The sequence below is a fragment of the Lichenifustis flavocetrariae genome, from assembly GCF_026130545.1.
GTDB classification, from domain to species: Bacteria; Pseudomonadota; Alphaproteobacteria; order Rhizobiales; family Beijerinckiaceae; genus Lichenihabitans; species Lichenihabitans flavocetrariae.
On the sequence record NZ_JAMOIM010000001.1, the window covers coordinates 685,610 to 726,491 of the forward strand.

At 61.3% G+C, this 40,882-nt stretch carries 34 protein-coding genes and 1 tRNA gene (1 of these 35 only partly in view); 25 read left to right on the plus strand and 10 right to left on the minus strand.

Features of this window, described 5'->3' with window-relative positions:
- A protein-coding gene (locus M8523_RS03215) for an ABC1 kinase family protein (RefSeq protein WP_282583361.1) crosses the window boundary here: on the minus strand, window positions 1-679 show its 5' end (the start). The gene continues 716 nt to the left of window position 1, outside the view; 679 of the gene's 1,395 nt are visible here — the first part of the coding sequence; it begins with the start codon at window positions 677-679; the stop codon falls past the left edge of the window.
- 185 nt (window positions 680-864) lie between these two features.
- On the minus strand, window positions 865-2,715 hold the full coding sequence (locus M8523_RS03220; protein ID WP_282583362.1) for a M3 family oligoendopeptidase: 1,851 nt from the start codon (window positions 2,713-2,715) through the stop codon (window positions 865-867).
- A 223-nt stretch (window positions 2,716-2,938) separates the two neighbouring features.
- Here M8523_RS03220 and M8523_RS03225 point away from each other — a divergent pair, with 223 nt between their 5' ends.
- The 3 genes from M8523_RS03225 to M8523_RS03235 all read left to right on the plus strand — a co-directional run bounded on the left by M8523_RS03225 (window position 2,939) and on the right by M8523_RS03235 (window position 8,541).
- Complete coding sequence (locus M8523_RS03225; RefSeq protein WP_282583363.1) at window positions 2,939-4,429, plus strand: sigma-54-dependent transcriptional regulator; 1,491 nt, start codon at window positions 2,939-2,941, stop codon at window positions 4,427-4,429.
- A 214-nt stretch (window positions 4,430-4,643) separates the two neighbouring features.
- Window positions 4,644-6,503 carry a L,D-transpeptidase family protein gene (locus M8523_RS03230; protein ID WP_282583364.1) on the plus strand — a complete coding sequence of 620 codons (1,860 nt, stop codon included), beginning with the start codon at window positions 4,644-4,646 and terminating at the stop codon, window positions 6,501-6,503.
- 310 nt (window positions 6,504-6,813) lie between these two features.
- On the plus strand, window positions 6,814-8,541 hold the full coding sequence (locus M8523_RS03235) for a peptidoglycan L,D-endopeptidase MepK (RefSeq protein WP_282583365.1): 1,728 nt from the start codon (window positions 6,814-6,816) through the stop codon (window positions 8,539-8,541).
- A 103-nt stretch (window positions 8,542-8,644) separates the two neighbouring features.
- Here M8523_RS03235 and M8523_RS03240 read toward each other — a convergent pair whose 3' ends face one another.
- Entirely contained in the window at window positions 8,645-9,265 is a 621-nt protein-coding gene (locus M8523_RS03240) for a sigma-70 family RNA polymerase sigma factor (protein WP_282583366.1), read from the minus strand.
- Between the two features lie 427 nt (window positions 9,266-9,692).
- Between M8523_RS03240 and M8523_RS03245 the strand changes: the two genes are divergently transcribed.
- From M8523_RS03245 to typA, 5 genes are all read left to right on the plus strand, one after another.
- Window positions 9,693-10,442 carry a 50S ribosomal protein L25/general stress protein Ctc gene (locus M8523_RS03245; RefSeq protein ID WP_282583367.1) on the plus strand — a complete coding sequence of 250 codons (750 nt, stop codon included), beginning with the start codon at window positions 9,693-9,695 and terminating at the stop codon, window positions 10,440-10,442.
- Between the two features lie 132 nt (window positions 10,443-10,574).
- Window positions 10,575-11,159: an aminoacyl-tRNA hydrolase gene (pth, locus tag M8523_RS03250; RefSeq protein WP_282583368.1), complete on the plus strand. Its 585-nt coding sequence runs from the start codon at window positions 10,575-10,577 to the stop codon at window positions 11,157-11,159.
- A gap of 39 nt (window positions 11,160-11,198) precedes the next feature.
- Complete coding sequence (gene ychF, locus M8523_RS03255) at window positions 11,199-12,296, plus strand: redox-regulated ATPase YchF (RefSeq protein WP_282583428.1); 1,098 nt, start codon at window positions 11,199-11,201, stop codon at window positions 12,294-12,296.
- Window positions 12,297-12,405: 109 nt separating this feature from the next.
- Window positions 12,406-13,746 (plus strand): TAXI family TRAP transporter solute-binding subunit, encoded by a 1,341-nt coding sequence (locus M8523_RS03260; RefSeq protein WP_282583369.1) that lies wholly within the window; start codon window positions 12,406-12,408, stop codon window positions 13,744-13,746.
- 464 nt (window positions 13,747-14,210) lie between these two features.
- Entirely contained in the window at window positions 14,211-16,034 is a 1,824-nt protein-coding gene (gene typA / locus M8523_RS03265) for a translational GTPase TypA (protein ID WP_282583370.1), read from the plus strand.
- 269 nt (window positions 16,035-16,303) lie between these two features.
- On the opposite strand, the gene M8523_RS03270 is transcribed toward typA, so the two are convergent.
- Window positions 16,304-16,552: a hypothetical protein gene (locus tag M8523_RS03270; RefSeq protein ID WP_282583371.1), complete on the minus strand. Its 249-nt coding sequence runs from the start codon at window positions 16,550-16,552 to the stop codon at window positions 16,304-16,306.
- Window positions 16,553-17,049: 497 nt separating this feature from the next.
- Between M8523_RS03270 and M8523_RS03275 the strand changes: the two genes are divergently transcribed.
- Window positions 17,050-17,697, plus strand: a complete 648-nt coding sequence (locus M8523_RS03275) for a TetR/AcrR family transcriptional regulator (RefSeq protein ID WP_282583372.1) — start codon at window positions 17,050-17,052, stop codon at window positions 17,695-17,697.
- A 39-nt stretch (window positions 17,698-17,736) separates the two neighbouring features.
- On the opposite strand, the gene M8523_RS03280 is transcribed toward M8523_RS03275, so the two are convergent.
- Complete coding sequence (locus M8523_RS03280; RefSeq protein WP_282583373.1) at window positions 17,737-18,894, minus strand: diphosphate--fructose-6-phosphate 1-phosphotransferase; 1,158 nt, start codon at window positions 18,892-18,894, stop codon at window positions 17,737-17,739.
- Between the two features lie 458 nt (window positions 18,895-19,352).
- Between M8523_RS03280 and M8523_RS03285 the strand changes: the two genes are divergently transcribed.
- The 4 genes from M8523_RS03285 to M8523_RS03300 all read left to right on the plus strand — a co-directional run bounded on the left by M8523_RS03285 (window position 19,353) and on the right by M8523_RS03300 (window position 24,636).
- The gene (locus M8523_RS03285) at window positions 19,353-21,851 is read left to right on the plus strand and encodes a sensor domain-containing protein (RefSeq protein ID WP_282583374.1); all 2,499 of its coding nucleotides are present in this window, start codon (window positions 19,353-19,355) and stop codon (window positions 21,849-21,851) included.
- A gap of 175 nt (window positions 21,852-22,026) precedes the next feature.
- Window positions 22,027-22,533: a MarR family winged helix-turn-helix transcriptional regulator gene (locus tag M8523_RS03290; protein WP_282583429.1), complete on the plus strand. Its 507-nt coding sequence runs from the start codon at window positions 22,027-22,029 to the stop codon at window positions 22,531-22,533.
- Entirely contained in the window at window positions 22,530-23,261 is a 732-nt protein-coding gene (locus M8523_RS03295) for a response regulator transcription factor (RefSeq protein WP_282583375.1), read from the plus strand. Before M8523_RS03290 ends, M8523_RS03295 begins: the two co-directional genes overlap by 4 nt.
- A gap of 25 nt (window positions 23,262-23,286) precedes the next feature.
- Entirely contained in the window at window positions 23,287-24,636 is a 1,350-nt protein-coding gene (locus M8523_RS03300) for an ATP-binding protein (protein WP_428349731.1), read from the plus strand.
- Window positions 24,637-24,659: 23 nt separating this feature from the next.
- Here M8523_RS03300 and M8523_RS03305 read toward each other — a convergent pair whose 3' ends face one another.
- Window positions 24,660-25,259 (minus strand): DUF2939 domain-containing protein, encoded by a 600-nt coding sequence (locus M8523_RS03305; protein WP_282583376.1) that lies wholly within the window; start codon window positions 25,257-25,259, stop codon window positions 24,660-24,662.
- Window positions 25,260-25,479: 220 nt separating this feature from the next.
- Between M8523_RS03305 and M8523_RS03310 the strand changes: the two genes are divergently transcribed.
- Entirely contained in the window at window positions 25,480-26,469 is a 990-nt protein-coding gene (locus M8523_RS03310) for an acetyltransferase domain-containing protein (RefSeq protein WP_282583377.1), read from the plus strand.
- A gap of 19 nt (window positions 26,470-26,488) precedes the next feature.
- Here the strand turns inward: M8523_RS03310 and M8523_RS03315 are convergent, their stop codons facing one another.
- Entirely contained in the window at window positions 26,489-26,722 is a 234-nt protein-coding gene (locus tag M8523_RS03315) for a NepR family anti-sigma factor (protein WP_282583378.1), read from the minus strand.
- 267 nt (window positions 26,723-26,989) lie between these two features.
- Here M8523_RS03315 and M8523_RS03320 point away from each other — a divergent pair, with 267 nt between their 5' ends.
- The 6 genes from M8523_RS03320 (at window position 26,990) to M8523_RS03345 (ending at window position 32,568) form a co-directional block, all read left to right on the plus strand.
- Window positions 26,990-27,814, plus strand: coding sequence for a response regulator (locus M8523_RS03320; protein WP_282583379.1), 825 nt, complete (start codon window positions 26,990-26,992; stop codon window positions 27,812-27,814).
- Window positions 27,815-28,585: 771 nt separating this feature from the next.
- Window positions 28,586-29,086, plus strand: coding sequence for a type III secretion system chaperone family protein (locus M8523_RS03325; protein ID WP_282583380.1), 501 nt, complete (start codon window positions 28,586-28,588; stop codon window positions 29,084-29,086).
- A gap of 56 nt (window positions 29,087-29,142) precedes the next feature.
- Window positions 29,143-29,943: a pyrroline-5-carboxylate reductase gene (gene proC / locus M8523_RS03330; protein ID WP_282583381.1), complete on the plus strand. Its 801-nt coding sequence runs from the start codon at window positions 29,143-29,145 to the stop codon at window positions 29,941-29,943.
- A gap of 133 nt (window positions 29,944-30,076) precedes the next feature.
- A complete protein-coding gene (locus tag M8523_RS03335; RefSeq protein WP_282583382.1) occupies window positions 30,077-30,814 on the plus strand; it encodes a TetR/AcrR family transcriptional regulator in 738 nt (245 codons plus the stop codon).
- A gap of 169 nt (window positions 30,815-30,983) precedes the next feature.
- Window positions 30,984-31,060 (plus strand) — tRNA-His (locus M8523_RS03340).
- A 989-nt stretch (window positions 31,061-32,049) separates the two neighbouring features.
- Window positions 32,050-32,568, plus strand: coding sequence for a Ros/MucR family transcriptional regulator (locus M8523_RS03345; RefSeq protein WP_282583383.1), 519 nt, complete (start codon window positions 32,050-32,052; stop codon window positions 32,566-32,568).
- A gap of 1,034 nt (window positions 32,569-33,602) precedes the next feature.
- On the opposite strand, the gene M8523_RS03350 is transcribed toward M8523_RS03345, so the two are convergent.
- Together M8523_RS03350 and rpsU are read right to left on the minus strand one after the other, a co-directional pair.
- A complete protein-coding gene (locus M8523_RS03350) occupies window positions 33,603-34,493 on the minus strand; it encodes a tetratricopeptide repeat protein (protein ID WP_282583384.1) in 891 nt (296 codons plus the stop codon).
- A gap of 241 nt (window positions 34,494-34,734) precedes the next feature.
- Complete coding sequence (rpsU, locus tag M8523_RS03355) at window positions 34,735-34,983, minus strand: 30S ribosomal protein S21 (RefSeq protein ID WP_282583385.1); 249 nt, start codon at window positions 34,981-34,983, stop codon at window positions 34,735-34,737.
- A gap of 612 nt (window positions 34,984-35,595) precedes the next feature.
- Here rpsU and rpsA point away from each other — a divergent pair.
- The 5 genes from rpsA (at window position 35,596) to M8523_RS03380 (ending at window position 40,613) form a co-directional block, all read left to right on the plus strand.
- On the plus strand, window positions 35,596-37,329 hold the full coding sequence (gene rpsA / locus M8523_RS03360) for a 30S ribosomal protein S1 (RefSeq protein ID WP_282583386.1): 1,734 nt from the start codon (window positions 35,596-35,598) through the stop codon (window positions 37,327-37,329).
- Between the two features lie 91 nt (window positions 37,330-37,420).
- Window positions 37,421-38,746 carry an Hsp70 family protein gene (locus M8523_RS03365; RefSeq protein WP_282583387.1) on the plus strand — a complete coding sequence of 442 codons (1,326 nt, stop codon included), beginning with the start codon at window positions 37,421-37,423 and terminating at the stop codon, window positions 38,744-38,746.
- 134 nt (window positions 38,747-38,880) lie between these two features.
- Window positions 38,881-39,849 (plus strand): signal peptide peptidase SppA, encoded by a 969-nt coding sequence (sppA, locus tag M8523_RS03370; RefSeq protein WP_282583388.1) that lies wholly within the window; start codon window positions 38,881-38,883, stop codon window positions 39,847-39,849.
- 43 nt (window positions 39,850-39,892) lie between these two features.
- A complete protein-coding gene (locus M8523_RS03375) occupies window positions 39,893-40,180 on the plus strand; it encodes an integration host factor subunit beta (RefSeq protein ID WP_282583389.1) in 288 nt (95 codons plus the stop codon).
- A gap of 64 nt (window positions 40,181-40,244) precedes the next feature.
- Window positions 40,245-40,613, plus strand: a complete 369-nt coding sequence (locus M8523_RS03380) for a lipopolysaccharide assembly protein LapA domain-containing protein (protein WP_282583390.1) — start codon at window positions 40,245-40,247, stop codon at window positions 40,611-40,613.
- A gap of 26 nt (window positions 40,614-40,639) precedes the next feature.
- On the opposite strand, the gene M8523_RS03385 is transcribed toward M8523_RS03380, so the two are convergent.
- On the minus strand, window positions 40,640-40,882 hold a 243-nt coding region (locus M8523_RS03385), incomplete at its 5' end, for an ISAzo13-like element transposase-related protein (protein WP_428349718.1).

Consider the following 40,882-nt stretch of genomic DNA (forward strand, 5'->3'; position numbering starts at 1 on the left):
GAAGACGCTCGGTCGACAGATCGTCATGGATCTCCGGAACGGTCACCTCGGGAACCTCGGCCAGCATGTGCCGATAGAGCGCCGCATGCTGGGCTTCCTGCCGGTAATGCAGTTCCTCCCGCACCCGCTCCGACACCTCCTTGAGGATTTCGCGCGTATCGACCGCCGGCGACATGCGCCGATGCATCGAAAAGAGAAGATCGAGCTGCTGGATGTCCGCTTCGACGGCCGAGGCCATGTCGGGATATTGCAGTTTGCAGGCCAGGGGCAGCCCTTCCCGGGTCGTGGCCCGGTGAACCTGACCGAGCGACGCGGCCGCGGCAGGCTTCAAATCGAAGGAGCCGAACCTGTCCTGCCAGTCGGGCCCAAGTTCTGCCTGCATGCGCCGCTTGACGAAGGCTGCCCCCATGGGCGGTGCATCGCTTTGCAGCTTCTGCAGCGCCTCGGCATATTCCGGCGGCAAGGCATCCGGAATCGTGGCGAAGAGCTGCGCCATCTTCATGATCGGCCCTTTGAGGCCTCCGAGCGCCTTCCCGAGGGCTGCGGCGTTCGCCGCATCGGAGTCGCCGCCCATCAGCCGCGCGCCTGCAATTCGGGCCGCGACGCCTCCGACGTTCGCACCGACCCTGGCATAGCGTGCCGCGCGGGCCGAAAATCGATTGTCTTCTCTACTGCTCATGCGGTGCCAAGCCCCCTGGGTGGGAGATGTGGCTTACCACGCCCTTTGTCGAGCACCGCACGCCTCGTGCGGCACTCTGCATCAGAGGTCACCTGCCGATGCGCGGCTAGATTCTCTACAGCGCCATCGCCCGCGCGAGCCGCGCCCAAGCTGCACTGTCCCGGCCATCAACGCAGTTCCCGGGCTCAAGCGCTGCGGTCGAGAGCTTCCAACTCGTCGATCATACCGGCGATGAGGTCGAGGCCGATCGACCAGAACCCGGGATCATGAGCGTCCAGGCCAAAGGGGGCGAGCAGTTCCGTGTAGGTTTTGCTGCCGCCGGCCGACAGCATCGCGAGATACCGCTCGGCGAAGCCCGCGGGCGTCTTCTCATAGACACCGTAGAGCGAATTCACCAGGCAGTCTCCGAACGCATAGGCGTAAACGTAGAAGGGCGAGTGGATGAAGTGCGGGACGTAGGACCAGAAGGTCTCGTAGCCCGGCCCGAGCCGAATGGCGGGACCGAGGCTTTCGGTCTGCACCGACATCCATAAGTCACCGATGCGTTCCGCCGTCAGTTCGCCCGATCGGCGCTCCTGGTGCAGCTTACGTTCGAAACTGTAGAAGGCGATCTGCCGGACCACCGTGTTGAGCATGTCCTCCACCTTGGCGGCGAGAAGCGCGAAGCGGGCACGCGGATCGGCGGTTTTCTCGCGCAGCGACCGGAAGGTGAGCATCTCGCCGAACACGGATGCGGTCTCGGCCAGGGTGAGGGGCGTGGGTGCCATCAGGGCCCCGTTTGGGCCGGCCAGCACCTGATGAACGCCATGGCCGAGCTCATGGGCGAGGATCATGACGTCGCGCGGGCGGCCCTGGTAGTTGACGAGAATATAGGGATGGGCCGAGGGAACAGTCGGATGCGAGAAGGCGCCCGGCGCCTTGCCGGGGCGGAGTGGAGCGTCGATCCAGCCTTTGTCGAAAAACGTCTGCGCGATGCCGGCCAGTTTTGGTGAAAAGGCATCATAGGCTTCGAGGATCGTGGCGCGTGCCTCACCCCAGGAGGCCGTCCAATTCGGCGAATCGGGGAGCGGCGCGTTGCGATCCCAATAGTCGAGCTGGCCGACCCCGAACCAGCGCGCCTTCAGGCGGTAATAGCGGTGCGACAGGCGTGGGTAGGCGGACTGCACGGCCTGCAACAAGGCATCGACCACCTGTCCTTCGACTCGGTTGGCGAGATGGCGCGCGTCGGCGACGTCGGCGAACCCACGCCATTGGTCGCCGATATCACGGTCCTTGGCGAGCGTGTTGGTGATGAGCGCGAGGGTACGCTCGTTCTCCTTCAGTGTCTTCCCCAGTGCCTCCGCGGCCGCCCGCCGCCTATCCCGCCGAGTGTCTTGAAACAGGTTCAGGGTCTTTTCGAGCGGCAATGATTCGCCATCCACCGAGAACCGCAAGGCCGTCATCGTCTCGTCGAACAGTCGAACCCACGCGGCGCGGCCTGTGACGGACTTCTCATGAAACAGTTGCTCGACCCGGTCCTCCAACTGGTAGGGCTTTTCGCGGCGGAGGTCGTCGAGCCATGGGCGATAGCGATCGAGCGGTGGCAGCGATGCGGCATCGCCAAGCACGTCGTCGTCGATCCGATTGAGCTCCAAGGTGAAAAACAGGAGATCCGACGAGATTGTCGTCACTTGCTCCTGGGCATCACCAAAGAATTTGGCGCGACCGGTGTCCGACGTATCGCCCGCATAGAGCAGACTGGCATAGGACATGATGCGGCCGAGCTTGTCGTCGAGCGCCTCATATTGGGAGATGGCGTGGTCGAGCGCCACGGCCGCGTCCGGTCCCGCCGCCAAGGCGGAGAGGTTGCCGCGGTAGGTGTCCGCAAATATTTTCGCCGCTGCTGCCGATTGCGTGAGGTCGTCGCGAAACGCAGGGGAGTCCATGCCGGAATAAAGATCGCTCAGGTCCCATTCCGGCAGAACGCCGAGAGGCACGGTATCCGCCGTCTGCGAGGCGCTGGCGGATTGTGCCCGAGTTTCGCGGTGTGGGGTCATCGATGGCGACGTCCTGACTGAGGGCTGCCCGATGTGAAAGGGCCTATGCGTCCCATATCGCAGGATGGAGCGGCAATCACCTCCTTGGGGTAAAGCTTGCCGTCGCAGGCGGTCGCGGCGGTGCCGGATCCGGTCTCGTTTGCGGGCTCCTTAAGGCCCCGTTTACCCTACTGACGCAGCATAGGGACTATCCGGCGGAGCCGCTTCCGCCTTTCGAGGCTGCATGTCTTCCACCATCCTGATTGCCGATGACGACCCGGTCCAGCGACGTCTGCTCGAAGCCATGGTGCGGCGTTTCGGGTACGAGGTCGAGATGGTCGACGGCGGGGAAGCCGCCATCAGCCGGCTTGAGCAAAGCGAGCCGTCAGCCATCGATCTGGTGATCCTCGACCTCATGATGCCCGGCCTCGATGGCATGGGTGTCCTCAACCGAATGCGGGAGCGAAGGATCGTGACGCCTGCGATCGTGCAGACAGCGCACGGTTCGATCGAAACCGTGATCGCGGCCATGCGGGCCGGGGCCAGCGACTTCGTCGTCAAACCTGTCGGCGCAGAGCGCCTTTCGGTGTCGATCAAGAATGCGCTGCGGTTCGACGCCCTCGAGGGGGAGGTGCGCCGAATGACACGCCGCGCATCCGGATCGATGACGTTCAAGGACATCGTGACGAAAAGCGAAGACATGGGCCGCGTGATCCGGCTCGGCGAACGGGCCGCACGGTCATCGATTCCCGTTTTGATCGAAGGTGAATCCGGCGTCGGCAAGGAATTGATGGCCCGCGCCATCCAGGGCTCATCCGAGCGCAAGGGCAAGCCCTTCGTCACCGTCAATTGCGGCGCGCTGCCCGAAAACCTTGTCGAATCGATCCTGTTCGGCCACGAAAAGGGCGCCTTCACAGGCGCGACCGAAAAACACGCCGGAAAATTCGTCGAAGCGCATGGCGGGACGTTGTTTCTCGACGAGATCGGGGAATTGCCGCTGGAAACGCAGGTCAAGCTGCTGCGGGCTCTCCAGGAGGGCGAAGTGGATCCGGTCGGCGCTCGGCGCTCGGTCCGCGTCGACATCCGCCTCATCTCGGCAACCAACCAGAACCTGATCGAACTCGTGAAAGCGGGCCGCTTTCGCGAAGATTTGTTCTACCGCCTCAACGTCTTCCCGATCACAATCCCGCCTCTGCGCAACCGGCGGGCTGACATTGCGGACCTCGCGCGGCGTTTTTGCGCGCGTTTCGGCGCCGAGGAGGGCAAACGCCTCCGGGGGATTACGGCTGAGGCCCTGTCGCTTCTGTCGCGCTACAACTGGCCCGGCAACGTCCGCCAGCTCGAAAACGCGCTGTTCCGCGCGGTTGTGCTGGCCGATGGGGATGAGCTGACCGTGACCGAGTTTCCGCAGATTGCGGCGCAGGTCGAGGGCTTCGATGTCAGATTGCCTCCCGCTCCGTCTCAAATCCAGACCGTGCCCGACTATCCCATCACGGGCCGCGAAGCGGTCACGATGAGCATCCGTGACCCTCATTCCCTGCAGCTTCTCGACGAGATCGGCGAGGTGCGAACGCTCGACGACGTCGAACGAGCGCTCATCCGGTTCGCTACGGATTACTACCGTGGGCAGATGTCCGAGATGGCGCGCAAGCTCGGCATCGGCCGTTCCACCCTTTATCGCAAGATGAAGGAATATGGCCTGCAAGGCGACGACGCCGATGAGGCGGCGGCCTGACACCCGACCCTACAAAGCTCTTCATGACTGGCCAATCAGGCTCGTCTGACTGAAGCGACAATCGCTTCTCCGCGGATAAAGCTGCCCCCGAGGGTCCGCTTTGTGACCGCCCGGCCACGGGCTCGCGGGGAAAACCAGGTTTGTGCGGACGAACCAAGACGGGGTTGCTCGCTTGCGGCATATCCGCGTGAAGCGACCCCGGGGGCAGCCACTGGTGAGTAAGAAGGCAGTGCATATCATGCGGCGTCATCGTGCGGCGGCGGTCAGTCTCGGGCTTTCTGCGGTTCTTTTAGGGGGAGGGGGCCTCGGTTCCGCGGCTGCTCAAGCCGTCCTGGCGTCCCGTTCTGCGCATTCGGAAGCGGATGTCCTGGTCGCTCGGCCATTCGCGCTCCCGGCGGCGTTTCGGTTTGAGGAGACCGCCCCGACCCCCTTCGTGGATGTGACCGGGTCGATCAAGCCGACCGATGCGGTGTTTCGGGCACCGACCGACCCTGTTCTCCAGCCCGTCGTGGTTGCTCCTGACCTCGGCATCGCACCGCCGGATCTTCCGGCGGCTCCGACACTCGATGCACGATCGACCGCCGGTCTCTCGCCCCAGGATCTCGAACAAGCGCTTCCGTCGTTCAAAGCGCCCTCGGAGGTCCAAAAGGCAGGCCTGACTGCGGATCAGGTGCGAGAGCGGCAAAGCGATCGGGACGCGATCGCTGCCTTCTACGAGTCCAGGAACCATGCGCCGCTTTGGATCGAAGGCACGCACTTCAGCCTTTCGGCCCGTGCTGCCCTGTCGCGGATCGAGCGGGCGGGCGAGGATGGGCTGAACCTGCACGGATTCAGCGTCCCGGTGTTGCACGATCCGACCGCGGTCGAATTGGCGCAGGCCGAGCTTGCCCTCAGCGAGGCGGTTGTCGCCTACGCCCGGCAGGCTGGCGGAGCACGCGTCGATCCCCTGCAGATCAATCGCTTGATCACAGCCAAACGCACCCTCGTCGACGTGCCGCAGATCCTGTCGAGCGTGATCGGGGCCCCCGACGCAGGCGCGGCTCTGCGGGCTTTCAACCCGCCACAACCTGGTTATGCGGCGCTCCGCGCCAAGCTCGCCGAATTGCGGCAAGCCGCTCCTGTGGCCCGGGCCGGTATCCCGCTGGGACCCACTTTGCGACTCGGCATGCGCGACGCGCGCGTCCCGTTGATCCGGTCGCGCTTCGGCCTTGATGCCGCCGCCGCCGACCCAAGTCCGGACGATCTCGTCTACGACACGAAGGTCGTTGCGGCCGTTGCCGAGTTTCAAAGGCTCAATGGATTGCCGGCCTCCGGAATGCTGACGCCGCGCACCATCGCGGCTCTGTCGGGCGGCAACCCGGCGCGCCTCGAAAACGAACTCGTCGCCAATATGGAGCGCTGGCGTTGGGTGCCACGCGATCTCGGGACCGACCACCTCACGGTCAACGTGCCGGACTTCAGCCTGGACGTGGTGCAGGGCGGGGCCGTGACACATCACGCGAGGGTCGTGGTCGGCAAGCCTGATCACCAGACGCCGATCTTTTCAGATGCCATGCGTTTCATCATCGTCAATCCCTACTGGAATGTGCCGCTCTCGATCATCAAGAAGGAAATGCTGCCAAAACTGGCGCAGGACCCCAACTACTTCGCCAACCATGGCTACGAGGTCATCGAGCGAAACGGGGTCACCTTCGTGCGGCAGCCGCCGGGCGACGACAATGCGCTTGGCCGTATCAAATTCATGTTTCCGAACCAGCATGCCGTCTATCTGCACGACACCAATGCCCGGGCTTTGTTCGGCAAGGAGAAGCGCGCCTTCAGCCACGGCTGCGTGCGGGTGGACCAGCCGTTCAAGCTCGCGGAAGTGCTGTTGGGGCCGGACAGAGGATGGACCGAAAAACGCGTGAAGAAGATGATTGGCGGTGAGGAACGCACGATCAATCTGCCGTCGCCACTCCCGATCCACATCGTGTATTTCACGGCATTCGTGGATGAGCGTGGCGGATTGCAGCTTCGGGACGACGTGTACGGCTATTCCGAGAAGGTGAAGCTCGCCTTGGGACTTCGGGATTGAGCCTCGGCCGAATGAATCGTGAATGGCGGTGGCAGTGCCTTCAAACCGCCTGAATGCTGCCCGGCTATACGGCTCTCTACGGATCACCGGACGGGTTGCTTTTCAGTGCGGTCCCGAGCAAGGGAGGGGAGACGACACATTCGTTTGCATCTAGCCGGTTCGGCGACGAACCGTTAACGCTTATCAGTAAAGCTCGCGCCGAGTGTTGCCTGTGGCATCTTGGCCACGAGTGTTCTTACGAGTGAGTCCCGCATTGAAGCGACGCCCTATCCGCAGCCTTCCGTGTTGTGGTCGTAACCTGAAGATCTTGATGGGCTTTGCGGTCGGTTTCGGCGTGGCGATTCTGCCGGGCGAAACCCAGAATGCGGTGGCCAACGGCGATACGCGGACGATCCAGCTTTATCACGTCCACACCAAGGAATCGATCACCGCGACCTATCTGGTCGACGGGACTTACGACCAGCGCGTGCTCGACAAGCTCAATTGGTTCCTCCGGGACTGGCGGCGTGACGAGCCGACCAAGATGGACCCGCGCCTGTTTGACACGATCTGGGAAGTCTATCGCGAATCGGGCTCGCGGCAGCCGATCGAAGTGATGTCGGCTTATCGGTCACCAGAGACGAACGCGATGTTGCGCCGGCGCACGCGCGGCGTTGCCGAACATTCCCAGCACATCCTCGGCAAGGCGATGGACCAACACTACTTCGATGTTCCGATGTCGAAGATTCGCGAGATCGCCATGCGGCTACAGCGCGGTGGGGTCGGCTTCTATCCGACGGCCGGAACGCCCTTCGTCCATATGGATGTGGGTGGCGTGCGGCACTGGCCACGCATGAGTTACGATCAACTGGCGCGCCTTTTTCCCGATGGCAAGACCGTCCACATCCCTTCGAATGGACAGCCTCTGCCGGGATACGAAGAGGCGCGTGCCGAACTCGAAGCGCGCGGCGATGGAAGCTACCCGACCGCAACCGAAGTGAAGTCGAAGGGCTTCTTCGCTTGGCTGTTCGGAACGAGCGGCGACGAGGACGAAGATACCGCGGCAGCTGGGTCGGAAACGCGGGGTGGCCGCGGGACGCCGCCCCCGGCCCCTCAACGCGTGGCGAGCACGTCGCGGTATGCATCCAATACGCCGGTCGCGGGTCTCGACTCTGGGAGCAAAAGTGGCGGTGCGATGGCGTTCCTTCAATCCGAGGGAGCCCGCAACCCAGGAGCGGCGTCCACCGAGCGGACTCCTGTCCTTTCACGGCGGCCCGAGCCTGCAGCGGCGCCTGATCCCAGCGCCGACGCCAAACTCGCCCTGGCCATGTCGATGCAGAGCCAGCAGCAGGCACAGGAGACGGTCGCTCCCGTGGTCACACCCCGCGAGAGCCCGGCGCCTGCGGCAACCTTTCCGCCGCCCGTCCCCGAACTTGCCGTACCGGCCGCAACTTTGGCGACATCCGGCTTGGCTGTTCCTGTTCCGCCGTTACGGCCTCTCGAACTTGCCGACGCAACTCCGGATCTTCCTATGCCGCCGGTGCGGCCAGCCGAACTGTCGAGGCAAATCGAGGCGCCCGCGCCAACGGCGCAGCAGGTGGCCCGCCTCGCCCGGGCCGATGGGATCAGCGCCCTCATCGGCAACACATCGCGTTCAGCTCTTCCGGCCGTCATCACAGAAGGGCCTGGTCGAGGTCATGCCGCGCCCGCCGCAGTGCTGGCCTACAGCGGAACAGCCTCCGCATCGATCGTCGAGGCGCCGCAAATTCCGGTGCCAGTGCCGCGCCCCAATGACCTTGTCCTGGCGCGATTGGATCGATCGAACTTCCGCAGTCTGACGTCGGTGACGAAATCGGAGAAGGTCGTGCCGCGCTCCGCACTCGGATCATCGGTCGTCGGCATCAGGGCCGCCGCACGGGCCGGCATCTCGACCCTTGCCGCAGCAAACACCACCACCACGCGTTTCGGGACGAAGGCCTACGATCTTGCAACCGATAAGTTCACAGGCCCCGCTTCGAAACCTGGAACCACGATCGTCACCGCCAAGCGGGCTGATTGAGGATGCGCGCTTTGCGTAGCGACATCAGGCGTACCGGGTGAACGCCGCATTCATAGGTCCGTTGGAAGCCTTCTCTGAGATCCGGCCGAGTGCGGCGAAACCGTTAGTTCCGCTCCCACATCAGGACGCTGCTGAATTCGCCCGACGCCGGCCATTCGGACCGGCCAATCTCCGATGACGTCTCGATCGCCAGCAATGCCGCAATCGCATTCCGGGCACGGTTGACGCGGCTCTTCAACGTTCCAAGAGCGCAACCGCAAATTTGAGCTGCCTCTTCATAGGCAAAGCCGGAGCCGCCAACGAGGATCAACGCTTCGCGCTGTTCGGGAGGCAGCTTTTGCAGCGCAGCCCGGAGATCCTGCAGATCCATGTGGCCGTTCTGCTCGGGGACGGAGACAAGGCGGGCGGCCATCGTGCCTTCCGCATCCTCCACCTCGCGGCGCCGCTTGCGATATTCGGAATAGAAGACGTTTCGAAGGATCGTGAAGAGCCAAGCCGACATGCTCGTGCCCTGCGTGAAGGAATTCTGATTGATCCAGGCCTTCATCAAGGTCTCCTGAACCAGATCGTCGGCCCGGTCGGCATTGCCGCAAAGCGAGAACGCGAAAGCGCGCAGGCTCGGAATGGTCGACAACATGTCGTTCTTCAGAGTCTGCTCAGAAGCCGGATCGCGTGGCCGCTCACTCGCAGACGAGTTCGGGGCGGCGCTGTCGTTTGCGCTCATCTCGAAAATCCTTCCAAAGCGCGCCCGCACCGAGGACGAACGACAACGTTCGCCGACCGTTCTAGCGTAATCTGAGCCAAAGCAAAATAACCTACGTTCGACATGCCTTACGCAACTCTCGCGTGAACGTTATGGTGGGCTTTAGAAGCGAAGACCCGATCGTGCCGGAGCGGCTTATGTTTATCGCTTGAGACCGATATCGGTGTTGATCCCGTGCAAATCAAGCGCGAGGTGCTGAAGCTTGACTATGATCCGCCGAATTGGTTCGGGGATCAGTCCATTCTCCGCCGGCCGCGCGTTCGCCTAGCTTGTGTTTTGCGGCTGTCCCGCTTATGAGGTCGCAGCGCGCCCGTTTCCGACACCCCTGGAGGCGAGGGCGCGCGTTGTTGACGGCCGCTCAGAGCGGCCATTTTTATTGAGGTTCACCATGGCAGCGATGAAGACACTCGCCGCCGCGGTGCGCAGCGGGACAGGCAAGGGGGCCGCTCGCAGCGTTCGTCGCGGAGGTCGGGTACCGGGTGTGATTTACGGCGGCGGCGAAGCGCCCGAGCCGATTTCACTCGAATACAATGAAGCTCACAAGCTGATTTATGCGGGTCATTTCCTGACCACGATCTTCGAGCTCGACATCGAAGGCCGCAAGGAGCGCGTGATCCCGCGCGACTACCAGCTCGACGTCGTCAAGGACACGCCGATGCATGTGGACTTCCTGCGCCTTCGTGCAGGCTCGAAGCTGAAGGTCGCGGTGCCGGTTCACTTCATCAACGGTGACACGGCTCCGGGTATCAAGCTGGGCGGTACGCTCAACGTCGTGCAGCATGCCATCGAGATGATGGTGCCGGCCGACAACATCCCCGACAGTCTGACGGTCGATCTGGCCGGGGTCGAGATCGGTGATTCCATTCACATCTCGGCCATCGCGCTCCCCGAAGGTTGCAAGCCGACCATTCGCGATCGTGACTTTACAGTCGTGACCGTGGTGGCGCCGACGACCATGACCGAAGAGCCTGGCACGCCGGCTGCTCTGGCGGCGGAAGCTGCGGCTGCGGCTGCTGCTACCGGCGGCAAGGGCGCACCGGCCAAGGGTGGCGCCGCGAAGGGTGCGACGGCTGCTGCGGCCAAGCCAGCCGCTGGCGCGAAGCCTGCCGCTGCGGCCAAGCCTGCTGCAAAGAAGTAAGCCGACTCCTCATGGGCCGCCGCTCGACGTTTGTGTCGTGCGGCGGCTTTCCTGTTTTCGACCCTGGCGCGTCGGGCATTGGTGACGGCTCGGGTGAGCCTCTCACATCGACCGCAGATCTGATGGCGCCCCATGCTGATCTTCGCCGGCCTCGGCAATCCTGGGTCCCAATATAGTGGCAACCGTCATAACATCGGCTTCATGGCGATTGACGCGATTGCGCGCCTGCATCGTTTTCCCGCATTCCGCACGAAGTTCCAGGGCCTCGCCAGCGAAGGCCTGATCGATGGCGAGCGCGTGCTGCTGCTGAAGCCCACAACCTTCATGAACGAGAGCGGCCGCGCTGTCGGGGATGCCGCGCGTTTCTATAAGGTCGGGATGGCCGACACCGTGGTTTTCCATGACGAGCTCGATCTCGACGCTGGCCGGCTTCGGGTCAAGGTCGGGGGCGGCAATGCGGGCCACAACGGGCTGCGGTCGATCACGGCCCTCTGTGGTAACGACTACAAGCGGGTGCGGCTTGGCATCGGCCATCCGGGAGACAAGGCGCTTGTGCATGCCTATGTGCTGAGTGACTTCGCCAAAGACGAGCGGCCGTGGGTGCGAGCCCTCTGTGAGGCCGTCGCAAACGATGTTGGCTTGCTGGTCGGCAAGCAGGATGCCACGTTTCAAAACAAAGTGTTTCGCGCCACGGAAGCCGAGCTTCCGAAAGCCTGAAGCCGGCGAGTCCGGCCCGGTAAACAGATCGAGGGTATGATGGGTTTCAAATGCGGCATCGTCGGATTGCCCAACGTCGGTAAGTCGACGCTGTTCAATGCACTGACCCAGACAGCAGCCGCGCAGGCGGCGAATTATCCGTTCTGCACCATCGAACCCAATGTGGGCGACGTCGCGGTTCCGGACCCGCGTCTGGACACGTTGGCGCCGATCGCAGGCTCGAAGGAGATCATCCCGACTCGCTTGACCTTCGTGGATATCGCCGGCCTCGTGCGCGGTGCTTCCAAGGGCGAGGGGCTTGGCAATCAGTTCCTGGCCAATATCCGCGAATGCGACGCTATCGCGCATGTGGTCCGCTGCTTCGAGGACAGCGACATCACCCATGTCGAGGGAATGATCGATCCGCTCGCCGATATTGAGACGATCGAGACGGAGCTGATGCTGGCGGATCTCGACTCGCTGGAAAAACGGGTGGTTGCGCTGGAGAAGCGCGCCAAGGGCGGCGACAAGGACGCCAAGGAACTGTTCGACCTCGTCTCGCGCTGCCTCGTCCTTCTGCGCGAAGGACGTCCCGCGCGCCTGGCCGAGGTCAAACCCGAGGAGCGCAAGGCCTTTGTGGGGCTCGGTCTCCTTTCATCGAAACCCGTCCTCTACGTGTGCAATGTGGAAGAAGCGGCGGCCGACAAGGGGAATGCCTTCGCCGAGACCGTCGCCGGGCGAGCGGCCCAAGAAGGCGCCGTCAGCGTCGTGGTCTCGGCCAAGATCGAGAGTGAAATCGCGGTGCTGCCTGCGGCGGATCAACGCGACTACCTCGAGGCGGTCGGTCTGGCCGAACCCGGTTTGAACCGGGTCATCCGGGCCGGCTATAAACTTTTGGGCCTGCTCACATTTTTTACGGTCGGCCCGAAGGAGGCGCGCGCCTGGACGGTGACGCGCGGCACCCGCGCCCCCCAGGCCGCCGGTGTGATCCATACTGATTTCGAGAAGGGCTTTATCCGGGCCGAGACCATTGGCTATGACGATTACGTGGCCAGTAAGGGCGAGGCTGGTGCGCGGGAAGCGGGAAAATTTCGGCTGGAAGGTAAGGATTACGTCGTCACCGATGGCGACGTGCTGCACTTCCGGTTTGCCAATTGATCGAGCGAAGGAAGTGCAGGCATTGCCGCGGGTCTGACGCCGCCACACAATAACCCCGCTCTCCCCAAAAGACGTGATCGGACCAGGGAGGCAGGGAGGAAAACGGGTCATGCGCCGATCCATGATGCTCGCGGTGGTGTGCGGCGTTCTGATCCTGGCTTGCGTCGGGGGAAGCGCTCTGTTCTTTGTCGAGCGGCCGACGATCGTGCGGGTCGCCATACCCAGCGACGATCATGGCGACAACTCGCTTCTGTCCGCCGCCAGCAAGGTCGTGCGGCACGGACATCATCCGATACGCTTCAAGGTGGTTGGGGTTGCGGATGCCAAGGCGGCCTCCGCGAGCCTCGACAACGGCAACGTCGATATGGCGGTCGTGCGGACGGACGACGTCATGCCGGCTCAGGGGCAGACCGTTGTGATCCTTCACCGCGACGCGGCGCTTCTCGTTGCCCCGGGCGGAAGCGCATTGAAGGACATTAGCGACCTACGCGGACATACGGTCGGCCTGCTCGAAGGCCACGGTAATAATCGTCCGCTGCTCGACACCGCGCTCGGCCAATATGACGTCACTGCCGAGGATGTGAAAAGCGTCCCGGTCACGCCGGATCATTTGGCGGAAGCCTTCAAATCGAAGCAGATCGATGCCGCTTTGGTGGTGGGCATCATCTCGGGTTCCGTGGTCCAGGAGACCGTGAAGGTTGCCAGTCAGGCGGGTGAGGGCCCACCCGTATTCCTCGCGGTGCCGGATGCGGACGCCATTGCGCAACGTTCGCCGGCCTATGACTCGTTCGAGGTGGTCAAAGGCGCGTTTCGCGGGTCGCCTCCCCAGCCTGCCGAGGAATTCAACACGCTCTCCGTGACCCATCGTCTCGTGGCGAGTTCCGTGCTCGGCCAATCGCTTGTCGCAGATGTGACGCGGTTCTTCTTGTCGGAACGCAGCGCTCTCGTCGCGCTCGACCCCATCGCCCGTCGGATCGAGGCCCCTTCGACCGACAAGGGAACTCCACTCCCTGCGCACCCTGGAACCGCGGCCTATATCGACGACGAGGAGGAGACCTTCCTGGATCAGTACGGCGATTACATCTACATGAGCGCCATGTTCCTTGGTGTGCTGGCCTCCGGCGCGACCGCGGTCCTGAGCCGGATCAATGCTCAGGGCGCCCGCGCCGTCGAGCAACTGACGGGCCGATTGCTGGAAATCATGAAGCTCGTCCGGCTTGCACCCTCTCTGCCGATGGTCAGTGCGCTTGAGAACGAGACGGATGAAATCGTCGCGAAAGCGCTGCACGAGGACAACAGCCGAGGGCTGGACGAGCGTTGCATCGGTGCGCTCGGGCTTGCGCTGCATCAGGTTCGCGAAGCGATACGGGATCGTAGATCAATGTTGGACCCGACCCCACAGAGCGAGGTCGTGACCCCTAAGCCGAAGCATGTCGTGATGGTCGACTGAAGCGCGGGGCTTGGAGTCTACGGTGCCGACGTTCGATTGACGTCATGACGTTAGACGTCTCTCAGCTTTTTGCGTTGGATTGCGATGACGTCGGTTCATCCAAATGCCCATTGTGTCGCGGCGACCCTCGTGCCGCGATAGCCTCATCTCGGCAGATGAAGCGAAGCGGACTCCGATCGGTAGGCGTAAGCATTGCCGAGTGAAGTCGAAGCACCTCATGTGGGTGATGGATCGGTTTTTCGATCGAATGCTGAGACGCCTGGGTCCATCCCACGACACTTTTGCTGAGCTAGTTCGCGAGCATCCCATTTCCAAACCGCCTTTTTTGAGCTATGGCATTTCGCAAATGCGAGAAGGGACGTCGCGGGTGCAGCACAATGCGCCTGCGCGTTTTCATTCGCGTGTCATGATCCCCATGTCAGGAGGGGTTCGAGACCCCTCCGTCCTCTCAAGATTTCGGCTCCATGGATCTTCGCAATATCGCCATCATCGCCCACGTCGACCACGGCAAGACCACGCTCGTCGACAAGCTGCTCCAGCAATCCGGCGCCTTCCGTGAAAACCAGCGTGTGGCTGAGCGCGTCATGGATTCGAACGATCTCGAAAAGGAGCGGGGTATCACGATCCTGGCCAAGGCCACCTCGGTGGTCTGGAACGACACCCGCATCAACATCGTCGATACCCCCGGCCATGCCGATTTCGGCGGTGAGGTGGAACGCATTCTCTCCATGGTCGACGGCGTGATCGTGTTGGTCGATGCCGCCGAGGGCCCGATGCCGCAGACGAAATTCGTCGTCGGCAAAGCACTGAAGATCGGGCTGAAGCCGATCGTTGCGATCAACAAGGTGGATCGCCCGGACGCACGGATCACTGAAGTGGTCAACGATGTGTTCGACCTCTTTGCCGCCCTCGATGCCAACGATGACCAGCTCGATTTTCCCATCCTGTACGGGTCGGGCAAGAACGGCTGGATGGCGAATTCGCCGGAAGGCAGCCCGTCCGATGGAATGACGGCGCTGTTCGAGCTCGTTCTGAAGCACGTGCCGCCGCCGACCGTCGAGGAAGGGGCGTTCCGCATGCTCGGTACGCTGCTCGAAGCCAATCCTTATCTCGGCCGCATGATCACGGGTCGCGTCTATTCCGGGTCGATCAGGCCGAACCAGGCCGTCAAGGTCTTGGATAATTCCGGCAAATTGATCGAGACGGGTCGCGTCTCCAAGATCCTGGCTTTCCGGGGCATCGAACGAACGCCGATCGATGTTGCCGAAGCGGGCGACATCGTGGCTTTGGCAGGGCTGTCGAAGTTCAACGTGGCCGACACGGTCTGCGATCCGCAGGTCACCGAAGCCCTGCATGCGCAGCCGATTGATCCGCCGACCCTGTCGATGACCTTCCTGATCAACGACAGCCCGCTCGCCGGCACCGAGGGTGACAAGGTGACGAGCCGCGTGATCCGCGACCGGCTGTTCAAGGAGGCCGAGGGCAATGTGGCGCTTAAGATCACCGAGTCGCCAGGCACGGACGCCTATGTGGTCTCGGGGCGGGGCGAGTTGCAGCTGGCGATTTTGATCGAGACGATGCGCCGCGAAGGGTTCGAGGTAGGTGTTTCGCGGCCGCGAGTCGTCTTTCAGACGGACGAGGCCACGGGCGAGCGGCTTGAGCCGATCGAGGAAGTGGTGATCGACGTCGACGAGGAGCATTCGGGCGTCGTCGTGCAGAAAATGTCGGAGCGTAAGGCCGACATGATGGAAATGCGGCCTTCGGGCGGCAATCGTCAGCGTCTTGTTTTCCATGCTCCGACGCGCGGGCTGATCGGCTATCAGGGTGAACTGATGACCGACACCAAGGGCACCGCCATCATGAACCGGCTCTTCCACAGCTACGCGCCGTGGAAAGGTGAGATTGCCGGCCGCCGCAATGGCGTGCTTCTCTCGACGGACGCGGGCGAAGCGGTGGCTTATGCCATGTGGAACCTCGAGGACCGCGGTCCGATGATGATCGAGCCGGGCTGGAAGGTCTACCAGGGCATGATCATCGGGGAGCACACGCGCGACAACGACCTCGAAGTGAACGTGCTCAAGGGCAAGAAGCTGACCAACATACGGGCTGCCGGCAAGGACGAGGCCGTTCGCCTTACCCCGCCGATCCGTATGACCCTCGAAAAGGCACTGGCGTATATCGAAGAGGATGAGCTCGTCGAAGTCACGCCGAAGTCGATCCGCCTCCGGAAGGTGAAGCTCGATCCCAACGAGCGCAAACGGGCCGAACGCGCGAAGGAAGCCGTTTAGCGGCTGTATTGGATTGCCGCTCTACGGCCTGCACGCCGCGAAAACTGGCGTGCAGGGATGTGGAGGCGAACCTAGCTCAAAATTCCGCTGACGAAGGACGTTTGGGACACGTTTTGACGTAAGACTTGGTCCCATTCACTTCGAAGGTCACGCTTGTCGGGCTGCACCCGCGCCCCAAAGATGTTCTCAAGAAGTCCGGGCGCGACCCGGCTTCGGCATGACCAGAAAACGATCCGGAGCATCGCAACGGAGCTGCGCAACCGGACGGCTCAGGCCGAGGAACTCTTTTCGTCGAAGACATCAAGGCTGCGAAACATCGTCAAGGTTCGGGACCAGGTTTCGAGCGCCCGGGATGCGACGATGAACTTGCGTGCTTCGTCTTCGTAGGCCTGCCAGGCCTTGACCGTGATCGCATGGTGGTCGCCGGTCGGAACATCCGCATCCGGGTTCTTGCCATCCGCCTCGCAGAGGGCACAGGCGACGAGTTCGGTCTGGATGAGGCTTAGATTCAAAAGCATGTCTCCTTCGTTGCGCTTGGTTCAAGGGTGGCGGCCTTGACGTTCACCTTCGGGGTTGCAGCGGGCGGCGCGATCGACCTTCGTGGCGCGAACGCGGCAGGACCATGGTTTGCGATCGGTAGGAATTTGTAAACCCTAACCTGGCCGAGCGGCGATGAAGTGTTGCCGCGAACCGCCACTCCATCCCAGTTAAAGCCTCCAGGAATGGCATCAGGACGGTGCGCGCATGCCGAGCCGCTGTTGGGACGGGCTGCATGTCCGGCCCGCGCGACCAAAACCATCCCGGCAACTTGTCTTTGACAAACCGGCGATATTCAATGTCATACGATCGTATGACATTTGCACTTCCATGCGGAATGACTTCGGACCTGAGGAGGAACGCGCTGTTCTTCAGACCTGCCGGAGTCACAAAACCGTGATGCCTCTTGGTGTCGGGCCAGCGGGAGTGGCGCGTTGCTGCCTTGACCACTGTCTCACCACCGATGAGGAGAGCTGAATTGGCCCCCGAGGCTCCGCCGCGAGAGGGCAACCGCGAGGGAACGCGCCAAGCCTTGATCGATGCTGCGGTTTCGGTGTTCGCGGATCAGGGCTATGCGGCCGGCTCCGTGCGCGCGATTACGCAGCTCGCCCGCGCCAATCAGGCCGCGATCACCTATCACTTCGGAGGCAAGGAAGGTCTTTACCGCGCTGTCTTGCGCACCGCTGTCGATGAGCTCGAAGCCGAAAATACGATCGACGAGAGGCTGATTGCCACGATGGATCGTGAGGAAGCGCTCCGGCTCGTCATTCGGCAGTTCCTCATCCCCCTGAGCCAGCCCCAGCGCCTGGGTCGCTACATGAGGATCTTCGGGCGGGAGGGACTGGACCCGAGTTCGATCTACCTGGCGTTTTTCGAAACCGAGAAACCCAAGCTGGTGAGCTTGGCGGAAATCCTTGTGCGCCGCTTCCTGCCAGAGAATGCGGCGCCGCGCGACGTGGCACTGACGACGTTCTGGCTCCTGCAGCAGCCGATCGCTTTCGTCCGTAGTGCCGGTCGCTTGCGCCAGCCACCGTTCAGCGTGAGTTTCGATGTCGCCGCGATTGACGAGGTGGCCGACCTTCTGGTTCGCCTGGTCATGTCCGGTCTCGGAGGGCGGAGGGCCTGAATCTGCCCTTGGGCCGCCAATCGACCACTCCGAGCACGGTCAAACAAAGGGGGTGAACAGATCCGGTCGCGGAGGGAGCAGCCGGCGAAAATAGGCCCGGCCCTCATCGGAGACCGTACTGTCGCTGCTGAAGAAGCTATCGGGCATGTGGCGTGTTTGCCCGGCCACTTGGTCGAGTGGCACCAGGCGCGGAGCCGTCCGGTCGCCATCGTAATGCAACACGACAGATCCGCTCCGTGTCAGAGCCTGCTCGGCCGCGAAAGCACCCGCCGCATAGGCCTCGGCCCGATCTGTAGCATCGATCGTGCCGAGAAACCCGCGCGGAAGATAGCCGAGCGTGTCGACTCGCGCCCGCGCCTTGGGGAAATGCGTTTTCAAAGCCTTCCCGATCTCAAGACCGAGGTCGCCACCCGTCAATTGGACGTTACCGTGGGCGTCTCGCTCCAGTGCGCCCGCCGCAAGGACCTCGGCCAGCGGCCGACCGGTTTCATCCTGTACGCCCTCCGACATGGCCACGATGCAGCGCCCGAGCCTGCCGTAGACTGCTGCGACATCCGCGACGAAGCTTGACACGACGAAGGGTCGTTCGGGCGCATAGACGAGATGCGGAGCGTCGTCCTCGGTGCGCTGCCAGGCCGTCGGCGCCGCCGTCAGAAACCCGGCATGTCGTCCCATGACGATCCCAACGTAGATGCCCGGCATGGCGCGAAAGTCGAGGTCCACGCTGGAGAAGGCCTGGGCCACGAAAGTGGCAGCCGAGATGAAGCCGGGAACGTGATCGTTGGCGACCAGGTCATTGTCGATGGTCTTGGGAGCATGCACGAACCGGCATGCACTGGTCGATCGCTTGCTCAAAAGATCAAGCGTACCGGCCGTATCGTTGCCCCCGATATAGATGAACGCGCGTGCGTCCAACGCATCGAGGGCGGCCAGGATGGTTGCGCAGGCGCTCGGATCCGGCTTGTCGCGGGTCGACCCCAGCCCGGAATTGGGCGTGTTGCCGAGGCGGGCGAGATCGCTCGCACTCAATTGAGTGAGGTCCACGACATCTTTCGCCATGAGGCCGCGCACCCCGTGGCGGGCGCCTAGGATGCGCAAGGATGCGTCGTTTTGCCGGGCAGCAACAATCGCGCCGCATAGCGTCTGGTTGATCACGGCGGTGGGACCGCCCCCCTGCGCGATGACGATCGACGGCACAGAAACCTCTCGGTGGCGCTGATCCTTTGCCGGAGCGGCGGACAGCTCTTCGCGGATAACACCAAGATCCCTAGCGCGGGACAAGCCGCATCTTCACCATGCACGAATCCCCGGGAGCCAGCGCTGGCCTAGCCGAGGTGACGATCTCACCTCGCCGCATCGTCCGAGGATTTCAGCAAAGCGCCCCAATGACGCCTGAGCGATGCCGTTGTGCTCCACAGCAAAACTTGACTGGGAATTTTGATCACCATCGCATCGATCGCCAATTTATGGACGGTCCTGCCTTTCAGGCTGCTTTTTTACTTCAGGATGATTGATCCACCGAAGTGCACAAAATCGTAATCCACCTCGCCCATCGTTGTTCAATGCGTCCCGTGGCTTGGCGGGGCGAGACCTGGATGCACATAGGTCAGTCGTATGCAGTATTCCGGCAAATCGATTTCTCGCGAGCGTTCCCGGTGAATTCGGACCCGGTCTCCGAGGTGCTAGGCGCGGAAGTCCTTCGCCGGGTCTTTGAATCGAGCGTTGATTGCATCAAGCTCCTTGATCGCGATGGCATCATCCTGCTGGTGAACATCGGCGGCGCCTACTTGATGGATGCTGCCGACCCGAGCCAACTGATCGGGCGGAACTGGCTGCATTTTTGGGAGGGCGCCACTCTGGCTGCGGCGGAAGCCGCACTCGCATCGGCTCGGAACGGGCATGTCGGTCGCAGCAAGGGCTCAGCACCCACATTGAAGGGAATGATGAAGTGCTGGGACAGCCTTGTCACGCCAATGCGGGGACCCGGGGGTGAGGTCGAGCAGATCCTTGTGGTCTCACGGGACGTCACCGATCTTCATCGCCTCAATCAGGAGTTGGAGCTCGAAAAGCGGAGAAGCGATGCGCTTGTGGAGGCGATTGCCCAGGTGGTCTGGCATTCGAACGCTGACCAGACAGGTGCGAGTAGCCCGGATTGGCTCTCCTATTGCGGCATGGCCGATCGCGAAATCGGGTCGGGTGGGTGGTTGGAGGCGGTACATCCCGAAGACCGCGATGCTGTCCGCAAGGTGTGTGAAGCTGCCATCGTGTCGGGAGAGGATTACGAGAACACCTATCGTCTCCGTCATCATTCCGGAACTTGGCGCTGGGTCACGGATCGTGTCGTTCCGGTCTGTGATGAAAGCGGGACGCGTGTCGAATGGGTCGGCCTCGTCATGGACATTCATGATCGTGTCCTAGCCGAAAAGGCATTGCGGGAAAGCGAGGAGCGCCTGCGGCTTGCCGTTCAATCGAGCCGGGTCGGCATTTGGGATGTCGACCTTTTGGACGGCACCCGTCGATGGTCCAATGAACTCAAGGAGATGATGGGTCTGGCGCCTGAGGCCGTCGAAGATGAGGCTCTCCTCATCGAGCGGGTTCATCCAGACGATCGTAACGTCATTCTTGACGCGCATCGCAGCACGTTTTTGCAGACCTCCGGTCTGCCGCAGGTGACGTTCCGCATCATCAGGAAAGACAATGGGGAGATCCGTTGGATCAGGTCATGTGGGCATGCCATCGCCGACGAGCACGGCCACCTCTATCGTCGCATCGGCACCTGGCAGGACCTCACCGACAGCGTTCTGGCGGAACAAAGGCTCTGGCATGCGGCGAACCACGACGCTCTGACATTGCTGGCCAATCGCAATCGGTTCAACGATGTTCTGGCCGCAGCCATGACATTGGCCGAGAGCGAAGAGCCGCTCGGTCTTTTTCTCGTCGATCTCGACGGATTCAAGCGGATCAACGATACACTGGGCCACGCAGCCGGCGACCTTGTTCTGCGAACACTGGCCGAGCGTTTGCGGCAGGAAAGCCCCGTGGGTGCGACGGCCGCCCGCTTGGGCGGCGATGAATTCGCTGTTGTGGCTCCGGGTCTCCAAGGCACCGAGGAGGCGAATGAGCTGGCTGCACACCTCAACAATGTTCTCGCCGAGCCGATCCCGCATCCGTCCGGGCTACTCAGGTGCACTGCCAGTATCGGCATCGCGATCTTTCCCGACGGGGTCGGTGAGCCGAGTGACCTTCTGAAGAACGCGGATTTGGCCCTCTACCAGGCCAAGAAGGCTGGGCCGGGTCAGCACGCCTTGTTCAATGCCGAGATGCGCACCGCCGTCGCCCATCGTGTCGCCGTGCTGAGGCAAGTGGGGCAGGCCCTGATGGACGATGCGATCGCGCCATTCTACCAACCGAAGATTTTTATGGAGAGCGGAGAAATCGAGGGTTTTGAAGCGCTTCTCCGCTGGAATGACGGGTCGGGCTGGCAGGCGCCGGCAGCGATTGAGCACGCCTTTGAAGATCCGACGCTGGCTGTTCAACTTGGCGAGCGGATGATGGATCGTGTCATCGCCGATCTGACGGGCTGGCGGAAACTTGGCCTGAACATCGGCAGGATCGCGGTCAATGTCTCGGCCGCAGAATTCTCCAAGAGCGACATGGCGAACAGGATCTTGGCAAAACTCGATCGGGCGGGTCTGTCGCCGGGTGATCTCGACATTGAGGTGACGGAATCGGTGATCCTGGGCACACAGGCGACGCATGTGGGACACGCCTTGCGTCGGCTTCATACGCAAGGCGTCTCCATCGCACTCGACGATTTTGGAACCGGCTACGCCTCGCTTACCCATCTCCGGCAATATCCGTTTGACTGGCTCAAGATCGATCGTTCCTTCGTCCGCGATCTGGAGGTCGACGCCAATGCCGACGCGATCGTGTCGGCCGTCATCGGTCTCGCGCATGGGATGTCGCGCCGTGTGGTAGCTGAAGGCGTCGAAACGGTTTCCCAGCTCGATATTCTGCGACGGCGCGGATGCGACGTCGTGCAAGGGTACCTCGTGTCCCGGCCGATGCCGGCGAGCCGCGTTCCCGCGTTCACTCGGCGCTGGGTGGGTTTCGATGAGAGTTTTCGGAAGACCACAGAACTTTCATGCGCCTAGTGCGCGCGGTGACGATGGTCTCGTGCCGACGCGAGGATTGAGCCAAGCACATTGGCTATGCTACGCTTGATGGCCGGACGGGCGTCGCTATTGCTGACATGATTTGGCACCAAGCTGGAACTCCTTGGCGGCGAGGCAGGATGTGACGGACAACTTGGTTCATCTGAGGGCGGAGATGTCCGGTCTTCAGGAGGCAGCACCGGCACCGCTCTTCGACCTGATCGAACTCATGTTCTTCGCGTATCGGGACTTTGTCGGCGATGCCGACCGCCTGCTCGAAGCCTATGGCTTCGGTCGCGCGCATCATCGCGTTCTGCATTTCGTCAGCCGCCGGCCGGGGCTGACGGTCGCCGAACTGTTGGACATCCTTCAGATCACGAAGCAAAGCTTGGCTCGCGTCATGAAGGAACTGCTCGACGGCGGCTTTGTGACGGCGCATGCGGGGCTGACTGATCGTCGGCAGCGTCTGCTCTTCGTGACGCCCACTGGCGAAGGTTTGGCGAATAGTCTCGCCCGCCTGCAATCGGAACGATTCAGGCGGGCTCTCGCCGATCTGCCGCCCGGCGCTGAGGAGGCCGCCAGCCAGTTCCTGTTCGCCCTTGTGGATCGTGAAGCGCGTGCCGGAGTCGCCGCGATCGTGTGGCCCGAGGGCATTCGGTCGGCAAGGCTCGGACGGCGATGAGCGAACGGGGGGGCGATCTCGACGTGACGGCGGCGGGACTCAAAGACGATGCGCCGCATCTCCTTCTCGTCGATGACGATCGCCGCATTCGTGAGCTTTTGGCGCGGTTCGTGGCCAAGGATGGCTACCGGGTGACGCTGGCCAGCAACGCCGACGAGGCTAAGAGCCATCTCAAGCACTTCGCCTTCGATCTCATCGTCCTCGACGCCATGATGCCCGGCCAAAACGGCTTTGACTTCGCCACCGAACTTCGCCGTAGCTCCGATGTGCCGATTCTGATGCTGACGGCGCGGGCCGACGCCGACGACCGCGTGCGCGGCTTCGAAGCCGGAGCGGACGACTATCTGACGAAGCCCTACGAGCCACGCGAACTCCTGCTTCGGATCGCCTCCATCCTGCGCCGCTCCGTGCCGCGCGTCGCCAAAACCGACCAGCCGATGGTTCATTTTGGCGATTTCTCGTTTCAAGTCGATCGGGGTGAGTTGCGGCAGGACGATACGCTCGTCCGGATTACCGAACGCGAGCGCGACATTCTCGCCGTGCTGGCGGCTGCCAGGGGAGAGACCGTGTCGCGCGAGACCTTGGCGGGCTCGGCCGGGCCGGCGAACGAGCGCACGATCGACGTCCAGATCAATCGCCTCAGGCGTAAGATCGAGGCCGACCCGGCGGAACCGGTCCACCTACAGACCGTCAGGGGGGTTGGCTATCGCCTGGTCGTCAATTCCTAGAACAGGGAGACCTCAACGCGTCGGGATCCTCGTCAGAGACATCTGGCACGGCTGGCTCGCGACCAAACGCCTCTTCGCCGACGCGATGCCGAAACGGCTCTACTCGCGAGCCCTGTTGATCGTGGTGATCCCGGTCGTTCTGCTGCAATGCGTGATCGCGTATTTCTTCATGGAAAAGCACTGGCAGGCCGTGACGTACCGGCTTTCGGTGGCGTTGACGCAGGACATCGCCGCGCTCGTCGACCTCCACCGTAGTTTCCCGCCCGAGAAGGGCGATGAGATCCTGGAACGGATCGCCTTTGAGCGGCTCGGCCTCGATATCGACATCCTCCCCAAACAGCCGCTCCCGCCCCCCCTGCCGAAGCCTTTCTTCTCGTTGCTCGACAATTCGCTCTCGGCTGAGATTCGCAAGCAGATCGGGCAGCCATTCTGGATCGACACGGTCGGACGCTCCAGCATGATCGAGATCCGCATCCAGATGGACGATGCGGTGCTGCGCGTGCTGGCCCGGCGAAGCGCCGCCTATGCGTCCAATTCCCATATCTTTCTTCTCTGGATGCTCGCGACATCCATTGTCCTTCTAGCGATCGCCATCGCGTTCCTCCGCAATCAGATCAAGCCCATCCTCCGGCTCGCGACCGCGGCCGAAAATCTCGGCAAGGGCCGAATGGTCGAGTTCCGGCCGAGCGGTGCTGTCGAAGTGCGGCGGGCCGGATATGCCTTCCTGGAGATGAAACGCCGGCTGGAGCGCTCGATGGAACAGCGCACCACGATGTTGAACGGCGTCAGTCACGACCTGCGGACGATTCTCACGCGCTTCAAGCTGTCGCTGGCGCTCATCGCGGACGGGCCCGATGCCGTCGAAATGGAAAATGATATCGACGAAATGAACCGGATGCTGGCTGCCTATCTGGCCTTCGCGCGCGGCGATGCGGGCGAGGTCTCGGCCACGATCGACATGGGAGTCCTGCTTCACGAGTTGAAGGCGGACGCGCATCGCCAAGGCCATGCGGTACAACTTGACATCAGCGGCGAGACTGCGGTTGCGGTGCGTCCCGACGCATTTAAGCGGTGCCTTGCCAACCTGATCGGCAATGCGCAACGCTATGGGAGCAGGATCGAACTCCAGGCCGTTCGCGACAATCGCTTCCTTACCCTCCATGTGGACGATGACGGCCCAGGCATTCCGGTCGAGAAGCGTGACGACGTGTTTCGGCCGTTTTACCGCCTCGACGAGTCGCGCAATCAGGACGCCGGCGGGACAGGACTGGGTCTCGCCATCGCGCGCGACATCGCCCGATCACATGGGGGTGACATCATCTTGAGCGAGGCCCCGATCGGTGGCTTGCGGGCGACGGTCAGAATTCCTCTCTGAGCCGATGGTTCGGCAAGCCCGGTTCAGGTTCCCTCCTTGCTCGGGCGCTTTTCAGCCGCGATGGCATCGGATGCGATCCGGTCCAGGACATCGTCAGGCAAGTCGATCCCCGAGAGGCGCCAAGTGAGGCCGCTCAGCCGCAGATGAATTCCATAATCCTGCTCACCGCCTTGCCGCTCCGTGGGAACAGAGAAGCGGAAGCTTGCGAGCCCGTCGAAATACGAGCTGAAGAGAACATGGATGAAATGTGCGGCATAGATGGATTGTAGGGTCGGGACGCTGCGGTCGATCGCCACAGTCCGGTTCTCGATTGTGATCTGCCCAATCCGACCTTGTGCGAGCAGAGTGGCCAGAGCGTCAGGGGCGAGCAATTGATTGAGATAGGGGTCCGCCAATGTGGCGCCGACGGAGGTCGCGAGGCTTCTCTGCCACCCGCCCATCTTGTCGGCGCGACCACTTTTTTTGAGGTAGGCCGATACAATCTGTCGCGCCAGTGATCGTTTGAGCGCTGGCGCATTGATCCGCTGCGTCAGGGCTTCGGCATCGTGCATCGCCGCGGCCTCGGCCAATTCATAGGCTCCCGCGTAAGGCCATAGCCAGTAGGCGACCGCTACAACGATCACGCTAGCCGGTATCCAAAATCGACGCATCGGATCGTGTACCTTTCCACCGGGCGGCCTTCGGCAAGCGCGGGTTGGTTCATCTGCGAGCCGACCGCCCAGGCCGCTGCGATAGGCGGCGATGTTGCAAAGGGGATCGGGAAGCACAGGCTTGTCCTATAAGGGCGTGTCATTCCCGTGGCAGCCAGAAAGGCTGCAGTTCACCTAGGCGCACTCCTCTTCGATGTCTCTACCGGTCGAAGTCCCGATCACCCACGCGAAGGCCGATGGCAGGCCGGGAGCTACGCGCATCCCGGCTGTGGATTGCCTGCGCGGCGCTGCGCTGGGCGGCATGATCCTCTACCATTTGACCTGGGATCTTCATGCTTTCGACCTTTCGCCTATAGATCCCGGAACGTCTTTGGTGCCGCGACTGTTCGGTCACGGCGTAGCCACCGTGTTCCTCGGACTTTCAGGGTTCGGGATCGCTTTGGCTCAGCGGCGCGGCTTCAGGCTCGGCCAAGTGGCGCGCCGCTTGGGGGCCATCGCGGCAGCCGCCGCGACGGTCACCCTGGTCACGATGAGCGTGGTGCCCGGCGGGACGATCTGGTTCGGCATTCTTCACTGCATCTTGATCACGAATATTGTCGCACTCGTGCTGCAGCGGGTCTCGAATTTGGTGCTGGTCACGCTTGGGGTGCTTGCGGCAACGATCCCTTTGGCTTTGCCGGCTGCCCTTGGAGGCGCCGGCTGGGCTTGGACTGGACTCTCCGACACCTCGCCCGCCACGCTCGATTTCCGCCCGCTTCTGCCGTGGCTGTCTCCCGTTCTGATCGGCATGGTGGCCGGCAGAACGCATCTCGTGGATTGGATGGCAAGGTTCTCCCCGAGACCCGCCATATATCGCGTCCTTGCAACGGGAGGACGCCATAGTTTGCTGGTCTACCTCCTGCACCAGCCTTTTCTAATCGGCTTACTGATCGCCCTCTATGGCTTGCCGGAGACCGGCCTTACGCCCACAGTCCTGCTCTCACGGCCCCGACAGGCTGCTGAGTTCCTCCAAGCCTGCGAAAAGGGGTGCGTCGCTCAGGGCCGGGATGAACAGCTTTGCAGCGCAACGTGCCACTGCGTTTTAACGGCCACCCTTGCGCATCCAGCCCTCAGGCAGTCACTTACCCGTTCAGCTCCAGATGCGATGCGCACCTATATTGCGGAATGCCAATCTCCTCCGTAAGACGGGGTCGCGGAAAGTTTCAGGTCCCTGTTTTCTGTTCGAGCTGTTTCATCAGTTCCAAAAACCGATCTGGCACTGGCTGTTTGGCAACATCATCAAAGACAGCCCGCAATTGCCGCCCGATGAACTGCTGCATGTCGGACGAGACAGGCTTTGGAGCAACGTCGCTCCCCTCATCTTCGTCGACATCAAGCTCCTCCGCATGCACTGCCGTGTCGGTCACGACCACGCCCGCTTCATCGAGCGGTCGCACCGCCTCACCGCGGGCAGCTCCGGATTGCTCCGTCCCACCATTACTTTTGTCCCTCATCCGAAGCTCCAAACCCCCGACAAACGGCCCCAACCTTGCGGCGGGGACGTCCTTACCCTATCCTGGCGCCCGGCGCGAAGGGGAATGCCATGCACAACCACCGCGTCGATCCATCTCATAACGCAAGTGCAAAATTATGGTTCCGCTTTGGAACTATAATCCTTCAAAGTCGTTATGAGCGGGGCTTTTTTGGATCTTAGAGAGTTGTCGATGTCGATATCCCAGGCGATCGCGCCACATTTGCCCCATTTGCGACGCTTCGCGCGCGCGTTGACGGGAAGTCAGCGAAGCGGCGATGCCTATGTGGTGGAAACGTTGGAGGCCATCGTGGCCGATCCAGACGGGTTCGGGATCGGCGACGACGCTAAGACTTCGCTTTATCGGCTGTTCCTCAAGCTCTGGGGTGTGGTCTCGGTGAACAATGCACCTGACGCAGGTGTGGCCATGCCGGATGAGATCGGAACCAGCCGGCGTCTTGAAGCGATCTCTCTGCGTCCCAGGATCGCATTGCTGCTGACGGCGCTCGAAGGATTTTCGGTCGCGCAAGCGGCAGCCACGCTGACATGCTCGCAAGCCGACGTGAAATCGCTGCTCGACCAAGCCAATGCCGAGATCGCGGCCCAAATCTCCACGGATGTGTTGATCATCGAAGACGAGCCGCTTATCGCGCTCGACCTGCAAAACCTGGTCGAGGAGCTTGGGCATCGTGTGATCGATGTCGCACGCACCCATCGCGAGGCCCTTGCAGCGATCCAGACCCAGAGCCAGCCGGGATTGATTCTGGCGGATATTCAACTCGCCGACGGCAGTTCAGGGCTTGAGGCGGTCAATGAAATCCTTGAGAGTTTCGAGGTGCCGGTGATTTTCATCACGGCTTACCCGGAGCGTTTCCTCACCGGTGCGCCGCCCGAGCCCGCCTTCCTGATCGCCAAGCCTTTCAGCGTGGACACGCTGCGGGCTGTGATCAGCCAAGTGCTGTTCTTTGACCGGAAGTCCCGCCGACGTCCCGAGCGGAGCACCGCCATTCCTGCGTGACTAGCGGCCTCGTGGGGTCGAATGCCCGGGTAGCAGTGGAGTTGGCCTTGGGCCGGCCCCTTGCATGCGTATCTCCTCAGTTTTGACCCAAGAAAGAACGCGCGCGGGCGGTCGGACAAGAAACGACGCTTCGCCAAAAGTGCTTTTCGGCATGCCTGGCCGCGCGAGCGGTTCTTAGGTCCAAGTCTGTCGCGGCCAGGGCACCACGTTTCTTCCAAACAGAGATAGTTCCCTGCGACTGATGCTGGCTCGCTCAGGCTAATGAGAGGCAAGTCAAGCCCCGAGCAGGGCTATTTAAAGATACCACCCTGCTCTTTGCAATAACCTTACCGGACATGTTCCGCGTCTCGCGACCCGCGATTTCTGACGGCGAAATGGGCTGCATTAAAAACCCGCAACGGCTAGGGGCTGCCGTTGCGGGTTCTTTAATGCAGCCAAGCGATGGGAGGGGAATACATCTGCCTGACCACGGGGTGAAAACGTAATCCGCCTCGACAAGTTCCCACGCTTGACGCGGCCCGCAGGTCTGAAAACCACCGTTCGTCGCGCTGTCCACAACTACCGGAGAACCGTGTGATCCCAGCCGTGCAATCGCCGCGAACTTGGCGCTATAGTTGAATCACAAGTGATTCGCAGTTCTGACAAAGCAGGCCGTCATGCGCGGCAGGTGAGCTACAGAGTTGCTGGCGTCCTGCATTGATTTTTACGCTTTCGCAGGCGGTTCATGGTGTGGCGGTGCGCTTCGTACCGCAGATTCGGGTGGGATGTTGAATGTCGCTTCATCAGATCGAGCCGGATCGGGCCGAGCATCCCGTCGATGTTGTGGAGCGTCTTGCTTCACTGCACGACTGGTCGTTCGATCGCGATAACCAGGATGAGATCTCGATTTCCGTCAAGGGTAAGTTGTCCGATTACCATGTGGCCTTCACGTGGTTGCCGGATCTCGAGGCTCTCCATGTGGGCTGCGCCTTCGACCTGAAAGTGCCGGAAAGGCGCAGGGCAACGATCCTTCACCTCATTTCGCTGATCAATGAGCATCTTTGGATTGGCCACTTCGATCTTTGGACCGGCGAGGATGTGGTGATGTTCCGCCATTCATTGCTTATGGCGGGCGGAGCGGATCCGGACGGACGTCAGTGTGAGGCTATTCTGAAGACGGCCGTGACGGCCTGCGATCGCTATTATCAGGCGTTTCAATTTGTACTTTGGGCCGGAAAATCGGCACGGGAGGCTCTGGACGGGGCCATGTTCGAGACCGAGGGAGAAGCGTGATTCAAAGTGCCGCATCAGATCCCTTGCTTCGCAGTGATCGTTTCGAGGGAACGATCATGCTCGCCGGAGCAGGTCAGATGGGCGGCGCACTGCTCGAAGCGTGGCTCGATGTGGGCATCGACCACCGATGCCTGACGGTTTTGGAGCCGCGCCCGTCAGGGCCATTGGTGGAGCGCCTCGATCGTGCCGGGATTGTCCTCAACCCGCTTGCAGGGACGCGGCCTTCGCCAGACGTTCTTGTTCTTGCAGTCAAGCCCCAGATGCTTGAACGGGCCGCGCCAGACCTTCTGCCTTACGCTCAACCCGGAACTCTCCTCATCTCGGTGCTGGCTGGAAAAACCATCGCGGACCTTCGGCGCGCTCTGCCGGATGTGGGTTCGATTGCGCGAGCCATGCCGAATACACCCGCTGCGATCCGTCGCGGCATAACCGGCGTGGCGGTGGACGCCGCCGTAAATGAAAATCAGAAGGCGGCCATCCAGTTCTTGTTGGCCGCCGTTGGCGAGGTCGAATGGCTGGCTGATGAAAACCTGATCGACGCCGTAACGGCCGTGTCAGGGTCAGGGCCCGCTTACGTGTTCTACCTGACCGAGTGCCTGGCCAAGGCTGGCGAAGCCGTAGGTCTCGAAGCCGCCGTCGCCATGCGCCTTGCGCGTGCGACCGTCGAGGGCGCCGGAGGCTTGATGGCGGCCCGTCCAGGAGATACCTCTGAGATGCTGCGCCGGAATGTGACATCGCCTGGCGGAACGACGGCGGCGGCACTGGACGTCCTGATGATGGACACGGGCGGTTTGCCAATGCTCATCTCGGCCGCGGTTGCGGCAGCTCATCGCAGGGCCGCCGAACTGTCCGGCTAATGCCTCATGCGATGCCCGCGGTGCCTGCCCCTTGCGTAATCCGATACCGATGCGCGACATTGCTCGGGAATGCTGGCCGGAGGACCTGAGATCGGTCGGTCATCGTTAGGGCAGGAAAGCGGAGACAAACAGCATGCCGGATACCGTTGCCCCCAATGCCGCGAAGCCGGAAGACGCGCCGCACCGTCCTTCCCCGCGCGACGCCATCATCGAAGCCTTGTTCGAGCTTGCGGCTGAACGGGAATGGAAAGACATTTCCATATCCGATATCGCCACAAGAGCAGGGGTTTCGCTCGCTGACTTCCGGGATGCCTTTCCGTCCAAGGGGGCGATCCTTGGGGGATTCTCCCGCAGGATCGATCGCGCCGTCTTGGAGAAGACGTCAGACGATTTGAAAGACGAAGGGCCGAAAGAACGCCTTTTCGATGTGTTGATGCGCCGGCTCGACGCTATGGCGCCTTACCGCCTCGGCCTCGAAGGCATCTCCGATTGGCTCCGCCGTGATCCCATTGCGGCCGCCGCGCTGAACAGGACAGCGGTCAATTCCATGCGTTTCATGCTCGAAGCCGCAGGCATCGATACGGAAGGCCAGGCGGGCGCTTTAAAGGTTCAGGGTCTTGTGGTGGCTTGGGCTCGGATTGTTTCCGTGTGGTTGAAGGATGAGGATCCGAGCCTCTCGAGCACAATGGCCGCGCTCGACCGCGAATTGGTCCGTGGCGAAACGTTTGCGGCGCGTGTTGATGATCTTGAGCGACTGGCAACACCATTCCGATTGTTGGCGCGAGGCGTGATGAACGCGGGGCAGCGGATGCGGGCTCGGGCAAAGCGAAACGGTGACATCAAGGCGAGTGCGGACGCTCAATCAAGATAACGACTGCTCGCCGGCTTCATCTTTTGGGCGAAGGAGATTGCCGTCGCTATGGACGGCGCGGGTGATCAATCGGTTGCTTCGCCCGGAGAGCCAGTTTTCATCCTGGAGTGCCGAGGCGGGGTTGCTTTCCCGTTCAGATCCTCCTAGTTACATCCGCGCTGCAGTGCAGGCCGCCATAGCTCAGTTGGTTAGAGCGCTAGATTGTGGATCTAGAGGTCCCCCGTTCGAGCCGGGGTGGTGGTACCAAAGCAGTCTATCTTTCCGCAGGATGAGCTGAACAGACAGCCAGCTCGATATCCTGGGAGACCTTCCTACGGTACTGTCCCCCCGGGCGAACCGCGTTGTAGCGGTTTCGGCTTGTTAACGGAGCTTCAGATAGCGAGAGGCAAAGTCCCCGGCTTGGCTCGCTGATCGCGTATTCGGTTCGAGGGCATCGCCTGTTCGAGTTATTGGCGGAGATCATCGCCCCGGTGCGGCCAGTCATCGGAAATGTTGAGTGCCGCACTCCCGTTCTATCCTGCGGTCGCCACAGAACCCCCAGCCCAGAGCATCATCGAGGAGTTAGCCTCGTCCCTAATTGAACCTCAGTCGACTGCACCTTGCGGAAAGCATTTGGTTGTTGCGGGTGTCCGGTTTAACGCCGACACCACTTGTGGTTTCGATGCTCGGCGTTGAGCAGTCTCCTCGGATTTGATTTTTACCCGGAGCCGAGGCTCACGACCCCTTGTCAATTGACACCAATGCTCGTAGCGCGCCACCCCACATTGCAATTTCGCCCAAGCATTGCCCGTGAGGTTTGGTCAAGGATTCCCTATGTCTTCACGCTGAGCAGTCTTGTGCGGCGGCACTCAACTGTACCTCCTCGAAGGCTGATCATTGAGTGGCTGACATTGCATTACAGCGTCACAACGTACCTGATCATGTGCCGCAACCCGCCTTGGCGACTCGCTGTCTTGCGCTGCAACATTGCGTGTTTGCCTGATCGAATTCGTAGCCTGAACAAGACTGGAACGCCCGGCCCAGCGGCTTTATCTGTGATTCGAGGCCGCGACAGTGACCCGCCGATCATCGTTTCAGCAATGAGGACCTTGATTGATGAGGCGATACTCACACGAGCCGGCCATATCCGGTATGTTGTCGCAACTTTCTTTCACATACTTGCCTAAATAGAGTTCCGGCGCTTGCGAAATGCGTGAAACAGATCTATCTACTTAAAAGGAAACGCGGAGAGGATCATGTCGGAAGTGAATACAGAGGTTGAATTCATCGAAATGGCTGCTGACATCGTGTCGGCGTTTGTGAGCCATAATTCTGTTCCAGCCGGTGAATTGCCGACCCTGATCCACTCGGTTCATTCAGCGCTTCAAAAAATCGCCGGAACAAAAGCTGAAGAGCCGGTTGAACAGATCAAGGCGCCTGCGGTGCCGATTAAGAAATCGATCGCCGACGATTACCTTATCTGTCTCGAAGACGGTAAGAAATTTAAGTCGCTGAAGCGTCACTTGAGGACGCAGTACAACATGTCCCCGGTCGAATATCGTGAAAAGTGGGGGTTGAGCGGCGATTATCCAATGGTTGCTCCGAACTATGCCCGTGCTCGCTCTGCGCTCGCGAAGGAGATGGGGCTTGGACAGCAGAGGAAAAAGGCCCTCACGCTTCGCGCGGCTGTTGCTCCCGCTCAAGAAGTTTCCGCGCCAATTGCTGAGCCGAAGAAAGGGCGTGGACGCCCGAAATCGGTGAAGAACGCCGCTTAATCACAAGTGTCTTAGTTAGCTGAGCGCGCCGCGAAAGCCGGCGTGTTTAGTTTGTTTTGGAGAGAGGGACGACGGATCATCTGGTCTATCGTCTATCTTGCGGACTACTGGCGTCCTGATGCTGACCTCATCTGGTGTGCTGGACTTACCGAACCTCAGCCGCCTTGTTCCCGATGGCTCTTGAAACACCTTGAGTGTCGATAGAGGCGCCAGTCAAATTCGTTCTTTAAAAGGTCGCTCGCTCGGATCTCCGCGAGTATGTTCCGCCGTCTCCACGAGATATCGGCTGTCCGATCGTTCTTGATGAGTTTTGGCTTGTCTTATGAGACCAAGGTTCGTTATCCGCCACTCAGGCACGGATAAGTCATAGACGGATGAACCTTAGCGCAGGTGGGAAGGAGGCAGACTGACAAAGCCGGACTTCCATAGGCTTATTCTTTTACGGCCGATCACAGCTTAAAACAGGGACGCTAGCGATATGCAATGCTGGCATTGACGAAGGAACCGCCATCCGACAGGGATGTCGAACAACGTGTCAAGCTGCTGCGAGAGAGGGCTTACTCTTAGGAGGACGCTTTTGCCGCAAAATGAATCAGCTAACTGGACTCAGAAGAAAAATTACGTGGGTTTGTGGATAGCTCGCCCTACAGAACCAACGATCCTGCGTGAAGGAAAAATCCTCACACGAAGCTCACGCTTACCCGGCCGGCATTCCCTTGAACCGTGCCTCTTGTGGTCATCAAGACTGATGAGAGGCGACATTCACGGTGGACAGTGGACCGCACGGACTTTTCGACGAAGCGCAACAAAGCAAAGTCAGGACCGAGGTTTCACGGGAGCATGGGTCGTTTCCGCGCAAACTAGCCTTCGGTTTACCTAGACGCGGTCAGACGTCGAGGTCCTGACCGGATTCAGCGCTTCGTTCGCCCTCGATTGAACAGCGTCTTCGTCCTGATGTGGTCCAAAGCCTGGGTTTGAATGTCGATATTCGAGCTTCGCCCAACCGCTCATCAGCGAGTGGTGCCACGCGGTGATCAACCAGCCAGACGAGACAACCCGTCGCTGGCCGCCTGATTCTGCGGATCAAGCACCTTGGCGTGTGAGAAGGCTTCTCGCGCCTTTGTGGCATTGCCGGTCTTCTCATAGCAGAGGCCCAAGCCGGCCCACGCGTCTGCGTTCTTGGTGTCGACGTTCAAAGCGGCGTTGTAATCTTCGATCGCCGCCGCGTATTTGCCGGTGGCGGCCAGGCTTTGCGCTCGTGCTTGGTAAGGCGCCGCCGCGAAGGGATCGCGATCGATCGCATTGTCAAAGTCGCTGATGGCCAGAGCCTGCTCGTTTTCCTTTTGATGGATCAGGCCGCGCGCATGGAACGCCTGCGCCCCCTCCGGGTACAGCTTGATGGCCTGATTGAGATCGTTCAAAGCCTGTTCCAGGTGACCCTGCGACCGGAGCAGGTTACCGCGGCCCAGATAGGCCGGAGCGTGGTTCGAATTGGCCTGAATGGCTTGATTGAAGTCTGCGAGCGCGAGGTCGTCTCGCCGCGTCTGGCGGTACGCCAAGGCACGATTGGTGAAGGCAGCGGCGTTGCCGGGATTCAATTGAACCGACTTGGTGAAATCCGCGATGGCGTCGGCGAAATCGCCTGTCCGCGCATAAGCCGTGCCGCGTGTATTATAGGCCTCGGAATCGCTTGGATTCCGTTTGATGACCTCGGTCAACGAAGCGATGTTGACAGAGGTTTCCTTGCTGGCCGGCTGAACTTCCGCAATGCCCGCGCCCGGCGTGCCGATCGAGCCAACGGTTTCGCACCCGGCCAGACCCAAAGCGGCCGCGACGGCCCCAAGAAGCAGAACACGGCGGCGCCACTCGGCCAATACTGGAATTCCCTTATACGTTCCTGAGAAATCCGTCCGCACGACGATCATCTCGTGTCTCTCGCTTAGATCTTTGGGTGACGAGCACCGATGAGGCTGCGCGCAGATGTCGACTGACCTGACAATGGGGCGACACTGGGACAATCAGGCGTCCTGAGGAGGGCGGCTGATCGCTTAACAAGAGGTGTCGCAAAATGGTTACGATTTACCTAAGTCCACAAAAGCAAAACCTCCAGCGAAGAGCTGGAGGTTGAAATGGCGAAGACCTGCGAATTGGGAAAGCCGGCGAGCTTCAGCGTGGCACGCCAGCACCGAGCAGCGGGCGAGGCTTCATCGGCAGCAACCCTTCGCGCTGCAACTTTTTGCGAGCAAGCTTTCGGGCACGCCGCACGGCCTCGGCAGATTCGCGTACCCGCTTCTCGGACGGCTTTTCGTAATGGCCGCGCAGCTTCATTTCACGGAAGATGCCTTCACGCTGCATCTTTTTCTTGAGAGCCTTGAGAGCCTGATCGACGTTGTTATCGCGAACGAGAACTTGCAAGCGTGGACCCTTGAAGAGCGATACGCGACGACCATCGCGTTGGTTGAGGAATTATGAAGGGACGGAAAAAAGCTCCGCCCCCAGAGGCTGGTCCGTTAGCAGGGTTGTTGCTCGCTGTCCAGCCAAGTTGCCGCTGCTGCGGGCTTTTCGATAGCCCGTGTGATTTTGGCCGCTCCGGATGAGACAAGCGTCCAATTCATGCCGGACACCGTGAGGAAGCGTGGGCGCCACCCCACCTCTGCAGCCAGCCGTGATTTGACGAGCCTCTAATGGATACGCTCTGGTTTAGCCCTTCGCCGGCTGAAGCTTGGCGTCGGACATAAGAGTCGCTGCGCTCGGCATCTTTCAACGTCTTGCGATCTTGGCCGGTAACAGGCGCTCCGCTTCTGGTGCAAGGCTTGTTCGTTCTGTGCGGATCTGGTATGGGCAGCGCCTTGATGAGAGATTCAACGATCTCCATATCAAACCGATAAGCAAATATTCCCGCTCGCCGGTCCGCGCCGGCCCACCCTTCAGGGTGGAGGACGTTCAGTTTCGAACGCCATCGGCAACACGGGAATCCTGTCAACACCAACCGCCGGCGCTGCCCGATCGGGCACTCCAGGAGAGTATATGTCCGCAGTTTACGCTGAACGCGCCCCAACGCGCGAAGACTTCGCCGCAATGCTGGATGAGAGCTACGGCAAGAACGATGCTTTCGAAGGCACCGTGGTGCGTGGCACCATCGTGGGCATCGAAAAGGATGTTGCGGTTGTCGATATCGGTCTCAAGACTGAAGGTCGCGTGCCGCTCAAGGAATTCACGAGCCAGGGCCGCGAGGCTTCGCCGAACATCGGCGACATCGTCGAGGTGTACCTGGAGCGCGTCGAGAATGCGCTCGGCGAAGCCGTCATCTCCCGCGACAAGGCCCGCCGCGAAGAGAGCTGGGTGAAGCTCGAGAAGGCGTTCGAGAAGCAGGAAAAGGTCGAAGGCGTCATCTTCAACCAGGTGAAGGGTGGCTTCACAGTCGACCTCGATGGCGCCGTGGCGTTTCTGCCGCGATCCCAGGTCGATATCCGTCCCGTACGCGACGTGTCGCCCCTCATGGGTGTTCCGCAGCCCTTCCAGATCCTGAAGATGGATCGCCGGCGCGGTAATATTGTCGTGTCGCGCCGCACGGTTCTCGAAGAGTCCCGCGCCGAGCAGCGTCATGAGATCGTGGCCAACCTCGAAGAGGGTCAGGTCATTGACGGCACGGTCAAGAACATCACCGATTATGGTGCGTTCGTGGACCTCGGCGGCATCGATGGTCTGCTGCATGTCACCGATATCGCCTGGCGTCGCGTCAATCACCCGACCGAGGTCCTGACGATCGGCCAGACTGTTCGCGTGAAGATCATCAAGATCAATCACGAGACGCACCGCATCTCGCTCGGCATGAAGCAATTGCTGGACGATCCGTGGCAGGGCATCGAGGCCAAGTACCCGATCAACGCCAAGCTTTCGGGCCGCGTTACCAACATCACCGACTACGGCGCCTTCGTGGAGCTGGAGCCGGGGATCGAGGGCCTCATCCACGTGTCGGAAATGTCGTGGACCAAGAAGAACGTTCATCCCGGTAAAATCGTCGCGACGAGCCAGGAGGTGGAAGTCCAGGTCCTCGAAGTGGATCCGATCAAGCGCCGCATCTCGCTCGGCCTCAAGCAGACCCTGGCAAACCCCTGGGAAAGCTTCGCCGAACGCTATCCTGTGGGCTCCGTGGTCGAAGGCGAGGTCAAGAACAAGACCGAATTCGGCCTCTTCATCGGTCTCGACGGCGATGTGGACGGTATGGTCCATCTGTCCGATCTCGACTGGAACCGCCCCGGCGAACAGGCGATCGAGGACTTCAAGAAGGGCGACATCGTCCGGGCCCAGGTTCTCGATGTCGATGTCGAGAAGGAGCGTATTTCGCTCGGCATCAAGCAGATGGCCGGCGACGCCTTGGTCACCAAGCCCGGTGAAGACGCTGCTCCCGGCGACTCGCTCCGCAAGGGACAGGTCGTGACCTGCGAGATCATCGAGGTCAAGGAAGGTGGCGTCGAGGTCAAGATCGCTGGCTCCGACTTGACGACTTTCGTCAAGCGCGCCGAGCTTGCTCGCGATCGCAACGATCAGCGTCCCGATCGCTTCGCGGTCGGCGAGAAGGTCGATGCCCGCATCACTCTGCTCGACCGCAAGGCCCGCAAGATCGCTGTGTCGGTTAAGGCACTGGAAATGGCGGAAGAAAAAGAAGCCATTGCCCAGTTCGGGTCGGCCGACTCGGGTGCCTCGCTCGGCGACATTCTTGGTGCGGCGCTCAAGAAGCAGCGCGACGCGCAGAGCTGAACCTGAACCAGCCGCTGACGCGGCTGCACAAAACCGTTACCGCGCGGAGCCTCTCCGCGCGGTTTTCTTTTGCGCCTGAGACAGACTGGCTATGACACGTGCCCTCGGCATTGATTTCGGCACGACCAATTCGGTCGTGGCTCTTCTGCAGGACGACGGCCGCGTGACCAACGTGACCTGGCCTTCACAGGCGGGTCCCGTCGATATTTTCCGAACCGCGCTTTACTTCTGGAGCGAGGGCCGTGCCCCGCGCGTCGAGATCCGCCATGTCGCCGGACCGCAGGCGCTGGACCGTGCGCTCGCCGGCACCGGGGAAGGGCGGTTCATCCAGTCGATCAAGACCTATCTGGCAAGCCGCGCCTTCTCTGAGACGCGGCTCTACGCCAAGCGGTTTTCGATCGAGGCTCTTGTCGGGACGTTTCTCAGCGAATTGTCCGCTGACTTCGGAGACCTCAAGGCGCGGTCGCTTCCAGTGGCGGCGGGGCGGCCGGTCGTGTTCGCCGGCGAACTACCCGACGAAGATCTGGCCGTGACGCGCCTGACCGAAGCTTACCGGCTCGCCGGCTTCGGGACGGTCGATCTGGCCTACGAGCCACTGGGCGCCGCCTATTGGTATGCTCGCCAGCTCAAATGTGATGAAACCGTGTTGGTGGCCGATTTCGGCGGCGGTACGAGCGATTTCTCGGTGATTCGCTTCACGCATCCAAAAGGGCAGCTGGTGGCCGATGCGCTGGCCCATACCGGGGTCGGCGTCGCGGGTGACACGTTCGACTACCGGCTTGTGGATCACCTCGTCGCGCCGCAACTCGGCAAAGGGTCTCGCTACCGCTCCTTCGACAAGAGCCTGCCGTTCCCCGCCTATGTCCATGCCGCCTTCGCGCGTTGGCACCAGTTGTCGTGGCTGAAGGTCCCGCAGGTCATGCGGGAGCTTCGGTCCCTGGCCTCTGCAAGCGAAGCGCCCGATGCCATCGAAAAGCTGATCGCGTTCCTCGACCTCGACCTGGGTTTCGAGCTCTACCAGGCGATTTCCCGCGTGAAGACCCAACTCTCCGACGCCGAGACCGCGACGCTCGACTTCGATAGTCACGGTATCGCGCTGCGGGGACGCGTTACCCGCGGTGACTTCGAAGGATTCATCGCCGGTGATCTCCAGCGGATCGGAGAAGCCATGGAAGCCGCTTTGGTGGAAGCTGGGCTCACTCCGTCGGACGTCGATGCTGTGTTCATGACGGGCGGTACCTCCTATGTGCCGGCCGTGCGAAATCTCTTTGTAGAGCGCTTTGGCGCCGATCGAATCCACACGGGACAGGCCTTCCAATCCGTGGCTTCCGGGCTGGCCCTCGTTGCTGCTGATCGCGCCTCACATGGGGCGTCCGAAGACGCCTCGCGCCTTGCCTTGCCGCACAGCCCCGCTTAGGTTGGACGCAATTTGGTCCGAAGGGTCATTGTAGGCGGTCAGGTCCTCCATATCCGGTAGACCGCGCTGAAGCCTTGGACGCGGGGTTTCAGAACTGCCCTTTGGTATCGACCTTTCGAGGGAATGTTTCGCGTATGTCCATGACATCCAACGCCGCCGATTACCTCTTCGATCGGCGGCGTCTGCGCAGGAAGCTCTTGTTCTGGCGGACGGCCGGCTTCCTGCTGCTGACCCTGATCATTGTCGGCTTCGCCTTGATGGCGACATCTTCCAGGAGTGCCGGGACCTTCGTGCCCCACATCGCCCGGATCCGTATTTCCGGTTTGATCACGGGCGACGAGAAGACCCTGAAGCTGATTCGTGACGTCGGGGCGTCTTCGGCTTCCGGGGTCATCGTGGACATCGACAGCCCCGGCGGTACGACCGTCGGATCCGAACGCGTGTATGACGCATTGCGAGCTGTCGCCGAAAAGAAGCCCATGGTGGCCGAGATTCGCACACTCGGGGCGTCCGGCGCCTATATTGCGGCGCTTGGCGCCGACCACATCGTCGCCTATGGAAATTCCTTGGTCGGCTCGATCGGCGTTCTTTTCGAGTTTCCCAATGTGTCCAAACTATTGGATACGGTGGGAGTGAGCGTGGAGAAGATCAAATCGTCGCCCCTCAAGGCCGAGCCTGATGGGTTTACACCGACGAGCGACGCCGCCCGGGCCGCCATCAACGCGCTCGTGGCGGATAGTTACGCGTGGTTCAAGGGGCTTGTTCAACAACGTCGAGGGATGAGCGATGAAGAACTCGCGGCGGTTGATGACGGGCGGGTTTTCACCGGCCGGCAAAGTCTTCCCTTGAAGCTGATCGACCAGATTGGCACCGAGAAGGACTCGATCGCCTGGCTCGAAAGTAAAGGGGTGGCCAAGAATTTGCCGGTTCGCGATTGGAAGCCCGATAGCGACCGTGTCTTCGGGCTGCTCGGGATGGCCACTGCCCTTGCGGAAACCCTCGATGCGCGGACGTTGACCCAGGTTCTCAAGGGCCTGGCGGCCGCAGACGCGGCTCATTCGTCGGAGGGGCTTCAGGCGATATGGCTAGGTGCGCCAGAATAACGGGAAAGCCGAGGTTTTGTGATGCGACGTGAGGGGGCAAACGTTGATTAAGTCGGAACTCGTACAGCGGCTCGCCGAAAAAAATCCTCACCTTTATCAGCGCGACATCGAGAAGATCGTCAATGCGATCCTGGATGAGGTGACCAATGCGCTGGCTTCCGGCAACCGGGTGGAACTACGCGGTTTCGGGGCCTTCTCGGTCAAGCGGCGTGACGCCCGTCTCGGCCGCAATCCGCGCACGGGCGAGCATGTCGACGTGAACGAAAAGGTTGTGCCGTTCTTCAAGACAGGCAAGGAGATGCGGGAACGGCTGAACGTCCAAGATGGTTGAGATGCGGGTAACGGGACAAGCCTGTCCGCGGCGTCACTCGCGGAGATGATAGGGAAGAGATGGAATGAAGACCGTCGTTAAGGCGATTATTCTGGTGCCGATCGCACTGCTCGCCATTCTGTTCGCTGTAGCCAACCGTCAGATCTCGACGATCTCGCTCGACCCGTTCAACAGCGAAACACCAGCCCTGGCCCTGAGCGCTCCCTTGTTCCTGGTCATACTCCTAATGGTGATGCTGGGTGTCTTGATCGGCGGCATTGCCGCTTGGTTGGCGCAGGCGCACGTCCGTTCCGAGGCGCGACACGCCAAGGCGGATGCGGAGAGGCATCGCCGCGACCTTCAGGAGACACGCCTTGAGCTTGACCTGGTTCATCGCCAGCAGGCAGCCGCGAGCCCTAGGCAGACTGCGCTTGTTCACCGTGAAGTCGCTTAGGCAGCGTCGACAAATTATCGCGCTGATTATGATGGCCTTGGAGCGATTGTATAGTTCCATTCGCCATGGAAGTCGTTGCGCTGGATATTCAGCTTGGCCATGTCCTGGTCGGACACTTTGATCCCAGCGGAATAAGGACGTTCATCGAGCTGGCAGCGGACGGTTAACCCTGCCGTTGAAGTCGTGGCCCCGATAAGTTCGACGATGGTGCGGTAGTCTGTCAGCGGTCGCCCGCGCCAGTTTCGGGAGATGAACGAGAAGAGGCGATG

Excerpts from the sequence above, each read along its gene's own strand:
- M8523_RS03345 (WP_282583383.1), top strand. The coding sequence starts at position 32,050 with ATGTCGGAAGTGAATACAGAGGTTGAATTCATCGAAATGGCTGCTGAC.
- M8523_RS03235 (WP_282583365.1), top strand. The coding sequence starts at position 6,814 with ATGGGCTTTGCGGTCGGTTTCGGCGTGGCGATTCTGCCGGGCGAAACC.
- proC (WP_282583381.1), top strand. The coding sequence starts at position 29,143 with ATGCTCGCCGGAGCAGGTCAGATGGGCGGCGCACTGCTCGAAGCGTGG.
- M8523_RS03335 (WP_282583382.1), top strand. The coding sequence starts at position 30,077 with ATGCCGGATACCGTTGCCCCCAATGCCGCGAAGCCGGAAGACGCGCCG.
- M8523_RS03245 (WP_282583367.1), top strand. The coding sequence starts at position 9,693 with ATGGCAGCGATGAAGACACTCGCCGCCGCGGTGCGCAGCGGGACAGGC.
- M8523_RS03225 (WP_282583363.1), top strand. The coding sequence starts at position 2,939 with ATGTCTTCCACCATCCTGATTGCCGATGACGACCCGGTCCAGCGACGT.
- typA (WP_282583370.1), top strand. The coding sequence starts at position 14,211 with ATGGATCTTCGCAATATCGCCATCATCGCCCACGTCGACCACGGCAAG.
- M8523_RS03260 (WP_282583369.1), top strand. The coding sequence starts at position 12,406 with ATGCGCCGATCCATGATGCTCGCGGTGGTGTGCGGCGTTCTGATCCTG.
- M8523_RS03320 (WP_282583379.1), top strand. The coding sequence starts at position 26,990 with ATGTCGATATCCCAGGCGATCGCGCCACATTTGCCCCATTTGCGACGC.
- M8523_RS03325 (WP_282583380.1), top strand. The coding sequence starts at position 28,586 with ATGTCGCTTCATCAGATCGAGCCGGATCGGGCCGAGCATCCCGTCGAT.
- rpsA (WP_282583386.1), top strand. The coding sequence starts at position 35,596 with ATGTCCGCAGTTTACGCTGAACGCGCCCCAACGCGCGAAGACTTCGCC.
- M8523_RS03350 (WP_282583384.1), bottom strand. The coding sequence starts at position 34,493 with ATGATCGTCGTGCGGACGGATTTCTCAGGAACGTATAAGGGAATTCCA.
- M8523_RS03290 (WP_282583429.1), top strand. The coding sequence starts at position 22,027 with ATGTCCGGTCTTCAGGAGGCAGCACCGGCACCGCTCTTCGACCTGATC.
- M8523_RS03380 (WP_282583390.1), top strand. The coding sequence starts at position 40,245 with ATGAAGACCGTCGTTAAGGCGATTATTCTGGTGCCGATCGCACTGCTC.
- pth (WP_282583368.1), top strand. The coding sequence starts at position 10,575 with ATGCTGATCTTCGCCGGCCTCGGCAATCCTGGGTCCCAATATAGTGGC.
- M8523_RS03295 (WP_282583375.1), top strand. The coding sequence starts at position 22,530 with ATGAGCGAACGGGGGGGCGATCTCGACGTGACGGCGGCGGGACTCAAA.
- M8523_RS03365 (WP_282583387.1), top strand. The coding sequence starts at position 37,421 with ATGACACGTGCCCTCGGCATTGATTTCGGCACGACCAATTCGGTCGTG.
- M8523_RS03270 (WP_282583371.1), bottom strand. The coding sequence starts at position 16,552 with ATGCTTTTGAATCTAAGCCTCATCCAGACCGAACTCGTCGCCTGTGCC.
- sppA (WP_282583388.1), top strand. The coding sequence starts at position 38,881 with ATGTCCATGACATCCAACGCCGCCGATTACCTCTTCGATCGGCGGCGT.
- M8523_RS03240 (WP_282583366.1), bottom strand. The coding sequence starts at position 9,265 with ATGAGCGCAAACGACAGCGCCGCCCCGAACTCGTCTGCGAGTGAGCGG.
- M8523_RS03220 (WP_282583362.1), bottom strand. The coding sequence starts at position 2,715 with ATGACCCCACACCGCGAAACTCGGGCACAATCCGCCAGCGCCTCGCAG.
- ychF (WP_282583428.1), top strand. The coding sequence starts at position 11,199 with ATGGGTTTCAAATGCGGCATCGTCGGATTGCCCAACGTCGGTAAGTCG.
- M8523_RS03310 (WP_282583377.1), top strand. The coding sequence starts at position 25,480 with ATGTCTCTACCGGTCGAAGTCCCGATCACCCACGCGAAGGCCGATGGC.